This is a genomic window from Aliiroseovarius crassostreae (genome assembly GCF_049803815.1).
GTDB classification, from domain to species: Bacteria; Pseudomonadota; Alphaproteobacteria; order Rhodobacterales; family Rhodobacteraceae; genus Aliiroseovarius; species Aliiroseovarius crassostreae_A.
Window position 1 is genome coordinate 394,229 of record NZ_JBNAGI010000002.1, and the last position, 57,226, is coordinate 451,454.

Annotated in this window: 52 protein-coding genes (2 of these 52 cut by a window edge); 29 read left to right on the forward strand and 23 right to left on the reverse strand. The window is 59.1% G+C overall.

Annotated elements, in window-relative coordinates:
• Both ligA and recG read left to right on the forward strand, forming a co-directional pair.
• Positions 1-889, forward strand: partial view of an NAD-dependent DNA ligase LigA gene (gene ligA, locus ACP15V_RS07725; protein ID WP_424943091.1) — the 3' portion only. Its footprint begins 1,373 nt before the window's first position; only the last 889 of its 2,262 coding nucleotides appear in the window; the start codon falls outside the window, past its left edge; the stop codon is at positions 887-889.
• A gap of 1 nt (position 890) precedes the next feature.
• On the forward strand, positions 891-2,981 hold the full coding sequence (recG, locus tag ACP15V_RS07730; RefSeq protein WP_424943092.1) for an ATP-dependent DNA helicase RecG: 2,091 nt from the start codon (positions 891-893) through the stop codon (positions 2,979-2,981).
• A gap of 459 nt (positions 2,982-3,440) precedes the next feature.
• Here the strand turns inward: recG and ACP15V_RS07735 are convergent, their stop codons facing one another.
• The gene (locus ACP15V_RS07735) at positions 3,441-4,868 is read right to left on the reverse strand and encodes a methyl-accepting chemotaxis protein (protein ID WP_424943093.1); all 1,428 of its coding nucleotides are present in this window, start codon (positions 4,866-4,868) and stop codon (positions 3,441-3,443) included.
• Between the two features lie 52 nt (positions 4,869-4,920).
• Positions 4,921-5,361, reverse strand: coding sequence for an iron-sulfur cluster assembly scaffold protein (locus ACP15V_RS07740; protein ID WP_424943094.1), 441 nt, complete (start codon positions 5,359-5,361; stop codon positions 4,921-4,923).
• 101 nt (positions 5,362-5,462) lie between these two features.
• Here ACP15V_RS07740 and hisI point away from each other — a divergent pair, with 101 nt between their 5' ends.
• Complete coding sequence (hisI, locus tag ACP15V_RS07745) at positions 5,463-5,822, forward strand: phosphoribosyl-AMP cyclohydrolase (protein ID WP_424943095.1); 360 nt, start codon at positions 5,463-5,465, stop codon at positions 5,820-5,822.
• Between the two features lie 86 nt (positions 5,823-5,908).
• On the opposite strand, the gene gluQRS is transcribed toward hisI, so the two are convergent.
• The 3 genes from gluQRS to gyrA form a co-directional block, all read right to left on the reverse strand.
• Positions 5,909-6,787, reverse strand: a complete 879-nt coding sequence (gene gluQRS, locus ACP15V_RS07750) for a tRNA glutamyl-Q(34) synthetase GluQRS (protein ID WP_424943096.1) — start codon at positions 6,785-6,787, stop codon at positions 5,909-5,911.
• Between the two features lie 14 nt (positions 6,788-6,801).
• A complete protein-coding gene (gene trmFO, locus ACP15V_RS07755) occupies positions 6,802-8,145 on the reverse strand; it encodes a methylenetetrahydrofolate--tRNA-(uracil(54)-C(5))-methyltransferase (FADH(2)-oxidizing) TrmFO (protein ID WP_424943097.1) in 1,344 nt (447 codons plus the stop codon).
• Positions 8,146-8,244: 99 nt separating this feature from the next.
• Entirely contained in the window at positions 8,245-10,992 is a 2,748-nt protein-coding gene (gene gyrA, locus ACP15V_RS07760) for a DNA gyrase subunit A (RefSeq protein WP_424943098.1), read from the reverse strand.
• Between the two features lie 260 nt (positions 10,993-11,252).
• On the opposite strand from gyrA, the gene ctaA reads away from it, so the two are divergent.
• Positions 11,253-12,395, forward strand: a complete 1,143-nt coding sequence (gene ctaA, locus ACP15V_RS07765; protein WP_424943099.1) for a heme A synthase — start codon at positions 11,253-11,255, stop codon at positions 12,393-12,395.
• A gap of 1 nt (position 12,396) precedes the next feature.
• Positions 12,397-13,875, forward strand: coding sequence for a carboxypeptidase M32 (locus tag ACP15V_RS07770; protein ID WP_424943100.1), 1,479 nt, complete (start codon positions 12,397-12,399; stop codon positions 13,873-13,875).
• A gap of 157 nt (positions 13,876-14,032) precedes the next feature.
• Here ACP15V_RS07770 and ACP15V_RS07775 read toward each other — a convergent pair whose 3' ends face one another.
• Positions 14,033-14,254, reverse strand: coding sequence for a hypothetical protein (locus ACP15V_RS07775; protein WP_424943101.1), 222 nt, complete (start codon positions 14,252-14,254; stop codon positions 14,033-14,035).
• Between the two features lie 30 nt (positions 14,255-14,284).
• Positions 14,285-14,938 carry an alpha/beta hydrolase gene (locus ACP15V_RS07780; protein WP_424943102.1) on the reverse strand — a complete coding sequence of 218 codons (654 nt, stop codon included), beginning with the start codon at positions 14,936-14,938 and terminating at the stop codon, positions 14,285-14,287.
• Between the two features lie 175 nt (positions 14,939-15,113).
• Here ACP15V_RS07780 and ACP15V_RS07785 point away from each other — a divergent pair, with 175 nt between their 5' ends.
• The 10 genes from ACP15V_RS07785 to ACP15V_RS07830 all read left to right on the forward strand — a co-directional run bounded on the left by ACP15V_RS07785 (position 15,114) and on the right by ACP15V_RS07830 (position 23,270).
• Complete coding sequence (locus tag ACP15V_RS07785; RefSeq protein ID WP_424943103.1) at positions 15,114-15,575, forward strand: Rrf2 family transcriptional regulator; 462 nt, start codon at positions 15,114-15,116, stop codon at positions 15,573-15,575.
• A gap of 141 nt (positions 15,576-15,716) precedes the next feature.
• Positions 15,717-16,760: a cysteine desulfurase family protein gene (locus ACP15V_RS07790; RefSeq protein WP_424943104.1), complete on the forward strand. Its 1,044-nt coding sequence runs from the start codon at positions 15,717-15,719 to the stop codon at positions 16,758-16,760.
• 17 nt (positions 16,761-16,777) lie between these two features.
• On the forward strand, positions 16,778-18,289 hold the full coding sequence (gene sufB / locus ACP15V_RS07795) for a Fe-S cluster assembly protein SufB (RefSeq protein ID WP_424943105.1): 1,512 nt from the start codon (positions 16,778-16,780) through the stop codon (positions 18,287-18,289).
• 23 nt (positions 18,290-18,312) lie between these two features.
• A complete protein-coding gene (locus ACP15V_RS07800; RefSeq protein WP_424943106.1) occupies positions 18,313-18,507 on the forward strand; it encodes a hypothetical protein in 195 nt (64 codons plus the stop codon).
• A 37-nt stretch (positions 18,508-18,544) separates the two neighbouring features.
• The gene (locus ACP15V_RS07805) at positions 18,545-18,856 is read left to right on the forward strand and encodes a heavy metal-binding domain-containing protein (RefSeq protein ID WP_424943107.1); all 312 of its coding nucleotides are present in this window, start codon (positions 18,545-18,547) and stop codon (positions 18,854-18,856) included.
• Between the two features lie 10 nt (positions 18,857-18,866).
• Positions 18,867-19,625, forward strand: a complete 759-nt coding sequence (sufC, locus tag ACP15V_RS07810) for a Fe-S cluster assembly ATPase SufC (RefSeq protein WP_424943108.1) — start codon at positions 18,867-18,869, stop codon at positions 19,623-19,625.
• Positions 19,622-20,911, forward strand: a complete 1,290-nt coding sequence (locus ACP15V_RS07815) for a SufB/SufD family protein (protein ID WP_424943109.1) — start codon at positions 19,622-19,624, stop codon at positions 20,909-20,911. Before sufC ends, ACP15V_RS07815 begins: the two co-directional genes overlap by 4 nt.
• A gap of 49 nt (positions 20,912-20,960) precedes the next feature.
• Positions 20,961-21,446 carry a YIP1 family protein gene (locus ACP15V_RS07820; protein ID WP_424943110.1) on the forward strand — a complete coding sequence of 162 codons (486 nt, stop codon included), beginning with the start codon at positions 20,961-20,963 and terminating at the stop codon, positions 21,444-21,446.
• Positions 21,447-21,453: 7 nt separating this feature from the next.
• A complete protein-coding gene (locus ACP15V_RS07825) occupies positions 21,454-22,047 on the forward strand; it encodes a YIP1 family protein (protein ID WP_424943111.1) in 594 nt (197 codons plus the stop codon).
• Positions 22,048-22,049: 2 nt separating this feature from the next.
• Complete coding sequence (locus ACP15V_RS07830) at positions 22,050-23,270, forward strand: cysteine desulfurase (RefSeq protein ID WP_424943112.1); 1,221 nt, start codon at positions 22,050-22,052, stop codon at positions 23,268-23,270.
• Positions 23,271-23,338: 68 nt separating this feature from the next.
• Here ACP15V_RS07830 and ACP15V_RS07835 read toward each other — a convergent pair whose 3' ends face one another.
• The 8 genes from ACP15V_RS07835 to guaA form a co-directional block, all read right to left on the reverse strand.
• Positions 23,339-23,956, reverse strand: a complete 618-nt coding sequence (locus ACP15V_RS07835; RefSeq protein ID WP_424943113.1) for a TetR/AcrR family transcriptional regulator — start codon at positions 23,954-23,956, stop codon at positions 23,339-23,341.
• The gene (ppk2, locus tag ACP15V_RS07840) at positions 23,949-24,845 is read right to left on the reverse strand and encodes a polyphosphate kinase 2 (protein ID WP_424943114.1); all 897 of its coding nucleotides are present in this window, start codon (positions 24,843-24,845) and stop codon (positions 23,949-23,951) included. Before ppk2 ends, ACP15V_RS07835 begins: the two co-directional genes overlap by 8 nt.
• A 69-nt stretch (positions 24,846-24,914) precedes the next feature.
• The gene (metA, locus tag ACP15V_RS07845) at positions 24,915-25,853 is read right to left on the reverse strand and encodes a homoserine O-acetyltransferase MetA (RefSeq protein WP_424943115.1); all 939 of its coding nucleotides are present in this window, start codon (positions 25,851-25,853) and stop codon (positions 24,915-24,917) included.
• An 85-nt stretch (positions 25,854-25,938) separates the two neighbouring features.
• On the reverse strand, positions 25,939-26,799 hold the full coding sequence (locus ACP15V_RS07850) for an ATPase (RefSeq protein ID WP_424943116.1): 861 nt from the start codon (positions 26,797-26,799) through the stop codon (positions 25,939-25,941).
• Positions 26,800-26,954: 155 nt separating this feature from the next.
• Positions 26,955-28,094 (reverse strand): OmpP1/FadL family transporter, encoded by a 1,140-nt coding sequence (locus ACP15V_RS07855; protein ID WP_424943117.1) that lies wholly within the window; start codon positions 28,092-28,094, stop codon positions 26,955-26,957.
• 185 nt (positions 28,095-28,279) lie between these two features.
• Positions 28,280-29,137 (reverse strand): DMT family transporter, encoded by an 858-nt coding sequence (locus ACP15V_RS07860; RefSeq protein WP_424943118.1) that lies wholly within the window; start codon positions 29,135-29,137, stop codon positions 28,280-28,282.
• Between the two features lie 7 nt (positions 29,138-29,144).
• The gene (locus ACP15V_RS07865; RefSeq protein ID WP_424943119.1) at positions 29,145-29,438 is read right to left on the reverse strand and encodes a putative quinol monooxygenase; all 294 of its coding nucleotides are present in this window, start codon (positions 29,436-29,438) and stop codon (positions 29,145-29,147) included.
• A 101-nt stretch (positions 29,439-29,539) separates the two neighbouring features.
• Entirely contained in the window at positions 29,540-31,099 is a 1,560-nt protein-coding gene (gene guaA, locus ACP15V_RS07870; RefSeq protein WP_424943120.1) for a glutamine-hydrolyzing GMP synthase, read from the reverse strand.
• Between the two features lie 209 nt (positions 31,100-31,308).
• Here guaA and ACP15V_RS07875 point away from each other — a divergent pair, with 209 nt between their 5' ends.
• Positions 31,309-32,853: a trimethylamine methyltransferase family protein gene (locus ACP15V_RS07875; RefSeq protein ID WP_424943121.1), complete on the forward strand. Its 1,545-nt coding sequence runs from the start codon at positions 31,309-31,311 to the stop codon at positions 32,851-32,853.
• A gap of 97 nt (positions 32,854-32,950) precedes the next feature.
• On the opposite strand, the gene ACP15V_RS07880 is transcribed toward ACP15V_RS07875, so the two are convergent.
• Positions 32,951-33,244: a DUF6477 family protein gene (locus ACP15V_RS07880; protein ID WP_424943122.1), complete on the reverse strand. Its 294-nt coding sequence runs from the start codon at positions 33,242-33,244 to the stop codon at positions 32,951-32,953.
• A 251-nt stretch (positions 33,245-33,495) separates the two neighbouring features.
• Between ACP15V_RS07880 and ACP15V_RS07885 the strand changes: the two genes are divergently transcribed.
• The gene (locus tag ACP15V_RS07885) at positions 33,496-34,599 is read left to right on the forward strand and encodes a DUF6456 domain-containing protein (protein ID WP_424943123.1); all 1,104 of its coding nucleotides are present in this window, start codon (positions 33,496-33,498) and stop codon (positions 34,597-34,599) included.
• Positions 34,600-34,757: 158 nt separating this feature from the next.
• Here ACP15V_RS07885 and ACP15V_RS07890 read toward each other — a convergent pair whose 3' ends face one another.
• Positions 34,758-35,120: a hypothetical protein gene (locus tag ACP15V_RS07890; RefSeq protein WP_424943124.1), complete on the reverse strand. Its 363-nt coding sequence runs from the start codon at positions 35,118-35,120 to the stop codon at positions 34,758-34,760.
• 192 nt (positions 35,121-35,312) lie between these two features.
• Here ACP15V_RS07890 and ACP15V_RS07895 point away from each other — a divergent pair, with 192 nt between their 5' ends.
• From ACP15V_RS07895 to ACP15V_RS07950, 12 genes are all read left to right on the forward strand, one after another.
• Positions 35,313-36,383 (forward strand): ATP-binding protein, encoded by a 1,071-nt coding sequence (locus tag ACP15V_RS07895; RefSeq protein WP_424943125.1) that lies wholly within the window; start codon positions 35,313-35,315, stop codon positions 36,381-36,383.
• Positions 36,384-36,489: 106 nt separating this feature from the next.
• Complete coding sequence (locus tag ACP15V_RS07900) at positions 36,490-37,608, forward strand: GGDEF domain-containing protein (protein ID WP_424943126.1); 1,119 nt, start codon at positions 36,490-36,492, stop codon at positions 37,606-37,608.
• A 123-nt stretch (positions 37,609-37,731) separates the two neighbouring features.
• Entirely contained in the window at positions 37,732-38,784 is a 1,053-nt protein-coding gene (locus ACP15V_RS07905) for a substrate-binding domain-containing protein (RefSeq protein ID WP_424943127.1), read from the forward strand.
• Between the two features lie 96 nt (positions 38,785-38,880).
• On the forward strand, positions 38,881-40,347 hold the full coding sequence (pstC, locus tag ACP15V_RS07910) for a phosphate ABC transporter permease subunit PstC (RefSeq protein ID WP_424943128.1): 1,467 nt from the start codon (positions 38,881-38,883) through the stop codon (positions 40,345-40,347).
• Positions 40,344-41,702: a phosphate ABC transporter permease PstA gene (pstA, locus tag ACP15V_RS07915; RefSeq protein ID WP_424943129.1), complete on the forward strand. Its 1,359-nt coding sequence runs from the start codon at positions 40,344-40,346 to the stop codon at positions 41,700-41,702. Before pstC ends, pstA begins: the two co-directional genes overlap by 4 nt.
• 17 nt (positions 41,703-41,719) lie before the next feature.
• The gene (gene pstB, locus ACP15V_RS07920) at positions 41,720-42,517 is read left to right on the forward strand and encodes a phosphate ABC transporter ATP-binding protein PstB (protein WP_424943130.1); all 798 of its coding nucleotides are present in this window, start codon (positions 41,720-41,722) and stop codon (positions 42,515-42,517) included.
• A 17-nt stretch (positions 42,518-42,534) separates the two neighbouring features.
• Positions 42,535-43,257, forward strand: coding sequence for a phosphate signaling complex protein PhoU (gene phoU / locus ACP15V_RS07925; protein ID WP_424943131.1), 723 nt, complete (start codon positions 42,535-42,537; stop codon positions 43,255-43,257).
• Positions 43,254-43,943 (forward strand): phosphate regulon transcriptional regulator PhoB, encoded by a 690-nt coding sequence (gene phoB / locus ACP15V_RS07930; RefSeq protein ID WP_424943132.1) that lies wholly within the window; start codon positions 43,254-43,256, stop codon positions 43,941-43,943. The genes phoU and phoB overlap by 4 nt, the downstream gene beginning before the upstream one ends.
• A gap of 551 nt (positions 43,944-44,494) precedes the next feature.
• Positions 44,495-44,902, forward strand: coding sequence for a hypothetical protein (locus ACP15V_RS07935; RefSeq protein ID WP_424943133.1), 408 nt, complete (start codon positions 44,495-44,497; stop codon positions 44,900-44,902).
• Positions 44,899-45,510 carry a TetR/AcrR family transcriptional regulator gene (locus ACP15V_RS07940; protein WP_424943134.1) on the forward strand — a complete coding sequence of 204 codons (612 nt, stop codon included), beginning with the start codon at positions 44,899-44,901 and terminating at the stop codon, positions 45,508-45,510. Before ACP15V_RS07935 ends, ACP15V_RS07940 begins: the two co-directional genes overlap by 4 nt.
• Positions 45,507-46,889, forward strand: a complete 1,383-nt coding sequence (locus ACP15V_RS07945; protein ID WP_424943135.1) for an efflux RND transporter periplasmic adaptor subunit — start codon at positions 45,507-45,509, stop codon at positions 46,887-46,889. The genes ACP15V_RS07940 and ACP15V_RS07945 overlap by 4 nt, the downstream gene beginning before the upstream one ends.
• Positions 46,886-50,029 carry an efflux RND transporter permease subunit gene (locus tag ACP15V_RS07950; RefSeq protein ID WP_424943136.1) on the forward strand — a complete coding sequence of 1,048 codons (3,144 nt, stop codon included), beginning with the start codon at positions 46,886-46,888 and terminating at the stop codon, positions 50,027-50,029. The genes ACP15V_RS07945 and ACP15V_RS07950 overlap by 4 nt, the downstream gene beginning before the upstream one ends.
• A gap of 160 nt (positions 50,030-50,189) precedes the next feature.
• Here ACP15V_RS07950 and ACP15V_RS07955 read toward each other — a convergent pair whose 3' ends face one another.
• The 6 genes from ACP15V_RS07955 to ACP15V_RS07980 form a co-directional block, all read right to left on the reverse strand.
• Positions 50,190-51,116, reverse strand: a complete 927-nt coding sequence (locus tag ACP15V_RS07955; RefSeq protein ID WP_424943137.1) for a carbohydrate kinase family protein — start codon at positions 51,114-51,116, stop codon at positions 50,190-50,192.
• A gap of 123 nt (positions 51,117-51,239) precedes the next feature.
• Positions 51,240-52,469 (reverse strand): AGE family epimerase/isomerase, encoded by a 1,230-nt coding sequence (locus ACP15V_RS07960; RefSeq protein WP_424943138.1) that lies wholly within the window; start codon positions 52,467-52,469, stop codon positions 51,240-51,242.
• A 4-nt stretch (positions 52,470-52,473) separates the two neighbouring features.
• On the reverse strand, positions 52,474-54,861 hold the full coding sequence (locus tag ACP15V_RS07965) for a transketolase (RefSeq protein ID WP_424943139.1): 2,388 nt from the start codon (positions 54,859-54,861) through the stop codon (positions 52,474-52,476).
• Position 54,862: 1 nt separating this feature from the next.
• Positions 54,863-55,930: an ABC transporter ATP-binding protein gene (locus tag ACP15V_RS07970; protein ID WP_424943140.1), complete on the reverse strand. Its 1,068-nt coding sequence runs from the start codon at positions 55,928-55,930 to the stop codon at positions 54,863-54,865.
• Positions 55,931-55,941: 11 nt separating this feature from the next.
• Positions 55,942-56,784, reverse strand: coding sequence for a carbohydrate ABC transporter permease (locus ACP15V_RS07975; RefSeq protein ID WP_424943141.1), 843 nt, complete (start codon positions 56,782-56,784; stop codon positions 55,942-55,944).
• Between the two features lie 10 nt (positions 56,785-56,794).
• Positions 56,795-57,226: the end of a carbohydrate ABC transporter permease gene (locus ACP15V_RS07980; RefSeq protein ID WP_424943142.1), read on the reverse strand. The gene runs 501 nt beyond the window's last position; only the last 432 of its 933 coding nucleotides appear in the window; its start codon lies off the right edge, out of view — the gene reads right to left on this strand; its stop codon occupies positions 56,795-56,797.

Below are 57,226 nucleotides of genomic sequence, written 5' to 3' on the forward strand. Positions count from 1 at the left end.
GCAGGCCATTGAGAAACTGAAACATTTCGTTTCTCGCGGCGCGTTTGACATCGATGGTCTGGGCGCAAAACAGATCGAGATGTTTTACGCTGACCCGGATCTTCCCATCCAAAAACCTGCAGATATTTTCAAGTTGGAAGATCGGGACAGCTCAAACCTGACCAAGCTGAAGAACCGGGACGGGTGGGGCGACACCTCTGCCGCCAACCTATTTGCAGCGATCCGGGAAAAGAGGGAAATCGCCCTGTCCCGCCTGATCTTTGCGCTTGGTATCCGCCATGTGGGCGAAGTGGGCGCGCGCGATCTTGCGACCCATTATGGCGACTGGGATGACATGGCGCAGGCTGTGGATGCGGCGCGCCCGGCGGCGCTGGCGCATCGCGCCGCGGATCAGGCAGAAGAAGCAGAACGTCGAGCCGCAAAGGTTGATGGGCGCCGCGCGTCTGTGAAGGCCGTGCGTGATGCCGCGATCGCCAAATGTGACCCACCCATTGCCGCAAGCGCGGCCTGGGCTGATCTGATTGGCATCGATGGGATCGGCGCGACGTTGGGCCTGTCCCTTTCTGATGCATTTGCCAACCCGGAAGAACGCGCAGCTTTTGACGAATTACGCGCGTTTTTGACCATCATTCCACCCGAAGCCCCGGCGGCAGACAGCCCGGTGGCGGGCAAAACCGTGGTCTTCACGGGCTCTCTGGACAAAATGACCCGGTCCGAGGCCAAAGCGCGCGCTGAAAGCCTCGGCGCGAAAGTGGCCGGATCTGTTTCCAAAAAAACCGATATTCTGGTGGCGGGGCCGGGGGCCGGATCCAAAGCCAGAAAAGCAGCGGAACTGGGCATTGAAACCCTGGATGAAGACGGCTGGCTGGCCCTGATCGGAGATTTGTAACATGTCCGCGCGGCCTGAAATTCTGTTCCCCCTGTTTGCTGATCTTGAAAGCCTGGCCGGGATTGGACCCAAAACGGCCAAGGCCCTTGGGGCGTTAAGGATTGAAGCGCCGCGTGACCTTTTGTTTTCATTACCTTATTCAGGGGTGGATCGCCGATTTCGCGCGTCACTGGCAGAAGTGGAACCCGGACAGGTCGCGACGGTCGAAGTCGAAGTTGTGGACCATCGCCCCGGGCGCAGCCGCCAAGCGCCGTACAGGGTTGTTGTAAAAGATACGCTCACCGTTTTCACCCTGGTGTTTTTTCACGCCAACACAGAGTGGTTGGGGCGACAATTGCCCGTGGGCGAAAAACGTGTGGTGTCGGGCAAGGTTGAAGCCTTCGATGGGCAATTGCAGATGCCACATCCGGATTTCATCGTGCCCCCCGCCGAAAGCGGAAAAATTCCTGACTATGAACCGGTTTACCATCTGACATCCGGGGTGACGTCCAAGGCGATGGTCCGGGCGGTTGGGGATGTGTTGTCGCGTATTCCGGTGTTGAAGGAATGGATTGATCCCGGGCTAATGGACAAGGAGCATTGGCCGGATTGGAACCAGGCGCTGCGACTGGCCCATGCGCCACAGGGAGCCGATGATCTGGCCTATGCGGCGCCCGCGCGGCGACGGCTGGCGTATGATGAACTGTTTGCTCATCAACTGACGCTGGCCCTGGCGCGGTCGAATATGCGGCGCGGCAAGGGGCAGGTCAGTTTGTCGACCGGCGCATTTCAGAAAAAGGTGTTGGATGCGCTGCCCTATGCGCCGACCCAAGCGCAAACTCGCGCCATTGCCGAAATCAGCGATGATATGGCTTCGGGAAAACGCATGAACCGATTGCTGCAGGGCGATGTGGGTGCGGGCAAAACCCTGGTGGCCCTGATGTCCTTGCTGGTCGCCGTAGAGGCGGGTGGGCAGGGGGTGATGATGGCCCCCACGGAAATTTTGGCGCGCCAGCATTTGCAGGGCCTGCAGCCGATGGCAGAACAGGCCGGGGTGGTGGTGGAAATCCTAACCGGGCGCGACAAGGGGGCCGAGCGGCGACGGAAACTGGAGGCGCTGGTGCGTGGGGACATTCATATTTTGGTCGGAACCCATGCGGTTTTCCAAAATGATGTCGAATATCATGATCTTAGGCTGGCGATTGTGGATGAGCAGCATCGCTTTGGCGTCGCGCAAAGGATGCAGTTGGGCGAAAAAGGCGCCGCGGTTGACGTGCTGGTGATGACGGCCACACCGATCCCGCGCAGCCTGGCCCTGGCGCAATATGGCGATATGGATGTGTCGGTGCTTGATGAAAAGCCACCCGGGCGAAAGCCGATCAAAACGGTGATGGTGTCATCATCACGTCTGGAGGAGATTGTCGAAAGGTTGCGCGCCGTGATCCGGGATGGGGCGCAGGCCTATTGGGTCTGCCCGCTGGTGGATGAAAGCGAGGTCATGAACCTGGCGGCGGCCGAGCAGCGCTTCAAACATCTGCGCGCTGCACTTGGCGACGGGGTGGTGGGACTTGTACATGGTCAAATGCCAACAGCGGAAAAAGATGCGGCGATGGCGGCCTTTCAGCGGGGTGAAACCCAGGTCCTGGTTGCCACAACCGTGATTGAAGTGGGGGTGGACGTGCCCAATGCCACCATCATGGTGATCGAAGGGGCAGAGCATTTTGGCCTGGCGCAATTGCACCAGTTGCGTGGTCGGGTTGGGCGGGGCGAAGCGGCGTCAACCTGTGTGCTTTTGTATCAGGCTCCTTTGACGGCCGGCGGTGAAAACCGACTGACCACCATGCGCGATACCGAAGATGGCTTTGTCATTGCCGAGGCCGATCTGCAGATGCGCGGCGCGGGTGATATGATCGGCACGGCGCAATCAGGCCTTCCACATTTCCAGATCGCGGATTTGGAACATCAGGCGGGTTTGATGGCGGTGGCGCAAAAAGATGCGCGATTGCTGCTGTCGCAAGATCCAAAACTGGAAAGCGCACGGGGGCATGCGGCGCGTGTTCTCCTTTGGCTGATGCGGCAGGATCAGGCGATCCGTTTGATTTCAGTCGGTTAGCAAAAATGTTCTGAAAAGTTCACAAATGTTCTTTAAAAGTTCTTTACACGGCGCACGTGATATGAGAACAAAGTGGCAACTAAGGTTAACACCACGATAAGAGAGCAGGAGGAACACCCATGATGAAACAGGTGAAAGACGTACTGTCCCGGTCATCCGCCACCATCTGGCAGGACACGATTGGGGGCATGTCACTGTTGATTGTTCTTTTTGCGTCTCTGCACCTGCCTGGCCTGATGTGAGTTAACCCGAGTTTTGCGGACGGTCCGGTACCTGCATCCTGTCCCAAACTGATGCATTGACGGTTCACTGCCCGTCACCTGTCCCAACGCCAGGGCGTTTGCCTCATTCCCGCCCTGGAACCGGAACACCCGAGCCGCAACTTCCGCCGCCTCCCTGCCAGGAGCGCGGCGGTTTTTTTTGCCAGACCAAAAGGCCGTCAGATCAGCTGCGCTCAGATCAGGCCTTATAGCCCATGCGCAACCCACCCCAATGTTTGCCATTGATATAAATCGGTGCGGACAGGTCTTTCATTAACACAAATTCGCCCCCCCCCATATCCCGGCGATAGACCTGAAGCAGGAAGGGGGCCCGCGAGCGCCCGGCCTTCAATCCAACCCGATCATTAAAAATCACACGGTTGCGACAATTGGCGGTGTTCCACACCGGATCATCGCCCTGGGGCTGGGAAAACTTCTTGTTATGGGTGGGCAGATACCCGTGATCATCCACCGCAGCGCAGAACACAATGGCAGGATTGCTGCTTAATGCGGCTTCAAGCAACGGCGGCAGCACCCGATCTGTCAGCGCGGTAAAGGGCGCGATGACCTGTTGCGGATTGCTGCCCGGAATTGCGGTGTACCGCCGTTCAAACAGGGCAGATGTGCTAATTTCGCCTGCAGATATTGCCTGCTCCAACATCTCTCCCACCTGCGCGGCGTCTTTTTGGACACGGTCGATAAAGGGGAGATCCATTGATTCTCCGCCCAAAACCACAGTGCGCTGGACAATCTCTTCTGACGCATCCACCAGCATATTGGTTTTTTCGGTGACCTGATGCACACCGTCCGCCGTATTGCGGACCGAAGTTTCCATCTCTTGAAAAGTGGGCAAAAACGCTTCGACCGCGTCGCCCACCTTGCCAGCCTGGATCATGATCGTATTGGTCTGATCGCTGGACTGACGCGCCGCATTCGCAATCTGCCCCATGGCTGCATCGGTTTTCTGACTGTCGCTCAGCACCTTTTCCGCCGTCGCCTCGACCTGCTTGGTTTCGTCGTTCAGCTTGGTGATCCGTTCCGACAGGCCGGTGACATTGACCGAAATGAGCTCCGCGGACTTCGCCGTCTTCCCCGAAAGTTCATTGATCGCCTCGGCCACGACGGCAAAACCGCGCCCCGCGTCGCCTGCGCGGGCCGCCTCGATCTTGGCATTGATGGCCAGGATATTCACCTGCGCCGCAATCGATGCAATCTGTTCGTTGGCCGACAATACCGAAGACAGCGCCTCTGCCATTTCTGTCATCTGCCCGGACAGATGTTTGACCCAACCGGCAATATCCTTGGATTGCGCACCGCTTTGTCGGATCATATCGGTCGAGCTTTCCACCGTGTCCAGCGTGGTTTGGGCGCTTTCCATCAGCGTGGTCATGGCATCACGCACCTGGGTATTGGCCTGCAATACCCCCTGTGCCTGCGTCGACAATTGGGTGATCGCGCTTAGCTGACCGGAACTTTTCTGGTCCACATCCTGCAAAAAACCTGCGATATCAACGATATCATGGGCAAGTTTCGACCCTTTTTCGGCAAGATAAGATAGCTCGGCATCGGGTTTTCCCCGATGGGGCGGACCATCAGCCTGGATGTGGAAATCTTGGTTTTCAAGCACGTATTCTCTCCGCTGGACAGAACCGTGCTAACCTGTGAAATTTGAAATCCGGTTAATTTTCACAGCTCATTTCGATGGCCTGCAATGCGGCATCAAAGGCCAGCAGGATCGAAGCATGTCGATTTCGAAATTCCCGGGCAGGGATCAGCACTTCAAACCCGTCAAAGGGATCAGTTGGGACAGGGCCGTTATCGCGCAGCATGGCAGCCAATTGATCACGCCCGCGCTGCAATGTGGCCTGATCCAGCCCGATGATCTCCTTGCCCAACAGCGCGGCAGAGCTTTGCCCGAGGGCACAGGCTTTGACGTTCTGGGCAAATTCCGCAACCTTGCCGTCGCGCATCACCACCTGGGCCGTCACGGTGGACCCGCAAAGCGGCGAGCGCACCTTGGCCTCTCCTTCTGGGGTGTTCAGCTTGCCCAGATGCGGGATTTGCGCGGCCAGGGCCAGGATCTGTTTGGAGTAGAGTTTGATCAGGTCGCTGTCGCTCATCTTGTCCTGCCTTTTGACCGTGTTGCGCGGCATTGTGTGGTGGCGCATGTGGCCATTGCCCCCTACATAGAACCTGGGCCAGAAAATGGAAAGGATGCGCCATGCAATTCGACGCGAGCCAGATGAAATATGATGACAAGGGGTTGATCCCGGCCATTGCGCAGGATGCGGACAATGGCGAGGTTCTGATGATGGCCTGGATGAACCGGGAGGCGGTGGAAAAGACACTGGACACCGGTCGGGTCACCTATTGGTCGCGCTCGCGTCAGTCGTTCTGGATCAAGGGCGAAACATCCGGCCATGTGCAGGAGTTGGTGGATTTCCGGTTCGACTGTGACAAGGATTGCATTCTGGTCACCGTGCGCCAGGAGGGGGCGGCCTGTCACACCTATCGCCGGAGCTGTTTTTACACGGCGGTGCGCGAGGGGGAAGAAGTGGAATTGATGGCGCCGATGACGTAGGTGGCAAGGCTGGGGGCGCTGCCCCCAGACCCCCGGGATATTTATGACCAGAAAATGAGGGGATGGTGTCCGGGGGGGTGCCCCGTCTAGAGCCCGACCATGTCGCGGATATCGCCGGGGGTGGCCCCCTCGGCGCGGAAGGTGGCGATGGCGCGCGCATCATCCCGTTTGGCGAGGCGTTTGCCGGCCGCGTCGCGGATCAGGCGATGGTGGTGGTAGGTGGGTGTGGGCAGGCCGAGCAGGTTTTGCAGCAGGACGTGGATCTGCGTGGCGGGAAAGATGTCTTTTCCCCGGATCACATGGGTGATGCCTTGGGCGGCGTCATCGAGCACCACCGAGAGATGGTAGGACCCTAGGAAATCACGGCGCGACAGGACAATGTCGCCGACTGTTTGGATCATATCCGCCAGCCGGATCTCATGTGTGGCGGGATCGGGGCCGGTTTCGGTGAAACAAAGCAGGGCGTGGCCTGCTTGGGTGAGGGTTTCGACCGCGCGGGCCATATCGAGACGCAGGGCTTCCCCTTCGGGGCGGGTCTTGGGCCGGGGTTTGGTACGGCACGTGCCCGGGTAGATTAGCCCATCTGGGCCACGGGTGGGTTCATTGGCGGGATCCGCACCTTCCTGCGGGGCAGAAGCCGCGACCTGAATGTCTTTGCGGGTGCAGCTGCAGGGGTAGATCAGGCCGCGATCCCATAGATCCTGTAGGGCAGCGCGATAGGCGGGCAGGCGGTCGGACTGGCGCATTGGTTCCGCGTCCCACGTGATCCCAAGCCAAGTGAGGTCGTCATAGATCTGCTCTTCCCAATGGGCGCGCGACCTGGTGCTGTCGATGTCCTCAATCCGCAGCAGGAATTCCCCCCCGGCGGCGCGGGCCATATCATGGGAAAGAAGCGCGGAATAGGCGTGACCCAGGTGAAGCGGGCCGGTGGGGCTGGGTGCAAATCGTGTTTTGAAATCAGACATTTGCACCCGCTCCTTTATGCGAAGTTTTCCAGCCAACCGGACCAGTCGGCCTTGGCCCGATCGGTATAGGCTTTGTAGCGGTCCTTGCGGCCACGGCGCCCACCTTTCAGGCCGTCCACCGGACGAAACAGGCCAAAATTCACATTCATCGGTTGGAAGGTTTTCGCCTCAGCCCCGCCGGTGATGTGATGGATCAGCGCGCCCATCGCGGTGTCCTGCGGCACCGCGGGCAGGTCCATCCCAAGGAGTTCAGCGGCCGCCAAACGGCCCGCAAGCAGCCCCATCGCGGCGCTTTCCACATAGCCCTCAACCCCCGTCACTTGCCCCGCAAAGCGCAGATTTGGCCGTGATTTCAACCGCATCTGATCGTCAAGCAATGTGGGCGAGTTCATGAAGGTGTTGCGATGAATGCCCCCAAGACGCGCGAAACTGGCGTTCTTCAACCCGGGGATCATCTTAAAGACCTCAGTCTGGGCACCATATTTCATCTTGGTCTGGAAGCCGACGATATTATAAAGCGTTCCCAAGGCGTTATCGCGCCGCAGTTGCACCACTGCATAGGGTTTTTCATCGGGCTTATGGGCGTTTGTCAGGCCGATGGGTTTCATCGGCCCAAAGCGCAAGGTCTCGCGCCCGCGTTCGGCCATCACCTCAATCGGCAGACACCCGTCAAAATAGGTGGCGGTTTCGCCCTCATGGAACTCGGTCTTGTCGGCGGCCAGAAGCGCATCAATAAAGGCCTCATATTGGTCTTTGGTCATCGGGCAATTGAGGTAGGCTTTCTGCTCTTCCTCGGTTTCGCCCTTGTCGTAACGCGACTGCATCCAGGCCACGTCCATATCGATGCTGTCGGCATAGACAATCGGCGCAATCGCGTCGAAAAACGCCAGGCGATCCGTGCCGGTTTCCGCCGCAATCGCCTCGCCAAGGGCAGGGGATGTGAGCGGCCCAGTGGCGAAAATCCAATGGCCCTCGGTGGGCAATTCGGTGATCTCGCCATATTCCACCGACACATTGGGTAAGCTGCGCAATTGTGCGGTCACGTCGGCGGCAAACGGATCACGATCCACCGCCAGCGCGCCCCCGGCGGGCAGTTTGTGCCGGTCCGCCGTGGTCATGATCAACCCGTTGGCGGCGCGCATTTCCCAATGCAACAGCCCCACAGCGTTTTGCTCATCATCATCCGACCGAAACGAGTTGGAGCACACCATCTCGGCAAAATCGCCGGTGCGATGGGCAAAGGTTTCCACCTTCGGGCGCATCTCGTGGATCACCACGTCTACGCCCATGTTTGCGGCCTGCCAGGCGGCCTCGGACCCGGCCATGCCGCCGCCCACGATATGAAGTATCTGTGTCATGGGGGGGATATAGAGGTGCGGATGAAGGCGGGCAAGCGTTCAAACGAAAACACCCGCCGCGATTTGCAACGGGTGTTCTCTGGATCTCGGGGAAGGGGCTTAGCTGTCCGCGTTGCCCTCATCGGCGGGTGTATCCACTTCGACCTCTTCGTCTTCGCTTTCCACCACCCGGGCCACCGACACCACGCTTTCGCCTTTGGCGGTGTTGAACACTTTCACCCCGCCGGCAGAGCGCGAGCGGAAGGAAATGCCATTCACCGGGCAGCGGATCGACTGGCCTTTTGACGTTGCCAGCATGATCTGATCGGACAGTTCCACCGGGAAACAGGCGACGATATTGCCGCCCTTCATGGCGCCAACCCCCTGACCGCCACGGCCAGAGACACGGTAATCATGCGACGAGGTCAGGTTGCCCGCGCCGCCTTCGTTCAGCGTGACCAGCAGGTTGTTGGCGGCCAGCATTTCCTGATAGCGCTCTTCCGACAGGTCGCTGACGATCTCTTCGCCCGCCTCATTGTCGTCTGATCCCAATTCGCCACGGAAGCGTTTGATAAAGGCGTTCCGTTCATCGGGGGTGGCGTCGAAATGGCGGATCACCGACATCGACACGACCTCATCCCCGTCATTCACCAGCTTGATGCCACGCACCCCGGTGGACGACCGCGAGTTGAAGACGCGCACGTCAGTGACCGGGAAACGGATCGCGCGACCGGAAGACGTGACAAGCATAACATCATCATTTTCATCACAAATTCGCGCATTGATCAGGCGGGTGTTTTCGTCCTCGCCCTCGAACTTCATCGCGATTTTACCGTTGGATTTCACATTGGTGAAGTCCGACAGACGGTTGCGGCGCACCGATCCTTTCGAGGTCGCAAAGACCACCTGCAGATCGTCCCATTCCTCTTCCGCGCGGTCCACCGGCATGATCGCCGCAATCGACACACCGGTTGGGATCGGCAGGATATTGACCAGCGGTTTGCCCTTGGCGGTGCGGCCCCCCTGCGGCAGGCGCCAGGTTTTCAATTTATAAGCCATGCCATCTTCGGTGAAGAACAGAAGCTGGGTATGGGTGTTGGCAACGAAAAGATTGGTGATCACGTCTTCGTCTTTGGTCTGCATCCCCGACAGGCCCTTGCCGCCGCGCTTTTGCGCCCGGAAATCCGCCAGCGGGGTACGTTTTGCCCAACCCGACGCGGTGATGGTCACCACCATGTCTTCGCGTTCGATCAGGTCCTCATCGTCCATATCGCCGGACCAGTCGACAATCTCGGTGCGGCGCGGAACGGCAAATTGCTCGCGCACCTCCATCAGCTCACCCGAAATGATCGCCATGATCCGTTCGCGTGATCGCAGAATATCCAAGTAATCCCGGATCTTTGCGGCAAGTTCTTGAAGTTCGTCCGTGACCTCTTTCACACCCATCGCGGTCAGACGTTGCAGGCGCAGCTCCAGAATGGCGCGCGCTTGCGTTTCCGACAGGTTATAGGTGCCGTCCTCGTTCATCTTGTGGGTCGGATCGTCGATCAGCTGGATGTATTCCGCGATGTCATGGGCGGGCCAGCGGCGTTCCATCAATTTGGCGCGCGCATCGGCCGGGTCTTGTGACGACCGGATGGTGGCAACCACCTCATCCACGTTCGACACGGCCACGGCCAGACCACAAAGGACATGGCTGCGTTCGCGCGCTTTGCGCAGTTCAAACGCGGTGCGTCGGGTGACAACTTCTTCGCGGAAGGTGATGAAATGGCTCAGGAAATCGCGCAGGGTGAGCTGTTCGGGACGCCCGCCGTTCAGCGCCAGCATATTGCAGCCGAAACTCGTTTGCATCTGCGTGTAGCGGAACAGTTGGTTCAGCACCACCTCGGGCGTTGCGTCGCGTTTCAGCTCGACCACAACCCGCACACCAATCCGGTCACTTTCATCTTGAACGGACGAGATGCCTTCGAGTTTTTTGTCACGCACGCCCTCGGCAATCCGCTCAATCAGGGTGGCCTTGTTCACCTGATAGGGAATCTCATCCAAAACAATGGCATAGCGGTCTTTCCGGATCTCTTCGATACGGGATTTTGCCCGCACGATCACCGATCCGCGCCCTTCGGTATAGGCTTTGCGCGCGCCGGAACGACCCAGCATAATGCCGCCGGTGGGGAAATCCGGGCCGGGGATGTATTCCATCAGGTTTTCCGAGCTGAGATCCGGGTCTTCGATCAGCGCCAGCGTGCCGTCGATCACTTCGCCCAGGTTGTGCGGCGGAATGTTGGTGGCCATCCCCACGGCAATCCCGCCCGCGCCATTGACCAGCATGTTCGGAAAACGTGCTGGCAAAACAGTGGGTTCCAGGTCCTTGCCGTCATAGTTGTCCTGAAAATCAACCGTGTCTTTCTCGATATCCGCCAACAGCGCCGCCGACGGTTTGTCCATCCGCACCTCGGTGTAACGCATCGCCGCCGGGTTATCGCCATCCATCGAGCCAAAGTTGCCCTGACCATCAAGCAGGGGCAGCGACATGGAAAACGGCTGCGCCATCCGCACCAGCGCGTCATAGATCGCGCTGTCCCCATGCGGGTGGTATTTCCCCATCGTATCGCCCACCGGGCGGGCCGATTTGCGATAGGGCTTGTCATGGGTGTTATTTGTCTCATGCATCGCGTAAAGGATGCGCCGGTGCACCGGCTTCAACCCGTCGCGCAGATCCGGGATCGCGCGGCTGACAATGACCGACATCGCATAATCGAGATAGGAGGTTTTCATCTCCTCTTCGATCGAGATCTGCGGCCCGTCATATACGGGACGTTCAGGAGGGGTTTCGCCTGCGTTTTCAGGGGTTTCGGGAGTATCGCTCACGTTGTCCGCCGTTCTGGTGCGTTTCACACAATATCTTGATTGACCTTCTATATCATCGGGGGGGGATGTGGACAACCAAAAGGCGGTCATTCACGGGTGAAATGGACGGTTTTTCGCGCGTCCTTTCACCCATTGAAATCTCTCGTCGTCAGACCTGTCCCCGCAGGGCGCTTTCCCCCTTGGCAATCCGCCCTACATAAAGGAATATCGCGCAAATTTTGCGGCCCGTTCCATACGTCACAGCCAAGGAGAGACCCAGCATGTCCAAGCCCCGCAGCATTTTTGAAGAGGTCAGCGCGGAAGGTGAAAAACCGGTGGCGAAAACCGGCGGGATCGATCGTGGCGGGGCCGGGGGCGGCAATCGGCGCCCGGTGCGGATCTGGCTTGCGACCCTCTTTGTGCTGGTCGCCGCAATGGTGGTGGTGGGCGGGCTGACCCGGCTGACAGACAGCGGGTTGTCGATCACCGAATGGGCGCCGATCACCGGGGCCTTGCCGCCGCTGAACGACGCCGCCTGGATGGCCGAATTTGAGAAATACCAGCAGATCCCCGAGTTCAAACTGCAAAACAGCCATATGGACCTGGCCGCCTTCAAAGAGATTTACTGGTGGGAATGGGGGCATCGCCAGCTGGGCCGTTTCATTGGTCTGGTCTGGGCCGTTGGCTTTCTCGCGCTCTTGTTGACCAAATCCATCCCCACCGGCTGGACGCCCCGCCTGCTTGGCCTTGGCGCCCTTGGCGGGTTGCAGGGCTTTATCGGCTGGTGGATGGTTTCCTCGGGCCTCAGCGGCGACATGGTCGATGTGGCGTCCTATCGCCTCGCCACCCATCTGGGGCTGGCCTTTCTGATCCTGGGCCTGATCACCTGGTATATCCTGACGCTGGGGCGGGACGCCGCCGGGATCATGGCCGCCCGCCGCGCCCGCGAAACAAAGCTCTGGGGCCTGTCCACCGGACTTTTGCACCTCACCGCGCTGCAAATCCTGCTGGGCGCGCTGGTGGCCGGAATTGACGCGGGCCGCAGCTTTGTCGACTGGCCGTGGATGGCGGATCAGTTTTTCCCGCCCGAGGCCTTCAGCCTCGACCCGATCTGGCGCAACTTCTTTGAAAACGCGGGTCTTGTGCAGTTCCTGCACCGGATGGTGGGCTATCTTCTGGTGATCTTCGCGCTGGTGGTCTGGCGCGCCTCGCGCCGCTCGCCCAACGCAAACACCCGCATGGCGTTTTCGCTGGTCACGGTGATGGTGTTGGCGCAGGCCGTGCTGGGCATTGCCACCGTCTTGCAGGCCGCGCCGCTGCATGTGGCGATCACCCACCAGATCGGCGCGATCCTTGTCTTTGTCCTGACCCTGAACGCCCGGTTCCTGGCAGGCTACCCCACAGAACAATCCGTAAGAGGTTGATATGAAATCATATACCGAACTCATGAGCTTTCAACGCGATACACAGGCGTTGCGAGAGGTCGCCGGCCGTCAAGGCTGGGATCAAGAGGTGATGATGCCCGAAGGGGCTGGTGATCAGCGCGCCGAAGAAATGGCCGTGCTGGAGAAAATCCTGCACCAACGCGCCACCGATCCGCGCATTGGCGACTGGCTCGCCACGATCAATGAGGGCGATCTGGATGAGGTTCAGCGCGCCAATCTGCGCCATATTCGCCGGGATTTCACCCGCCGCTCGCGCGTGCCAGAGGCGTTGGCAACCGAGATCGCGCGCGTGACCTCAAAGGCACAACGCCATTGGGCCGACGCCCGCGCCGCCAATGATTTCAACGCCTTCCGTCCAGTTCTTGAAGAGGTGGTCAAACTGGAACGAGAGCGTGCCAGCGCGCTGGCTGATGGTGGCGATCTGTATGACGCGCTGCTTGAGGGCTATGAACCCGGCACCTCGGGCACCGAAATCCAGACCCTGTTTGACGCCATGCGCCCGCGTCTGGTGGCGCTGCGGGATGCCGCGCTTGGCGCGGACCGTCAACCCGAAGCCATCCTTGGCACATACCCTGCCAAAAAGCAGATGAGGTTGGCAAAGAAGCTCGCCAAAACCTTCGGATATGACTTCAATCATGGGCGCTTGGACAAGGCGGTTCACCCGTTTTCATCGGGGTCCGGGCAGGATGTGCGCATCACCACCCGCACCGCCGTAGAAGACCCGTTTAACTGTTTTTACTCGACCATTCATGAGGTTGGTCACGCCTGTTACGAGCTGGGCATTGACGATGCGCATCTCTTCACGCCGTTGGGGTCGGGCGTGTCGATGGGTGTACATGAAAGCCAGTCGCGGATCTATGAAAACCAATTGGGCCGCTCGCGCGCCTTCACCGGCTATCTGTTTGATCAGATGGAGAAGGTCTTCGGCAAAGCCCCAGCCAGTTCGCGCGATGCGTTTTATGGCACGGTGAACCGGATCAACAAGGGCTATATCCGCACCGAGGCCGACGAGGTGCAGTATAACCTGCACATCATGCTGCGCTTTGATCTGGAACGCCGGCTGATCGGCGGGCAGCTGGAGGTGAAGGATCTGGAAGAGGCCTGGAATGCGCGCTTTGCGGCGGATTTCGGGTACGACGTGGACAAGGCCGCCAACGGTGTGTTGCAGGATGTGCATTGGTCGGTGGGGCTGTTTGGTTATTTCCCGACCTATGCTCTGGGCAATATTTACGCGGGCTGTCTCTATGAGGCGCTCCGGTCGGATCTGCCGGAACTCGATGTCAAACTTGCCAAGGGTAAAGCCACCTATGCGACCGATTGGCTGGGGGCGAAGCTTCAGCAATTCGGCGGGCTGCGTGAGCCGGTTCAGACGATCGAACATGCGACCGGGACACCGGTGTCTGTCGAGCCGCTTTTGACCTATCTTGAAGCCAAGTTTGGCGAGATCTACGGGCTTTAAAAACTTTAAACTTTGGCCTGCAACGCTTTAAAGAGTTTAAAGTTTTGCGGATTTGGTCGTAAAAGGTTTAAAGTTTTGTCCTGAGGCGACACAGCAGCCCCCAAAGAAAAGGCGGGGATCCCCCGCCTTTTGCCTGTCGTTTTTTGCGCCTTCAGCGTTAGTCCAATCCGGCGTCCTGCTTGATCCGTTGCAAAAGCTCACGGCCACGTTTCTCCGAACGGCGCACCCGGATCGCGGTCATATAGGCCTCTTCCAGGGTCGACGAGTTGGTGCTCAGCTCGTTCTTGACCTTGGTGATCACGCTTTCATCCCCGGTGGCTTCATACACTTTCAACACATCCTGCGCGAGCGCATCCGCAACCTGTTCGAGAAAATTCATCAGCGGTCTCCTGATCGGGTTTTCAGGGGGTTAGCGGGTGTTTTCCGTCAGGCGACGGCGCACATATTCATCCACACAGGTGATCATCGTGTCCATATGCGGCTCTTCAAAAAAGTGGCCGGACCCTTCGATTTCCGTATGCGTGATGGTGATGCCTTTCTGCTCATGCAGCTTGTCCACCAGCGCATGGGTGTCCGCGGGCGGGGCCACGCGGTCATTGGTGCCGTTCAGGATCAGGCCCGAGCTGGGGCAGGGGGCTAAGAAGCTGAAATCATACATATTTGCGGGCGGAGAGACCGAGATAAATCCGGTGATCTCCGGGCGGCGCATCAAAAGCTGCATACCAATCCAGGCCCCGAAAGAGAAGCCCGCAACCCAGCAATGTTTGGCGTTCGGGTTCATGGACTGCAGGTAATCCAGGGCCGACGCCGCATCTGACAGTTCGCCCACGCCCTGATCATATTCGCCCTGCGACCGGCCCACACCACGGAAGTTGAACCGCAGCACATTAAAGCCCATTTTGTGGAACGCATAGTGCAGGTTATAGACCACCTTGTTGTTCATCGTCCCGCCAAATTGCGGGTGCGGATGCAACACGATGGCAATCGGGGCGTCTTTTTCTTTTTGCGGGTGATAGCGGCCTTCGAGCCGACCTTCGGGGCCGGGAAAAATCACTTCGGGCATTCGTTTTGCTCTCTCCTGTCCGCAGGCCCGGCACTCCTTGACGGGTGGGGGCGCGCGCCATAATACGGGTATGCGCTGGCCTTGGGCGCAAAGCCCTGAGCAAGCACGTCTTTAGTGACCTAGTGGCCCACGCGGGCAAGGTCAATGTTTTTGGCAACCACAGACGGGGGCAGAGATGAAACTCTCGACCAAAGGGCGATATGCAATGGTGGCGCTGGCCGATCTGGCGATGATGCCAGAGGGGGAGCTTTTGTCGCTGACCGATCTGTCAAAACGGCAGGATATTTCGCTGCCTTACCTTGAACAGCTATTCGTGAAGCTGCGCCGCGCGGAACTGGTGCAAAGCGTGCGCGGGCCGGGGGGCGGCTATCGCCTGGCCAAATCGCCCAGTGACATCCGGGTGGCGGAAATCCTGTCTGCGGTCGATGAAACCGTGTCAGCCATGCACAAGGGGGCCGGGGCGTCGGGCGCGTCTTCGGGGTCACGTGCACAATCGATGACCAACCGTCTTTGGGAAGGGCTCTCCGCGCATGTCTATGTTTTCCTTCATCAAACCCGCCTGTCGGACGTGGTGAAAAACGAGCTCACCCCATGTCCCGCCGTGCCAACCCTGTTCTCGGTTGTGGATGACGACTAATCAATCACGTCGTTTTGGCACGACCGGTTTCACCGTTTCGCTCTGCTCTTCTTTAATCGCGGCACGAAGTGATGGGCCGTGACATGGGCCGTGACGAACGACCCGGCGCCCCTTTGACGCAAAACCTGAAAGCCTGATCCAATGACCCGAACTTATCTGGACTGGAATGCCACCACGCCGCTGCGCCCTGAGGCGCGCGAGGCGATGCTGCGGGCGATGGACGTGGTGGGGAACCCGTCTTCCGTCCACGCAGAAGGCCGGGCCGCAAAGGGCCTGATGGAGCGCGCGCGCAAGGATCTGGCCGCCTGTCTGGGGGCAGAGGGGGCGGACATCATCTTTACCTCGTCGGCGACCGAGGCGGCCGCGCTCGCCCTTGCCGGGCAGGATGTGCACTGTGCGGGCGTTGAACATGACGCGGTGCGGTCCTGGTGCGATGAAGATTTGGCCGTGTCGCCGGACGGCACGGTGCACGTCCCTGACCCGGCAGGCGCCACGCTGCAACTCGCCAATTCGGAAACCGGTGTGATCCAACAGTTGCCCGAAGGGCTGCGCCTGACCGACGCCACGCAAGCCTTTGGTAAAATTCCCTTTGCGTTCAACTGGTGCGGGGCGGATATGGCGATTGTGTCCGCGCATAAGCTTGGTGGCCCCAAAGGGGTTGGTGCATTGATCGTCAAACGCGGCACGGATATTGCGGCACAAATCAAAGGCGGCGGGCAGGAAATGGGCCGCCGCTCGGGCACGGAAAACATCATCGGCATCGCCGGATTTGCCGCCGCTGCCCGCGCTGCACAGCGTGATTTGGAGGCTGGAGTTTGCGAACGGATCGCAGGTTTTAGAAAGATTCTAGAAAACGCCATTGCGGAATCAGCAAAAGACACTATTTTTGTCGGGAAAGACGCGAACAGGCTTCCCAACACCTCGTGCTTCATCACTCCGGGCTGGAAAGGTGAGACACAGGTGATGGTGATGGACCTGGCGGGCTTTGCCATATCGGCCGGGTCTGCCTGCTCCTCCGGGAAGGTCAAATCCAGCGCTGTGTTGAAGGCGATGGGGTACGAAGACGGGCTGGCGGCCTGCGCGGTGCGCGTGTCGCTTGGCCCTGAAACGAGTGAGAAAGAGGTTCTGGCATTTGCGGATGCCTGGAGCCGGGAATATGGAAAATTCCGCGCCCGCAAGGGATGACGGATCGAAAGGGTGACATGGCCGGTATTGATGAGCTGAACGTCAAGGAAGGCGTTGAAGAAGAAACCGTCGAGGCGGTGAAATCGCTTGCCGGAAAATACAAATACGGCTGGGAAACCGAGATCGAGATGGAATATGCCCCCAAGGGCCTAAACCCCGATATCGTGCGCCTGATTTCCGAGAAAAACGAAGAACCGGACTGGATGACCGAATGGCGCCTGTCCGCGTTTCAGCGTTGGGAAAAGATGGATGAACCCAGCTGGGCGCTGTTGAACTATCCCGAGATCGATTTTCAGGATCAGTATTATTATGCCCGTCCAAAGTCGATGGAAGAAAAGCCCAAATCGCTGGACGACGTGGATCCCAAGTTGTTGGAAACCTACAAGAAACTTGGCATTCCGCTGAAAGAGCAAGCCATTCTGGCAGGCGTCGAGATGCCTGAGGAAGAGCGTAAAGTGGCTGTGGACGCGGTGTTTGACAGCGTTTCCGTGGGCACCACCTTTCAGGCGGAACTGAAGAAAGCGGGCGTGATTTTCTGCTCGATTTCCGAGGCGATCCGCGAACACCCGGAGCTGGTGAAGAAATACCTGGGATCGGTGGTGCCGGTCACCGATAACTATTACGCGACGCTGAACAGCGCGGTCTTCTCGGATGGGTCGTTTGTTTATATTCCGCCTAACACCCGCTGCCCGATGGAACTCAGCACCTATTTCCGCATCAACGCGGAAAACACCGGCCAGTTTGAACGCACGCTGATCATTGCCGACAAGGGCTCTTACGTGAGCTACCTGGAAGGCTGCACCGCGCCGCAACGCGACACCGCGCAGTTGCACGCCGCTGTGGTCGAGATCATCGTCGAAGAAGATGCCGAGGTGAAATATTCCACCGTTCAGAACTGGTTTCCCGGCGATGAAGAGGGCAAAGGCGGCATCTATAACTTCGTGACCAAACGCGCCGATTGCCGTGGCGACCGATCAAAAGTGATGTGGACCCAGGTCGAAACCGGCTCTGCCGTCACCTGGAAATACCCGTCCTGCATTCTGCGCGGGGCCGAAAGCCAGGGCGAGTTCTACTCGATTGCGATCACCAACAACTATCAGCAGGCCGATACCGGCACCAAAATGGTGCATCTGGGCCGCGATACCAAGTCGCGCATCGTGTCCAAGGGGATCAGTGCGGGCAAGGCGCAGAACACCTATCGTGGTCTGGTCAGCATGCACCCAAAGGCGAAAAACTCGCGCAACTATACGCAATGCGACAGTTTGCTGATCGGTGATCAGTGCGGGGCACACACGGTGCCGTATATCGAGGTCAAGAACAACTCGTCGCGGGTCGAGCATGAGGCGACAACCTCGAAAGTGGATGAAGAACAGATGTTCTATTGCCGCCAGCGTGGCATGGACGAGGAAGAGGCCGTGGCCCTGATCGTCAACGGCTTTGCCAAAGAGGTGCTGCAAGCCCTGCCGATGGAATTTGCGATGGAAGCTCAACAGCTTGTGGCGATTTCTCTGGAAGGGTCGGTGGGGTAACCCACCGCGCGAAAGGCGGAAAGATGAGCAATCTTCGTGACGGTATTGAAAGCGCGATCCCCTTTGCCTTTCCGGCGATCGGGGGCTTGATTGCGGTTGTCGTCATCAACCTCAATCCCAATGCGCTGATGAACCCGATGATCTGGATCCCGCTTGGGATTTTCCTGGGCTGGGCCGCCGGGCGCGCGGCCGTGAAACTGATGAGCCGGTGGCATTGATGCCCAAACGACTTTCCTGCAATCCGGAGGACAAGAGATGATCGTGACCACAACCCCATCCGTCGAAGGACGCCCGATCAAGGCCTATCACGGCATTGTCGTGGGCGAGGCCATTCTGGGCGCAAATGTGTTTCGCGACGTGTTTGCCGCCATCACCGATATCGTTGGGGGCCGTTCGGGCGCCTATGAACAAGAGCTTGGCAAGGCGCGCGACGTGGCTTTGCAGGAACTCCAAGACCGCGCCCGCGAAAAAGGCGCAAATGCCGTCGTGGGCGTGGACCTCGACTATGAAGTGATCAACAACATGCTGATGGTGTCGGCCTCGGGCACGGCTGTCACTGTTTCGTAAGGACGTAAAGATGCTGAAAATCAAAGACTTGCAAGTTAAACTTGAAGAAGAAGACAAGCAGATCCTGAAAGGTGTGGATCTTGAAGTGCCCGCAGGCAGTGTTCATGCGATCATGGGGCCCAATGGCTCGGGCAAATCGACCCTGTCTTATGTGCTGTCCGGTCGCGATGGGTACGAGGTGACCGGGGGCGAAGCGACGCTGGATGGCGAAGACCTTCTGGAGTTGGAACCGGAAGAACGTGCCGCGGCGGGTCTGTTTCTGGCCTTCCAATACCCGGTGGAAATCCCCGGTGTGGGCAATATGACCTTCCTGCGCACCGCGGTGAACGCACAGCGCAAGGCGCGCGGGCAAGAGGAAATGTCGGCCGCCGACTTTCTGAAATTCATCCGCGCCAAGGCCAAAGATCTGAAGATCGATGCAGACATGCTGAAACGCCCGGTCAATGTCGGTTTTTCGGGCGGCGAGAAAAAGCGCAATGAAATCCTGCAGATGGCGATGCTGGAACCGAAGATGTGCATCCTCGATGAGACCGATTCCGGTCTTGACGTGGACGCGATGAAACTGGTGTCCGATGGCGTGAACGCGCTGCGTGACGCTGGCCGGTCCTTCCTTGTCATCACCCACTATCAACGCCTGCTCGACCATATCAAACCAGACGTGGTGCACATTATGGCGCGGGGCCGCATCGTGAAATCGGGCGGGCCGGAGCTGGCGCTGGAAGTTGAAAACAACGGCTATGCCGACATTCTGGCGGAGCTGGACGCATGAGCACGCAACCGGTGAACAAGGACGGGGTGCTGTCGGCGATGGTCCGGCCCGCCTCGGGCGCGTGGGCTGCGAAAGCGCGCGAAGAGGCAGCGGAACGTCTGGTGGCAATGGGCCTGCCGGCGCGACGGGACGAGTATTGGAAATGGACCCGCCCGGACGGGCTGATTGCTGCCACGGCGGCCCCGGCGTCTGTCTTTGATTACGGCAGCGAAGCGCCTGTGTTTGACGCGATCGACCGGTTGAAAATCGTCTTTGTGGACGGTGTGTTCAATGCGGATCAATCCGACGATCTGTCTGGCGAAGGGATTGAAATCGATCGCCTTTCGGATGCAGCCGCAAAGGACATTCACTGGGCCAGCCAGCTTTACGGTGTGTTGGAAGCCCGTGGCCAAACGCCCGTGCAACGCCCGTTGGCGGCGTTAAACTCGGCTATGGCCACCGATGGCGTGGTCATCCGTGTGACCGGTCGCGTCAGCCGTCCGGTCAGCGTGGTTTACCGCCATAAATCCGAGATTTCGGATGCGGTGCTGCACCACGTGATCAAGCTGGAAGAGGGGGCGAAGCTGACCCTTCTGGAAAACGGTACCGCCGCATCGCGCCTGTCACAGGTGACCGAGGTGGACGTGGCCGCGAAGGCAGAGTTCCACCATGTGCGCGCGCAAGGCCGCGATCACGAACGTCAGGTCTCGACCCATATCTTCGCCCGCTTGCAGGCTGAAAGCGTGTTCAAAAGCTTCACCATGTCTGTCAACGGCGCGCTGACCCGCAACGAGGCGATGATCGAACTCTTGGGCGACGACGCCGTCGCGCATATCGCAGGGGCCGCGCTTGGCGATGGCAAAGACGGCGCGTTCCACCACGACGACACCGTGTTCATCACCCATGACGCGGTGAATTGCGAAAGCCGCCAGGTCTTCAAGAAGGTGCTGAAAAACGGTGCTGCCGGGATTTTCCAGGGCAAGATCCTGGTGAAGCCGGACGCGCAGAAAACCGACGGCTACCAGAAATCGCAATCGCTTTTGCTCGATGAGGACAGCCAGTTCCTTGCCAAGCCCGAGCTTGAGATCTATGCCGACGACGTGGCCTGTTCGCACGGGTCAACCTCAGGTGCGATCGACGAAGAGGCGCTGTTTTATCTGCGCTCTCGCGGGGTGCCGGAAAAGATCGCCACCGACCTTCTGGTGCTGGCTTTTCTCGCCGACGCCATTGACGAGATCGAGGACGAAGCGATTTCCGAGGATATCGTGTCTCGGCTGGAAGCGTGGTTGGAACGGCATCGCAGGTGATCCGGCCGACGGGCTGGGGGACGAGGCAGAGGCCAGAAAGGGCAGACCAATGTCGGTCATGCAGGATGTGCTGAAAAGCTATCGCGCCCCGCGCGATGTGTTCAAACGGCGTTTGGGCACTGAGGTGCGTGAAGATCGGGCCATTGCGGTTTTGATGGCGGCCTGCGTCGTGGTCTTCATTTCGCAAATGCCGGTACAGGCGCGCATTGCCCATGAGACGGGGCAAGAGCTCAATATGCTGTTGGGGTCGGTGCTGCTGGCCTGGGTCTTCATCATGCCGCTGGTGCTTTATGCGCTTGGCTCGCTCAGCCATTTTATCGCGCGTCTGTTCAACGGACGGGGGACCGCCTTTGGCGCTCGGTTTGCGCTTTTCTGGTCGCTGCTTTGCGCCTCACCGCTATGGCTTTTGTGGGGGCTGGTGTCCGGTTTCATCGGCCCGGGCGTGCAGATGCAGATCACTGGCGCATTGGCCTTGTTTGCGCTGATCGCCTTCTGGTCGGTGAATTTCCGACAAGCCGAATGGCCGAAAGAGTGAAGGCGCGATGAGGTTCGACCCCGGATATTTGTTTGGCATGGTGCTGCAAACCGTGCCCGAACCGCGCAAAGTGGCGCGGGATCTGTTTGACCTGCCCGTGTCCCGCAGCACACGTTGGCTGGTGCTGTGGTTGATGTTGGTTTTGGCCACCGCCTTGGGGGTGGTCAGCCACATGATATACCCCGTCGACACCGAGTTGTTCGGGCCGATCCTGTCCAGCCCGATTGCTCTTGGGGTCTTCGAGGCCGGGTTCCTGCTGCTCGGCGTGTTCGGGATCTACACGATCGGTCGCTTGGCGGGGGGGACCGGCACGCTGGATGACGCGATCACCATTGCGATCTGGCTGGAATTCGTGCTGATCGGGTTTCAGGCGGCAACACTTCTGTTTTCGCTGTTTGCCCCCGCGCTGGCGGGGATCTTCATGGTGATGAGTTCGGTCCTGTTCTTCTGGATCCTCAGCCATTTCACCGCTGAAAGTCACGGCTTTCGCTCGGCGGGACTGGTCTTTGCCGGCATCGCCACCACCATCGTTCTGGCGATCTTCGCCCTCTCTTTCCTGCTTGTCCTCTTGGGTGTGGAACCCATCCAGATCGGAGTCTGACCATGTATGACGTCACCAAAATCCGCGCCGATTTCCCGATCCTTTCCCGCGAGGTGAACGGCAAACCGCTGACCTATCTGGACAATGGCGCCTCGGCCCAGAAACCGCAGGTGGTGATTGATGTGATCACGCGGGGTTACGCCGAAGAATACTCCAATGTTCACAGGGGCTTGCACTATCTGTCGAACCTGTCGACCGAACGCTATGAAGCAGTGCGGGCGATTGTGCAGCGGTTTCTGAACGCCCAGCACGAAGATGAGATTATCTTCAATTCCGGCACCACCGAAGGGATCAATATGATCTCTTACGCCTGGGCCGCGCCGCGGATGAACGCAGGCGATGAGATCATCCTGTCGACCATGGAGCATCACGCCAATATCGTGCCCTGGCATCTCTTGCGGGAACGTCAGGGGGTGGTGCTGAAATGGGTGGATCCAGAGCACGATGGCGCGCTGGATCCGCAGAAGGTGCTGGACGCAATCACCGACAAAACCCGGCTGATCGCGTTGACGCAATGTTCCAACGTGCTGGGCACCGTGGTGGACATAAAAGCGATCTGCCAAGGCGCGCGGGACAAGGGCGTTCCGGTTTTGGTCGATGGATCGCAAGGCGCGGTGCATATGCCCGTGGATGTGCAGGATATGGGCTGTGATTTTTATGCTATCACCGGCCACAAGCTTTATGGCCCGTCAGGGTCTGGCGCGATTTATGTGCGCCGGGAGCGGGCCGATGAAATGCAGCCCTTCATGGGCGGCGGCGATATGATTGACGAGGTGGCGAAAGATCACGTGACCTATGCCAACGCGCCGTTGAAGTTCGAAGCGGGCACGCCGGGTATTGTTCAGACCATCGGATTGGGGGCCGCGCTGGACTACCTTATGGATTTGGGGATGGAGAACATCGCGGCGCACGAAGCGGATCTGGCCGCCTACGCGCATCAGCGTCTTTCGGGCCTCAACTGGGTGAATGTGCAAGGCACGGCCCCGGGCAAGGCGGCAATCTTTTCGCTGACCATGGACGGCGCGGCCCATGCCCATGATATGTCGACGATCCTTGATAAGAAGGGCATTGCGATCCGGGCGGGTCATCATTGCGCCAAACCGTTGATGGAGCATCTGGGCGTCGCCGCCACGGCGCGCGCGTCGTTTGGGCTTTACAACACCCGCGACGAGGTCGACACGCTGATCGATGGGTTGGAACTGTGTCACAAGCTGTTGGCGTGATTTGAGAGGGCTGGGGGCGCTGCCCCCAGACCCCCAGGATATTTATGATTAGAAAATAAGGCCTGCGGTCAATCGTCTGCTTTGATCAACCCGAGGCCGCGCAGGTAGACGCCAATTCCGGTTTCCAGCAGGTCTTCGGGCGGGAAGGGGCTTTTCTGGCCCGGGCTGCCACGGCCGAATAGCTCAACAACCCCGTGGCTCATGGCCCAGATATGCGCGCTAACCATTTTCGCGGGCGGGCGTTTTTCTGGCGGGATATGTTCGGCAAGGGCCGAGGCTGCGGTTTCCAAAACGCCCATGGCGCGGCCAGCAACCATCGCCAGCTCTGGCGAATGATTCATAGATACGCCGCTTTCAAACATCGAAATATAGTGGCCGGGATATTTGCGGGCAAAGGCCAGATAGGCGCGACCGGTTGCTTCGAAACTGGCGAGGGCGGATGGTTCGCCCTTGGCATAGGCAAACTCCATCAAATCGGCAAAGATTTCATAGCCTTGGCGGGCGGCTTCGGCGATCAGGTCTTCGCGACCTTTGAAATGGCGATAGACGGCGGCGGGGGTCACGCCCGCCTGTTTGGCAGCCTCGGACAGGGTAAACCCGGTTGGCCCTTTCTCTTCGATCAGGGCAAGGGCCGCTTCAACCAGCGCCTGGCGCAGATTGCCGTGGTGATAGCCCCGTTTAGCCATGATCGTTGCCAGTCCAAAGGGCGGGGGTGCCGCAGATCTGCTCATCCGGGGCGCAAGCGATATTTTCGTCTTTACCTTTGTAATCAATACCTTGAAGGACCGCGCGAAGGGCCGCCAGACGGGCGCGGCGCTTGTCGTCTGACCGGATCACCGTCCAAGGGGTCACGTCGCGATGTGTCTTTTCAAAGGTCTCGGCAATGGCATCGGTATAGGCGTCCCAACGGTTCAGACCCTCTACATCAATCCAACTGAGCTTCCATTGCTTGAGCGGGTCTTTCTCGCGCGCCAGAAAGCGGCGCAGCTGTTCGGCGCGGCCCACATTCAGCCAGAGTTTGACAAAATGGATGCCTTCATCGGCGATCATGTCTTCAAATTCGGGCAGTTGACGGAAAAACGCGTCGCGCTGCGGGTCGGTGCAAAAGCCGAATACTTTTTCAACCACGCCACGATTATACCAGCTGCGATCAAACAATGTGATCTCACCTGCGGTTGGCAAGTGTTTGATATAGCGTTGGAAATACCATTGCCCCTGTTCGCGCTCAGTGGGTTTTGGCAGGGCCACCACCTTGGCGACGCGCGGGTTCAGGTTTTCACGAAAGCGTTTAATTGTGCCGCCTTTGCCCGCGGCATCCCGCCCTTCGAAGACAACCACCACACGCTTGCCGGTTTCATTGACATCTGCCTGAAGCTTCACCAGTTCAAGCTGCAGCGCATCCAATTCGGCCTCATAGACCTCTCGGTTCATGCGGTCGGTATAGGGATAGCTGCGATCGAGAATGTCCTTTTTGCCACCCTCTTCGATTGCGCGACGCACATCCGCTGGTGCAGCGTCGGTGAAGAACTTGGAAATAGCGCCGTCAAACGGCAGCGTGTCGGGCGATGGGGACATGCGGCAACCTCCTGATTTCACGGTATTATGGGGGCAAGGCGCCCCCATGTAAATGCGATTAACTCAGGCTCAGGCGCGGCGGTCTTTCACCGCCTGACCGATCTCGCTCATATCAAACGGCGTGGTCAGATACATTTCAGAGATCCAGTTCTGATACAGAAGATGCGCGTGGCTGCGCCAGCGGTTTTCCGGCATCCGGGTTGGGTCATCGTCAGGGTAGTAGTTCATCGGCACATTGATCGGTGCGCCTTTCGCGACATCACGATCATATTCGCCCTTCAAGGTCAGGTCATCATATTCGAAATGGTTGAAGATATAGAGGGCGCGATGGGCCTTGTCTTCAATCAGGCACGGGCCGGTATCATCAGACCCAAGCAGGGTTTTCAATCCCGTGGCCGCATCAACCTCGGCCTGTTTCATTTCAGTCCAGCGGCTGACCGGCACCACGCAACTGTCTGAAAATCCACGCAAGTACGGCGAGGCCGGGGCCAGGTTCTTCTGCGGGAAACAGCCAAACGCTTTGGCGTCCAGCATGTGTTTTTTGACGCCATGGAAATGGTAGATCATCGCCATCCCGCCCCAGCAGACGCCGAAGGTGGAATGCACATTGGTTTGGGTCCAGTCAAAGATCTGACTGATTTCATCCCAGTAGGTCACGTCTTCGAACGGCAGGTGTTCGATGGGGGCGCCGGTGATGATCAACCCGTCAAACTTCTGATCGCGCACCTCTTCCCACGGTTGGTAGAAGGTGCCGATATGGGCCTCTGACGTGTTTTTCGAGATGTGTTCAGACGGGCGCAGAAGCGTCAGTTCGATCTGCAGCGGATGTGATCCGATCAGGCGGGCAAACTGGGTTTCCGTCTCGATCTTTTTCGGCATCAGATTGAGCAGCGCAATGCGCATCGGCCGGATATCCTGTTTGGCGGCCTGGTCGTCCGACATGACCATCACGCCCTCATCCGTCAGCACGTCGAAGGCTGGAAGGGTGGCGGGGATCTTGATGGGCATGGGAATGCTCCTTTGTTCAGAGGTCGAAAAACTGGATCAGAGGGGTCGGTGAAGAAATGGGGTGCAAAGCCCCGCGATCAAGAGATCAGGCCGCGTCCAGCGCGGCACCGATCATTCGGTCGAAGTCATCCGGAGATTTGATCTGCGCCACATCCGAGGCGCAGAGTGTGATCCCATGCTGGGCCATGCGTTCATACAGCGGCTGGCGATGGGCCAGGGCCTGCGCGTAGGTCCAGCGGATGAAGTCATTTGGATCAACTTCATCTTCTAGCTTATTGTATTTTCGCAAGTATTCCTGCCAGACACGTGCAAGAAATTCTGGTTGATAGGCCATAGGTTTGGGCGCGCGGTCAAAACGGCGGACCAGTTCCTGGGTGTGGCGGTCATCCCCCCGCAGCCAGACCAGCAGGCATGTATCGTGCAATGCGGTCAGGATCGGATCGTCCAACCCCAGTTCAGGATCAATCCATTCACAGATCGATCCGCCGCTGTCGCAGATGAAATGCGGATAGCCATAAATCCGGTCGGCCCGGTCGATGAAGCGATCCGTGTCCAGCAGGGCTGAGATTTCGGAGTGCTTGAACTGTTCCTGGCGCCGGCAATATTCAGCATAGGGCAGGCCGCCTTTTGCCGCGTCCCCTGGTTTGCCCAGATAGGCGGCCATGGGGCTGAGATTATCAAAGGTAATCTTGGACGAAATGCGGATGCTGTCAGACAGGAGCAGGTCCCGCAGGAACGGAACCTTCATCGCCTCGGCCTTGAAATTATCCGCGATATATTCCCCCATGTATCGCGTCCCGATCCGGTAATCGATCGAGTAATGAAACCAGTCACCCTGATCACGTAGCATGTTGGAAAGATAGGTTTTGCCAAGCCCGGACATACCAAAGAACAAGACGCGCTTATGCGGTGCCTCTCGCCAGTCCTGTGCGGATTTGTAAAACATGCCGATGATCTTCCTTACCCTTTCACCTTTCGTAAGCGGCAACAGGGCGAGGGTCAAACGCTTCTGCACATTTGGCGGCAAAAACAAGAGCCTGCGGCAACAGAAAACCCCGCGCGAAAGGCGCGGGGTTCGGTCCCATAAGGGGTGTTTCGTCGTTAGAAGCTGATGCCGACCGAAAGGCCCGCAACAACCGCGCTGCCGTCAAATGTCGCAGAAAGCGGTGCAGAGGTGACCGTCTTATCTTCGAACATGATGTATCTCACACCGCCCGAGACTTTGATGGCGTCTTTGGTATAGGTGGCACCCAGCCCGATGGATTTGCTGGTGCCGGTCGGCGCGAGGAACGTGGTGCCGGTATCTGCACCATCCTCATAGCCAACCATGGCAGCAATCGACCAGTTTTCGTTCAGCTTGCGCCCGACACCCAGTTCGAGTGTGGTGCTGTCATCCACAAACTCGACCCAATCTGTGGTCACGGCCCCTTGGGTGGTGCTGAGCTTGGTTCCGTTCCATTTCACGTGACGGATCGACCCAAACAGCAGGGTATTCTGGGCGATACCGGTTTGGAAGTCCAGATTGAAGCTTTCCGGGATACGCACTTCGCCGATGGTCGGCAAAAGGTTATGCGTTCCCTCAAGATCATGGGTGATCGCGGAGTTGTAGGTCAGGGCCACACGCATGGCGATTTCCGGCTTCTCATAAGCCACCCCAACAACGCCACCGAAATCGAAATCGCTTTCCGCATCCAGAAGACCAGAGCCGGACAAGATCACACCGCTGACCTTCTGGGCGCGCAGACCGCCATGCACACTGAACCCGTTGCCAAATTCATAGCGCCCCAGCGCCGTGATGGCTTTGCTGTCCACCAGGGCACGACCATTCGGGTCAGCAGCGAAAGCCGCAACCAACGGGTGACCCGCCGGCAAGCCCGACCCGCCAAGGGCTGTGGGAGCCTGAAGACGAGCGGCGATGCCCAGCCCCAAGGACCCAAGCGGCCCATCGGTATAGCGGATATCAGCCCCATAAGGCTCGTCCGCGATCAGGGAGAAGCTGAGGTTTTCGTTGATCTGCTTTTTCAACGCAAAGGAGAAAGAGTTGAAGCTATCAGCCGACTGCGACGCAAACCCCGCGGCCTGAGCCGGAACGTCGGGCGAGGCGGTGATCAACCCGAACTTCAGATAGTTGCCTTCTTCGAACAGGATCGACATGTCCTGTCCAGACCGATCAATACCCCCGGCAAAACCCGCCGTGGCCGTAAGCGCAGCTGATGCTGCGGTAAGCGCAAAACCCTTCATGTTTCCTCCCTGAGAGCTGCTACCTGTTTGCCTTGGTCGGCGAAAACAGGCCCATCTTTGCTTTTTTCATTGCAGCGAGCCTAGGTTCGGCGCAAGGGGCCGGTCAATTGTTACCTCGGGTAAGTTGCAAGGCGGCACCGGTATTCTGTGTCTTTTCAACCAAAGGCCCAAAATCTTACCTTGGGTTATGTGGTTGATTTCTCTCGAAGGTTGATCACATTTCCTATGATGATCAGCGCTGCCCCAAGGACAAGTCCAAGCCCAATGGGTTCATCATAAAACACGGCGCCAATACCTGCGATCAACGGCAGACGGGTAAAATCGATTGGAATCACCTTGCTGGCAGGCGCAAGCCCCAGGGCGCGTGTCAGGCACAAATGCGCCAGCAAACCGGCACATCCGATCAGGATCAGCCAGGGCAAGGCCGATTGGGTGGGCAGGCGGATCTCGCCATCCCCGCCGGCCATGATCAATCCGAAAACAAGCTGCATTCCGGTCAACCAAAAAAGAATGGTCAGCGTATCAACCGTGCGGGTCAGGCGGCGGGTCAGGATCGCTGTCAGTGCAAATGCGATGGCCGCCAGCGCCGCGGCCACAACGCCGACAGACAGGGGGGCGCCTCCCGGCGAGGTGATCAACAAGATGCCAAGAAAGCCAATCAGGGCGGCCAGAAGCCCCCGGCGCGTCAGGGGCTCGCCCAACAGAACCGGAGCCAGCATGATCACCCAAAGCGGAGAGGTGAACTCCAGCGCAAAGACCTGCGCCATGGGAATCATTGTCAGTGCATAAAACCACAGGTTTTGCCCGGTGAAATGGGCGAGATTGCGCAGAAGATGCGTGGGAAGGTGCTGGCCCCCAATCCTTTTGATCCGCCCGGTGGCCGCCGCAAAACAAACCACAATCACAAAGCCCACCACCGACCGGTAGAGCATCAGTTCAAACGTGTCGTGATCCAGGCTGACCCAGCGCCCCGCAATGGCCATCGAGGAAAACGATAAGATCGCCCCACTCATCCAAAGCGCAGCACGGGACAGATCGCTCATGCCCAGATCATCCTGTGATTTCTGAGATTTGATAGTGGCGCGCGATGCCCGATGTGATCTTGGCCCAGGGCGAAGATTTCATTCGGGATTGATGTGCATCGAAATCCTTGCGGCTGGCAAATCGTTCCGCCACGTTGAACCGCCCTGGAATGTCCGGGTCAGGCGTAACGTCAAAGGACAGACAACCGGGTTCTTCCCGCGTCAACGCAATATGGGCGGGCAGGGCGGCGGACACCTCGGCCACCCTGTCTTGGGGCACGTCGATATACCCGGTTAAAACAATCTGGATTTGTTCAGTCATGTCATAGGGCTAGCAAGGGCGCGTGGAAAAAGCGAGGTGCAAATGAAAACGCCGCCCCTTCAGACGGCGTTTCTTGAAATCTGTCACGAGGCCTTGATGCCTCACTCCCACTCAATCGTTCCCGGAGGTTTCGAGGTAATATCATAGGTGCAGCGGTTGATGCCCTTCACCTCGTTGATGATCCGGGTGGCGGTTTCACCAAGGAATTCGTGGGTGAACGGGTAATAATCGGCGGTCATCCCGTCGACCGAGGTCACCGCGCGCAACGCACAGGCGTAATCATAGGTGCGCCCGTCGCCCATGACCCCCACGGTGCGCACGGGAAGGATCGCTACAAAGGCCTGCCAGATCTCGTCATACAGGCCGTGTTTGCGAATTTGGTCGATATAGACCGCGTCCGCTTCGCGCAGAATGTCGAGCTTTTCGCGGGTGATCTCGCCTGGGCAACGAATGGCCAGGCCCGGCCCCGGGAAGGGGTGACGGCCAATAAAGCTTTGCGGCAGGCCAAGTTCACGCCCCAGGGCGCGCACTTCGTCCTTGAACAGCTCGCGCAGCGGTTCCACCAGTTTCAGACCCATTTTTTCCGGCAGACCACCCACATTGTGGTGCGATTTGATTGTGACCGAAGGCCCGCCCGAGAAGCTGACCGATTCAATCACATCAGGGTAAAGTGTGCCTTGGGCCAGGAATTCCGCGCCTTCAATCGTGTCGGCGTGTTTCTGGAACACGTCGATGAACAGTTTCCCAATGATCTTGCGTTTGGTTTCCGGGTCAGACTGGCCTTCCAATTCGCCCAGGAACAAGTCCTGTTCGTCCGCGTGGATCAGCGCCATATTGTAATTGTCGCGGAACATGGTGACGACCTCTTCGGCCTCTCCTTTGCGCAGCAAACCGTGGTCGACAAAGACACAGGTCAACTGATCGCCGATGGCTTCGTGGATCAGCACCGCCGCGACCGAGCTGTCAACGCCGCCGGACAGGCCGCAGATCACCTTCTTGTCGCCAACCTGTTCGCGGATCTTGCGGATCATTTCGTCGCGATAGGCGCCCATCGTCCAGTCGCCCTTGAACCCGGCAAGCTTCACGAACTGCTCATAAAGTTTCGCGCCATTGGGGGTGTGGTGCACTTCGGGGTGGAATTGCACCGCATAGAAATGGCGTTCAGTGTCGGCCGTGATCGCAAACGGGGCCGAGGGCGACGTTCCGTAAACATCAAATCCCGGCGCGATTTCAGAGACATGGTCTCCGTGGCTCATCCAAACCTGTTCGTTCCCGTTCAGGAACCATCCGTCCAGAAGATCAAGCCGTTTGCGCTCCGTCACATAGGCGCGGCCAAATTCGGCGGTGCCATGGCCGCTTTCCACTTTGCCGCCAAGCTGATGCATCATCACCTGCTGGCCATAGCAGATCCCCAGGATCGGAACGCCATAGTCGAAGATCTCTTGCGGGGCACGGGGCGATCCTTCGCGGGTCACACTGTCCGGGCCACCGGAAAAGATCACGGCTTTCGGCGCCATCTCGCGCACAAAATCCATCGTGACATTCTGATAGGGGTGAATTTCGCAATAGACATTCAGCTCGCGCAGGCGGCGCGCAATAAGCTGCGTGACCTGGCTGCCGAAGTCGATGATAAGAAGGCGGTCGTGGCTCTGATCTGTCATGGCATGGCCTTAGGGCAGGGGATCGATTTTCGCAAGAGGGCAGCGAAGATCGGAGCAAATTTCCTTGGCAATATTCACAGAAAAATCATGTTTGCATTCCGACAGCATGTCGTTTTTGCCCCATACGCGCCGTTTCCCTCGGGATTTGGTCCCCGTGGCGGTGTAAACCCGATGAAAACAGGATGTACCGACATATCGGAGGAATTGACATGACCGAGGCTCGCGCACGCAGACGGGGTCGTGGGGGCGGGGGTGCTGCCCGCCGCGCGGAACGCAACGCGGTGTCGTTTGAAACGGCCAAATATATCGAACGCAACATTCCGAATCTTGAGATTCTGCATGACGAAGCGATCGAAATCATCGAATACAACGCGGAAACCGTGTTGGAAGAGGTGGGGGTCAACTTTGTTGAAAACCCCGCCGCCCTGGCCCGTTGGAAAGAGGCCGGTGCCGATGTGAATGGCGAGCGTGTCCGCATTCCCCGTGGTCTGGCGCGCGAGCTGTGCAAAACGGCCCCCAGCCAATTTACCCAACATGCCCGCAACCCGGAGCGCAATGTTGTCATTGGCGGCAACAACCTGGTGCTGGCCCCGGTTTACGGCCCGCCGTTTGTGCGCGACATTGACGGTGGCCGCCGGTACGCCACCATGGATGACTTTAAGAAGTTCGTGAAACTCGGCTATATGTCGAAATGGCTGCACCATTCCGGTGGCACAGTCTGTGAACCGACCGATGTGGCCGTGAACAAACGCCACCTCGACATGCTGATGGCGCATATGGAACTGTCGGACAAACCCTTCATGGGCTCGGTCACCGCGCCGGAACGCGCGCAGGACACGGTTGATATGTGCGGGATCCTGTTTGGCAAAGAGTTCGTGCAGGAAAACACCGTCACCACCTCGCTGATCAACATCAACTCGCCAATGCAATTTGATGATGTGATGATGGGCGCATTGGAAGTGTTTGCCGAGAACAATCAGGCGGCCATCATTTCGCCCTTTATCGTCGGCGGGGCGATGGCACCCGTGTCCGTGACCGGCACGCTGACCCAGGTTCTGGCCGAAGTGATGGCCGGTGTGGCCTATTCGCAGCTGGTCCGCAAAGGCGCACCGGTGATTGCGGGTACATTTGTGTCCTCGATCGACATGAACTCGGGCGCGCCCACTTTTGGCACGCCGGAAGCATCGAAAGTGACCTTTGGCTGTGGTCAGCTGTTCCGCCGTCTGGGCCTGCCGTATCGGTCGGCCGGGTCGTTCAACGGGTCGAAACTGCCCGATGCGCAGGCCGCTTATGAAACCGCGAACTCACTCAATGCGGGGCTTCTGTCGGGTGTGAACTTCATGCTGCACTCCTGTGGCTGGCTGGAAGGCGGGCTGGTGTCGAGCTTTGAGAAGTTCGTGATGGATGCTGACCAACTGGGCACGCTGCACGGCCTCGCCTCGGGTGTGACCTATGACGAGAACGCGCAGGCCATGGATGCGATTCGCGAAGTGGGGCCGGGCGGTCACTATCTGGGCTGCGCCCATACCCAGGCCAACTTCAAATCCGCCTTCTGGCGCTCGGATGTCCTGGACTACAAACCGTTTGAAACATGGGAAGAGGAAGGTGGCAAGGACACCTATCAGATTGCCGCGGAAAAAGTGCAGAAGATGCTGTCCGAATACCAGAAACCCGAGATGGATGCCGGCATCCACGAGGCGTTGACGGAGTTCGTGGAAACGAAAAAAGCATCCATGCCGGATGCTTTCTCCTGAGGTGTTTTCCTAAGGTTCACATCTGTTCCAGAGTCGTTCTCTCTGGTTAACAGCTTGGTAAGGGGGCTTAACGGCCCCCTTTTTCACTTTTCGAACATCAGACCGATTTCAGACCCCGAGGCAGAAGCCGCGCTTCGGCCATCAATGCAATCAGGATTTCCACATGGCGGGACACGGAATAGCCCGCATCCCCCGTCTTGCGGATTTCCTCCAGGCGCGCCTCTTCCGCCATCAGCCCATCAACAGCCCGAACCGGCGACGGTGTTGACGTGGAATTCATCAGCTTTTTCAAGTCTCTATCGCGATTATAATCAACAATACCAAAACGTGCTGCGCGGATCAAAAGGCGCGGGCGACGGAGGGATTTCAGAAGATCAAGAGCGTCAGTCATGGGGTCATCCTTTCATCGTGTTGCCCCAATCATCACACAACCTGAAGAGGTGTTGCGTCGCTCCGTATGAGCGAACGGCGGTTTTAACAATTGTTTCACTTTTGGCAACAAAACTAAATGACAAGCTGAACAATTAATCTTTCGGTAACCAATCGCGTGCTAGCTGGTAAGGGAGTTTTTACAACCGCCAGTAGAGCGTCAACCGAGGAAGATCGCGATGGGACGGTGATCTGCCTCAAAGGGGGACATGTATGGAGTTTTCGGGCTCACAGAACATCGAAATTGGCGCGGGGGATCTGCTCCCCTGGCTGCCGAACGCGGTAAAGCTGTATCTGGAGCATACCGAGCGCGGGGAAACCATCCGGGCGCTCGCCCGTCAAAAAGGGGTTCATGCCTCGACGGTGCTGCGCCAGGTGCAAAAGACGGAAACGCGGCGGGACGATCCGCTGGTCGACAATCTGCTGACGCAGGTTGCCAATGGCTGGTGTGATGTCGAGGGGGTGCATGCCAGCTGGAATGAGGATGACACCCCCATGAAAGACCTTGAAAACAGCAATGACGTGATCGGCAAACACGCCATTCGCGTGTTGCGCAGTCTGATGAAAGAAGGGGCGATCCTCGCCATCACCAAAGGGGTCGATACCGCGGTGGTGCTGGATCTGCGCGACGGGGAAAACCCGGTACAACTGTGTAAATCCCCGCGCGAAGTGGCCGAGGTTCTGGCCCTGCGCGACTGGATTGCCGGCAGTTCATCGGGGGCTGTGTCACGCTATCGCATCACACCGTCCGGGCGCACCGCGCTGAATAAACTGATGGCGCAGGCCGAAGGGCAGGCGGTGGGGTTTGCCGACAGCCAACGCAGTTTTCTGGGCGCCAAGCCAACCCGGGGCGGGGGAAAGGCCCGGACGGGCAATCGTCGATCCGTCGGGGCAGACAGCCCCATCCGCGTTCTGGCGCGCGCCCGGAACGCAGGCCAGCCTTACCTGGGTCATGAGCTTGTTTTGGCGGCGGATCGTCTGCAACGTGATTTTGCGCTGTCGCAATTTGACGGCTCGGTCAATGCCGGGTGGACCGGTGTCATGTCCGGTTTGCGCAAATCACCAAAAGGGTCTGGATCACGGGTGGATCGTATCATTGATTCCCGACGCCGTTTCCTGGAGGCGATGGAGGCCCTGGGCCCGGAACTTGGCGAAATGGCGTTGGGGGTTTGCTGTCATGAAAAGGGCATGGAGCGGATGGAAGCCGACCTCAATATGCCCGCACGATCCGGCAAGTTCATGCTGCGGGTGGCGTTGAAATACCTGCAACGTCATTACGATGCGATCGGTGGCGAAGATCACAACCTGATTTACTGATGGAACAAACAGGGCCCAAATCGCGGCCACAATAAGGCCAAAGCAGAGATAAGACACGGGATCCAAAACAGCCGCCGATGAACCGGCGGGAAGCAGATGTCAAACGCGACTGTTGACGCTTCGTCTTGCGCGATAATGCAGGATAATTCGTCGCCGCTTCAGGTCACGCATTGTGGTTCCTGGTGGCCGGTGGTGAGGATTTCAACATCCACCTGCGGCGCTTGTGCTGCGATTTCGGCACGGATCATCTTGGGGTTGGTCACGTTGGGGGCAAGGACGCGGTATTTCCCCTGAAAGCCAAGCTCCTGCAACCGGGTCGCAAGATCAAGGCAGTCAAAGCTGTGGCACATCAGCGGTGAAACCACGAGAACCGGTGAAAGATCGTTCAGCCGTTCGGCGGTCACCTCTGCGAAGGACGCATAGTAGATCTTGTTGCTCTCTGGAAATTTCAGGGCATCTTCCTGCCTGGTCACCTGGTCCCCAACGGCCAGGATGACTGCAGCCGTCGGGTTGTCGCTCATATCCATTCGGTTTCTATCCCCAAACTCTGCGTGACGCGTCGCGCTGTGTCACCTGCTGTGCCAGCGTTGCCTGATGACGCCGGGCTGTCAATTATAGATGGTGCATTTCTGAAATTAACTCAACAGTTGCGGGCAATTCGCGATGATTGTTGGGTAAAATCGCTTTACAGCTCGCCATTTCCGCCGCAGAACATGCAGGCCTTTTGCCGCAAACAGGAGACCGTGATCATGATCCCGGATGGTGTTTATGACCCGATTCCCATTCCCATCATGCTGATCTCCGCGTCAGGGCAGATCTGCCACCTGAACGCATTGGCGCGGAACTTGTTTGGAGAGCGGTCCTTGTCGCGGCTATATCCCGCGGTGTTGCGACAGCCGGTCCTGATTACCCGTATCGAACACGCGCTGGACGGGGAAACGGCGTCTCCGGTCAGGTATATTGCCTCGGAAGCGGGCAGGGATGTGGTGTATGAGGCCCATGTTTTGCCAGCGCCCGACCCCGATGGTGGCGTGATCATCAGTTTCGTGGATGTCTCCCATAAGGAAGAAGCGGGGCAGATGCGATCGGATTTCGTCGCCAATGTCAGCCATGAGTTGCGCACGCCACTCACAGCTTTGTCTGGATTTGTCGAAACCCTGCGTGGCCCGGCGCGCGAAGACGCCGATGCGCGGGAACGGTTTCTGGGGATCATGGATCGTGAAGCGTCGCGGATGAACCGTCTGGTTGCTGATCTGCTATCGCTCAGCCGCGTTGAGGACATGGAACGTGTGCGTCCAACCGACCCCGTATCGCTGGCCGAACTGATACAGAGTGTGATCAGCAGCCTGTCCCCGCAGATTGAAAAGCGAAATTGCAAAATGCGGTTGGTCCATGACACGGATGACCGCTATGACGTGCCAGGGGACAGGGACCAGCTGATGCAGGTCTTTTCCAATCTCGTGGAAAACGCGCTGAAATATGGCAAGGCGGGGGGCGATATAACACTCACCTTTGCACGGTTCGACAACCGGCCGGGATTGCGAGGTCCTGCCATCTGCATCACCGTCGAAGATGAAGGGGAGGGGATCGCCGCCCATCATATTGGACGCCTGACAGAACGATTTTACCGGGTCGACAGTCACCGCTCGCGCGAATTGGGCGGCACAGGTCTGGGGCTTGCGATCGTGAAACACATCGTCAATCGACATCGGGGGCGTCTGCGAATTGAGAGCGACAGCGGTCAGGGCAGCAGGTTTACCGTCTGTCTTCCCGCACAGCCCTGACGGTATACCGGGGAAGGTGGAGAAAACAGTGGACACACCGCACCAATAAGTTGTTATATCGCGCAAAATTGCAAATAACCACCAAACCGACAGCGATAACTGACAAATGACAATGCAGGACACCGCGCCGTATTGGCGCCGTTTGGGACATGCCTCAGACATGTCTGGCGGCGCTCTGCCACCCATTTACGCAGATGACCCCATATTGATCTGGGGCAAAACGCTTAGTGTGGTGGGGCTTGTCATCTTTGCGGGCACCCTTTGGGCCGCAGAACAGACCATCGCCGCGATTAGCCTGATGCCGCTTTTGGGGCTTTTGCTGCTGGATCTGGCCTTAAAGCAGGTTCGGAAACCATCTCGATTTTTGCGGGTCATGATCCTGTTGTCGCTGGGCGGCGCCCATCTGGTGTTGGCCTGGTTCTGGACCCCCGCCATTCTGTTGATGGGGTTTCCAATACTGGTGGCGTTCTTTCTTGTGACCCGCCCATCGCAGGCCAACCTCTATGCTGTCATTCTTGTGGTGAGTGGGGCAGGTTTGCCCATACTGGGTAAAGCCCCTGACTTTTTGCCGTATTTTTTCGCAGCCCTCATAGGGCTTTGGCTGTGCCTGATCGCGATGGCCCGGACCATTGAGAAAATGCGTCAGTCCAATTGGCAACAAAGCATCACCGACCCGCTGACAGGGGCCTTTAACCGGCGGTTCCTGGATCAATATGTTCAGGACAACACCCCCTCTGGTCGCGCCGCGATGATGTTGTTGGACATGGACAATTTCAAATCCCTCAATGATCAGCACGGTCATGCCGCCGGGGACCGCGCCCTGGCCCGTCTGGCGCGGTTGATCCGGATCAATTGGGCCAGCGAAGTGGTCTGCTTTCGCCTGGGCGGGGATGAGTTCGTGTTGATGATGCAGCTGACAATGCGATCGCGCGAGGGAATGACAAAGCACGAAGAGGACCGGCATCTTGCGCGGCTTGGGCATAGCGTTGTGAAATCCCTCAACAGTGATGGCAGCTTTTCCGTGTCTGGCGGTATGACCCGTTTTTGCTGGCCGTGTGATTTCGAACAGGTTTACCGCCGGGCCGATGCGGCCTTGTATCGTGCCAAGGACCTGGGCGGGCGGCAGCTTTCGCTCGATGATTCCCTTAACGGTTTGTCACAACCTGTGCCCCCGGCCGCCTTTTCACAAAATACACCCCCGGATTTGGTGCAAACAAACAATTGAAATCACTAAATAATAAAGACTGTCACACTCCTGTTACACAAGCGTCACAAAAGCTTTGATCAAGCGCATTAGGACAGCGCCAAGTCACCTGATCAGGTGGCATGATGTAAACAGGAGAAGACAATGTCTTTCGTCAAACTGACCGCTTCCGCCCTGGCCTTGACGGCCGCAACCGCAACCGTAGCCACCGCCCGTGATCAGGTGCAGGTTGCCGGCTCGTCCACCGTGCTGCCCTATGCCTCGATTGTGGCCGAAGCCTTTGGTGAAAACTTCGATTTCCCGACCCCGGTTGTTGAATCGGGCGGCTCGTCGGCTGGCCTGAAACGGTTTTGCGAAGGCGTCGGCGAAAACACCATCGACATCGCCAACGCCTCGCGCAAGATCAAAGACAAAGAGATCGCCAAATGTGCTGAAGCCGGTGTGAAAGACATCATCGAAGTGCGCATTGGCTATGATGGCATCGTGTTCGCCTCGCAACTGACCGGCCCGGATTTCGGCGCGTTTGAACCGGCTGACATCTACAACGCCCTGGGCGCGCAGGTGATGGTAGACGGCAAGCTGGTCGACAACAGCTACAACCAGTGGAACGAGTTCAACGCCAACCTGCCCGCCGTGGACATCGCCGCCTTCATCCCGGGCACCAAGCACGGCACCCGCGAAGTGTTCGAAGTGAAGGTGATGGAAGCTGGCTGTAAAGCCACCGGCGCCTATGATGCGTTCCTGGCCGCCGCAGAAGGCGACGACGAGAAAGCCAAGAAAAAAGCCGCGGCCAAGATGTGCTACAAAGTGCGCACCGACGGCAAATCGGTCGACATTGACGGCGACTATACCGAAACCCTCGCCTCGATCGACGCCAACAAAGACGGCATCGGCGTCTTCGGCCTGGCGTTCTACGAAAACAACACCGACACGCTGCAAGTGGCGACCATGTCGGGCATTGCACCGTCGACCGAAACCATCGCGTCGGGCGAATACCCCGTGTCGCGCCCGCTGTATTTCTACATCAAGAAAGCCCATATCGGCGTGATCCCCGGCCTGAAAGAATATGCCGAGTTCTTCGTGGCGGATGAGATTGCCGGCCCCGATGGCCCGCTGTCGGAATATGGTCTGGTGGCTGATCCGGAACTGGCAGCGACCCAAGAGGCCGTGGCCAACGAAACCGCGATGACCAACTGATCACCGCGCAGATGACCAGGCGGCGCGGCAGGGGTCGCGCCGCCACACCCCTTCCCGGATCGGGGCAAGATCCGCTGCATTAGCAAGAGACACCCAATGTCCGCTTCTTTCCTTCTGCTCACGATCCTGGCGCTGGCCGTCCTTGGGTTTGTCCTGGGACGGGGCCGGGCGCTTTCTTCGGTCCAAGGCGACCGTCGGCGCCTGCACTCGCTGCCCAATTATTACGGCTTCAACGTCTCCATGCTCGCGTTTGTTCCTGCGGTGCTGGTTTTGGCGCTCTGGGTGGTCATTCAACCCTTGATGATCAACGGGTCGGTGTCTGGCATGATCCCGACCACATCCTACGAAGACGCAGGCGCCTTGAACCTGATCATGAGCGACGTGAAACGCGTGGCGGACGGGCTGGATGCGGCGGTTCAACAGGGCGTGGTGCAACAAAGCGCGCTGGAAACACTTTCGACCGCAACCACCGATATTCGCGCCCTTCTGGGCAATGTCGGCGTGGCGCTGGGATCTGAGGTCAGCGAAGAGGTGCTGTCGGCCGCCCGCGCCTATCGCGCCAAGACCATGACCGGCAATTGGATCATGACCGGCGTTGTGTTGCTCATCGCCGTCGCTGGATTTCTGGCGGCGATCTTCAAAACCCACGGCGAGCTGCGCGCCCGCAACCTGGTGGAACGGGGCGTCCTGATGGTGCTGATCGGGGCGGCGATGATCGCGATCCTGACCACGCTGGGCATTGTGCTGTCGCTGATTTTCAACACGGTCAGCTTCTTTGGCATGTTCCCGATGGGGGATTTCCTGTTTGGCCTGACCTGGTCGCCGGAAGGGCGCGGCGGGTCCGAACATCTGGGCATTCTGCCGCTTCTGTGGGGCACCCTCTATATCTCGATTGTGGCGCTGGCCGTGGCCGTGCCAATCGGGCTTTTCGCGGCAGTCTATCTGTCGGAATATGCTGGTGCCAAGACGCGGGCGATGGCAAAACCGCTGCTCGAAGTGCTCGCCGGGATCCCGACCATCGTTTACGGTCTGTTTGCCCTGACCGTGGTCGGCCCAATGCTGGTCGAGGTGTTCGGCGCGGACGGGCTGAACTGGATGCAGGGCGCACGGTCCGTCATGACCGCCGGGCTGGTGATGGGCATCATGCTCATTCCCTTCGTGTCCTCGCTGTCCGATGACATCATCAACGCTGTGCCGCAAGCGATGCGCGACGGATCTTACGGGCTGGGCGCCACGCAATCTGAAACCGTGAAACAGGTGATCCTGCCCGCAGCCCTTCCGGGGATCGTCGGGGCCATCCTGCTGGCCGCATCCCGTGCGATTGGCGAAACCATGATCGTGGTGATGGGGGCAGGGGCCGCCGCCCGCCTATCGCTCAATCCGTTCGAGGCAATGACCACCGTGACCGCCAAGATCGTCTCTCAGTTGACCGGGGACGCAGATTTCGCCTCGCCCGAGGCGCTGGTGGCCTTCGCCCTTGGCATGACGCTTTTCATCCTCACCCTCGGCCTGAACGTACTGGCGCTTTACATCGTGCGCAAATATCGGGAGCAATACGAATGACCGACCTGACTGCAAACGGGCTGCCCGAAGCGCAGCCCGCCGCGTCGTCACTGCTTTCGCAAGACACGCGCACGAAACAACGCAACGCTGCCGAGAAACGCTTTCGCGCCTACGGGATCACGGCCATTGCCATTGGTCTGGTGTTCCTGGTGCTGTTGATCAGCTCGATCATCGTCAAAGGGGTCGGGGCGTTTCAACAGACTACCTTGACCTTGCAGGTGGAGCTTCTGGAAGCCAAGCTGGACAAATCCGGCGCGCGCGATATCGAGAAGATCAAGAAGGTGACCACCTTTGGCTATAACCCTCTGATCGACGACGCGATCAAACGCGCGCTGGACGACGCGGGGATCGAAAACCCGTTCACCAAGGGCAAGGACCTGCGCAAGATGTTGTCCTCTGGGGCCGCGTCGCAGATCCGCGAGTTTGTGATCGCCAACCCCAACCGCATTGGCGACACGGTCGAATTTGACCTCTTGGCCTCGTCGCGCGTTGACGGTTACCTGAAAGATCGCGTCAGCCGTGAAAGCCTGGCACGCGACAAGAACCTGACCCCGATGCATCTGGATATGGTCGATGCGCTGCGCGAGGCGGGCGTTGTGCGCAAAGGCTTCAACCTCAGCTTCATCACCGGGGCAGATGCGTCGGAAAGCCGCCCGGAACAGGCCGGGATTGGTGTGTCGATGCTAGGCAGCTTCTACATGATGCTGGTGGTTCTGGCCGCCGCCCTGCCCATCGGCGTGGCCGCGTCGATTTACCTGGAAGAATTTGCCCGGCAAAACTGGTTCACCGATCTGATCGAGGTGAACATCTCGAACCTGGCCGCGGTGCCGTCGATTGTCTTTGGTATCCTTGGCTTGGCCGTGTTCATCCAGTTTGCGCATTTTCCGCAATCGGCGCCCTTGGTGGGGGGGCTTGTGCTGACATTGATGACGCTGCCGACCATCATCATCTCGACCCGCGCGTCGCTGAAGGCGGTGCCGCCGTCGATCCGCGAGGCCGCATTGGGCATTGGCGCGTCGAAAATGCAGACCGTGTTCCACCATGTTCTGCCACTGGCGATGCCGGGCATTCTGACCGGCACCATCATCGGGCTGGCGCAGGCGTTGGGGGAAACCGCCCCGCTGCTTCTGATCGGCATGGTGGGCTATATCGCCTCGAACCACCCGGAGGGGATCATTGACGGCTTCCTCAGCCCCAATTCGGCCATGCCCGCGCAAATCTATGAATGGGCCAAACGAGCGGACCCCGCCTATTACGAACGCGCCTGGGGCGGGATCATCATCTTGCTTCTCTTCCTGATGACCATGAATATCATCGCAATCCTCCTGCGCCGCCGCTTTGAGCGCCGCTGGTAAACAAGGGGGTCATACACATGAACGACATGACAAAAATCGAAAGCACCGTGGACATGCAAACAACCAAGATCTCTGCCAAGAATGTGCAGGTCCATTATGGCGACACCCATGCGATCAAAGACGTGAATGTCGAGATCCAGGACAAGACCGTGACCGCCTTTATCGGCCCCTCGGGCTGCGGGAAATCGACCTTCCTGCGCTGCCTGAACCGGATGAATGATACAATTGATATCTGCCGCGTGCAGGGCGACATTCTGCTTGATGGGGAAGACATCTATGACAAGCGGGTCGACCCGGTTCAGCTGCGCGCGAAAGTGGGCATGGTGTTTCAAAAACCCAACCCGTTCCCCAAGTCGATCTATGACAATATCGCCTATGGTCCGCGCATCCATGGGTTGGCGCGCAACAAGGCGGAACTCGATGATATCGTAGAGAAATCCCTGCGTCGCGGCGCAATTTGGGACGAGGTGAAAGATCGTTTGAACGCCCCGGGAACGGGCCTGTCTGGCGGCCAGCAGCAACGCCTGTGCATTGCCCGCGCCGTGGCGACCGAGCCTGAGGTTTTGCTGATGGACGAGCCCTGTTCGGCGCTCGACCCCATTGCCACGGCACAGGTGGAAGAGCTGATCGACGAGCTGCGCGAAAAATTCGCTGTTGTGATCGTGACCCACTCGATGCAGCAGGCCGCACGCGTCAGCCAAAAGACCGCGTTTTTCCACATGGGCAACCTGGTGGAATATGACGATACAACCAAGATTTTCACCAACCCCGAAGACAGCCGGACCGAGGCTTATATCACCGGTCGGATTGGTTAAGAGCAGGGACCATAAAAATGAACGACCAACATATTGCATCCGCATTTGACCGCGATCTGGAAGAGATTCAGGCCCATGTGATGAAGATGGGCGGGCTGGTAGAACAAAACATTCGCCAGGGCGCAAAATCGTTGAAACAGCGCGACGAAGAACTTGCCGAGCAGGTGCGCCGCGCTGATCGCAAGATCGACGCGCTGGACACGCAGATCCAGGAAGAATGCGCGCAGCTTCTGGCGCTGCGCCAACCGATTGCCTCGGACTTGCGCACCGTACTGACCGTGATGCGCATTGCCGCCAACCTGGAACGGGTGGGCGACTATGCCAAAAACATGGCAAAACGCACCACTGTACTTGTGCATATGCAGCCGATTGACGGCGCATCAGGCGCCATCAAGCGCATGGCCAAGGAGGTGCAGATGATGCTCTCGGACGTGCTTGATGCCTATATCCGCCGTGACGTGGATCTGGCCCAGGACGTGCGCCATCGCGATATCGAAGTGGACCAGATGTATAATGCGCTGTTTCGCGAATTCCTGACCTTCATGATGGAAGACCCGCGCAATATTTCCTCGTGTATGCACCTGCATTTCATCGCAAAAAATATCGAACGGATGGGCGACCACGTGACGTCAATCGCGGATCAGGTGATCTATCTGGTCACAGGTGTGATGCCCGAAGAGGCCCGACCGAAAGGCAACTCGGTCAATTATGAACTGCCGACCGAAGGTGAGCCCGAATGACGGCGGCCAAGCCCTGTGTTCTGCTGGTCGAGGATGAGCCGGCGCAGCGGGAAATCCTGCGCTATAACCTCACCTCGGAAGGCTATGAGGTGATGATGGCCGAAAACGGCGATGACGCGTTGATCATGGTCGACGAGGTGATGCCGGATCTGATCCTGCTCGACTGGATGTTGCCCGGCGTATCGGGGATCGAGATCTGCCGGCAAGTGAAAACCCGCAAGGAAACCCGTGCCATTCCGGTGATCATGCTGTCGGCCCGGTCGGAAGAGCTGGATCGTGTCCGGGGGTTGGAAACCGGGGCGGATGATTACGTGGTGAAACCCTATTCCGTGTCCGAACTGATGGCGCGCATTCGCACCCAGTTGCGGCGCACCCGGCCTGCGGCCATTGGCCAGCGGCTGGAATTTCAGGGCATTGTGCTTGACGGTGAAAGCCATCGGGTCACGCGCGACGGCGAGGCGATCAAACTGGGCCCAACCGAGTTTCGTCTTCTGTCCACGTTGATGGAAAACCCTGGGCGGGTCTGGAGCCGGGAACAACTTCTTGATCGGGTTTGGGGGCGTGACGTCTATGTCGACACCCGCACGGTGGATGTTCATGTCGGGCGCTTGCGCAAAGCGCTGTGCAAATTTGGCGGCGACGACCCGCTGCGCACGGTCCGCGGGACAGGATATGCATTGGGATAAGATCTTTCTGCAGCGATTCATTCGGTGCAGAAAACGCAAATAGACCTCCTTGCGGCATTAAGGTCGCAATCAATTTAGGGTCGCAGTCAATAACGACCGCCCGTCTTCCTTGCCACAGACATTTGCCAAGTTGATCAGCCCATTTGCTGCTCTCAAAGCGCTCTACCTTTCATGCCCAGTTGATCGATCATCTTCTGAGGTTACAGGCACAACTTATTGCAATTAAGGTTATTTATTGCCTCCAAGACCTCGGATGTCACGTATGACAAGCTGAACTCAGGGCAATTGAACCCTCAATTATCACGCCGTACCCGTCGACGACCTGAGGGGCGGTGTCTGTGCCTTGGCTGGGACCCCGCGAAGACCGTCGTGATCTCCGAAACCAATCTGCTCTCTGGTTAACACTCGCCGGTTATGCGCCGCGCCGATTTGCGTGGGCGAGACGGATTGCGGGTGATCCTCTGAAAGACATTGAACGACCAGTTGGGATACGTTAGTTATTGATCTATAACTTAACGGATTGACCCCTACGGAAGGGTTTCAAGGCGCCAATGAAGACGACAGAAAGCTCTCAAAATCGACCCCCGCGGCCACGTCTGAAAGGATTGGCCCTGTTGGCGATTGTCTTCGGCGCGATGACGGTCTTTTCGAGCGGGGCCGTGCTGTTTGGACCCGATATCGTGCAAGAGCGGGCAGGGCGGTTTGTGCCCTTTGTGGTCTGGTTCAACTTTCTTGCCGGATTGGCCTATCTCGCGGCAGGTTTGGGAATTTGGCGCGCGCGCCCCTGGGCGTTGGGTCTGTCGGTTGCCATCGCCGGGGCGACGGCACTGGTGTTGGTGGGGTTTGGCGTATGGGTGGCGCTTGGCGGCGCGTATGAACTGCGAACCCTCGGCGCGTTGATCCTTCGGACCGGGGTGTGGGTGGCGATCGCCCTGACGTTATCGGGCACGCGCAGATGACGACGAGAACCCGAAAACCCGCCTCGGTCAGAAAAACGGAAATCACCCGCACCGCGATGGATCTGGCCTTTGAAGTCGGCCCGGATCGGGTGACCACCGCCCTGATCGCCGACCGTCTGGGCCTGACACAGCCCGCGATTTACAAGCATTTCCCCAGCAAAGACGATATCTGGGACGCCGTCACCGACGCGCTGTGCCAGCGGATTGACGCCAACATCCGTGCCGCCGCCGACCACCCCCGGCCCCTCGACCAACTGAGGGCGCTGGTGATGGGACAGCTTCGCCTGCTGCATGACCATCCCGCCTTGCCCGAGATCATGGTGATGCGCGATCCCACTGCCGACACCACGGCGGTCCGGACGCGGGTGACCCTGTGCATGGGGGGGCTGCGTGCGGCCATTCACCGGGCGATGCGCGAGGGGCAGAGCGTGGGAGAGATCCGATCGGACCTTGACACGGAAGATAGCACCAACCTGCTGATCAGCGTGGTCCAGGGTCTGGCCCTGCGGCTTTTGCGGTTTCGCGAAACAGAAAACTTCCTGAGCACCGGCGCCCGTTTGCTGGACCTGCAACTCAGGCTCCTGACAACACAGGGAGAGATCACATGAAACCCGTCCTGAAACCCAGCCTGAAGATGCTTCTGGTGACCCTGCCCATTGTTGCGATTGGGGTGGCCGCGCTGGTCTTTGTCGTGGCGAACCGCGCCCCGCCTGAGCGCATCCCGCTTGTCGAACGGGCAACCCCGGTGCGGGTGATCCCGGCCCGGACATTGGCCGTCGCGCCGCATGTGGTCGGATACGGTCTGGTGCGTCCCGCGCGCACCTACGAGGCGATCACCCAGGTCGGGGGCACGGTTGAATACGTCAATCCGGGGTTGCAGAAGGGGGCCATTTTGCCCGCCGGCGCGGTGCTTTTGCGCGTGTCACCCGCTGATTTCAACCTGGCCATCGCGCAGGCCGATGCCAATATCCGCGCCGCCGAAGCGCGGTTGTCAGAGATTGCCGTGTCCGAGGCAAACCAGATCGACGCGCTTGACATTGAACGCGACCTTCTGGCCCTGCGGGACGCCGATCTGAAGCGGGCCGAGACGCTGTTGCGCAACGGCACGATTTCGCAAACCGCCGTGGACGCCGCGCGCACCGCGCATCTGGCGCAACGCCAGAAGGTGCAGTCACTGGAAAGCGCGCTGGCGCTTGTGCCCACGCAACGGGCCGTTCAGACCGAGCAAATTGCGGTCTACCGCGCCAGCTTGGAAACCGCCAAACTGAATTTGGCCCGCACCGAGTTGACCTTGCCGTTCGCGGCGCGCGTCGCCGCGGTCTCGGTCGAAACGGGGCAGTTTCTGCGATCAGGTCAGACCGCCGCCGTGTTGGATGGGATCGCGGCCGGAGAGGTCGAGGCGCAGGTGCCCATTGCCGCGCTCCGGACGCTGCTGAAATCCACGTTGGGGGATCAGCAGGCGGTGGCGCTTGACCCGGCCACCCTGACCGAGGTTCTGCGCCGTCTGGATCTGACGGCCGAGGTGCAGCTTCGGCTGGAAGGTGACGTGATCCGCTGGCCTGCCCGGGTTGACCGGATCAGCGACACCATTGATCCAAAATCCGGAACCCTGGGGGTGATCGTGCGGGTCGACACCGCCTATTCCGGGGTCGAACCCGGGAAACGTCCGCCGTTGACCAAAGGCATGTTTGTCGAGGTGTCTTTGGTGGGCAAGCCGGAAAGCGGCATTTGGGTGCCCCGAAGCGCGGTGCGCGATGGGCGGATATTGCTGGCCGATGCCGAGGATCGGTTGCGCACGGTCGAGACCGGGACCCGGCTGGTGCAGGACGGCATTGCCCTGATCACCGGCGACGTTGCCCCGGGCGCGCGCATTCTGGTCAGCCAGCCGGGCAGCGTGGTGGAGGGCATGTTGCTGGACGTGACCGAAGATGGCGCGCTGGCAGACAGGTTGGGGGACGGGCAGGTGGTTGAGGGGCGCGCACAATGATCCGGTTTTTCGCAGGCCACCCGACCATCGCCAATCTTCTGATGATCGCGTTTTTGGTCGCCGGTCTCTTTGTGGCGCCAACCCTGTTGCGCGAAACCTTTCCGCGCGCCGCCCAGAACGAGGTCGAGATCTCCGTGCCCTATCCCGGTGCCCGCCCCGAGGATGTGGAAACCGCCATTTGCGAACGGATCGAAAACGCGCTGGATGCGGTGACGGGCATTGACCGCCAGTCCTGCGAAGCGCGCGAAAGCCTGGCCCGGTCGGTGGTGCGGATGCGCGAAGGCGAGGATTATCAGGCGTTTGTGGCCGATGTGAAATCCGAAATCGACGGCATCACCGACCTGCCGGCGCGCGCCGAAACCGCCCGGGTCCGCGCCCTGGGGCAAACAGATTTCGTGGCCTCAATCGCCGTGACCGGGCCAGAACGGCGCACCGATCTGAAGGACCTCGCCGAAGACATACGCACCCGTATGTTGGCGTGGGGCGGCATTCCCAAGGTCGATATCCGGGGGTTTTCCACGCGCGAGTTGCATGTCGGCCTGAAACCCGAAGCGCTTTTGCAATTCGGTGTGTCGGTCGCGGATGTGGCGCGTCTGGTGCAATCGGGCAGTGTGGATCTGCCCGGGGGCGACATTGCCACCGCGACCGAAACCCTGCTGATCCGCGTGGCCGAGGAACGCCGCACGGTCGATGATCTGGCCGCCCTGGTCGTGCGGTCGTCCCCCTCGGGCGGGCAGGTGCGCCTGGGCGATATCGCGACCATCACCGAACAATTCGCCAGCGACGATGAGGTCATCACCTTTGACGGTCGGCCCGCTGCCGTCCTTGATATCAGCAAGACGCGCGCCGAAGATGCGTTGACGATTGTCGACACGTTGAAGGCCTTTATCGAGGCCGAGCGGGCACAGGGCCCGCCCGGTGTGGTGATGGAGATCACCACCGATGCGGCCTCGGTCGTGCGCGACCGGCTGTCGCTGGTGGTGGTCAACGGATTGCAGGGGCTGGCGCTGGTGTTCCTGGTGCTTTGGCTGTTTTTCGGGTTTCGGTTTTCGTTCTGGGTGGCCATGGGTCTGCCGGTGTCGTTTATGGGCGGTGTGGCGCTGATGTGGCTGGCCGGGTATTCGTTGAACCTGATGACGACGCTTGGCCTGTTGATCGTGATCGGCCTGTTGATGGACGACGCCATCGTGATTGCCGAAAACATTGCGCGCCAACGCGAAAAGGGTCTGACCGCGATGGAGGCCGCGGTCGAGGGTGCCACCCAAGTGCTGCCCAATGTGCTGGCCTCCTTCACGACAACCGCGTTGATTTTCGGATCCCTCGCCTTTCTGCAAGGGGATATCGGCGCGGTCCTGCGGGTCGTTCCGGTGGTCATGCTGTTTGTGCTGGCCGTGTCTCTGGTCGAAGCGTTCCTGATCCTGCCCCATCACCTGATCCACAGTCTGGACCGGCCCCCGACCCAGACCGGCGTGACCGCGCGCGTGGAAAACGCCGTGGTCTGGATCCGCGAACGGGGGGTTGGCCCCTTGGTCGATCTGGCCATTCGCTGGCGCTATGTCACGGCGGGGCTCAGCTTTGCCGCGCTTTTGGTGGCGGCCAGCATGTTGGCGGGGGGATACCTGAAATTCACGGCCTTCCCGGAATTGGATGGGGACACCATCGTCGCGCGGGTCCTGCTGCCCCAGGGCACGCCGCGCGCGCGGACCGAAGCGGTTGTGGCGCGGTTGGAAGAGGGGCTTGATCAGGTCAATACGCAATTGTCGCCCGAGCAGCCGGGAAGCGCCGAGTTGATCCGACATGTGTCGGTTTATTATGGCGAAAACCGCGATGCGTTTGAAACCGGCGCCCATGTGGCCACGGTCAGCGTCGATCTTCTGCCCTCGGCCGAGCGCGCGCACCGGCCCGACGCCATTATGGCGCTTTGGCGCGACAGGGTCGGTCCCGTGCCGGATGTGATCAGCCTGAAATATGCGGAATCAACCATCGGCCCGGCCGGGGTCGCCATCGACATGCGGCTGAAGGGTGACGACCTGACCGCGCTTAAATCCGCCGCGACCGAGCTTCAGGACTGGATCTGGCAATATGCCGGGGTCACGTCCGTTCTGGATGATCTGCGCCCCGGCAAGCGCGAGCTACGCGTGACGTTGAACGATGCCGCGGGTCCCATGGGGATCACCGCGGCAATGATCGCCGATCAGCTTCGGGCGGCCTATTTCGGCACCAAGGTCAGTGAAATGCAGGTCCGCGGCAGCCTGTTGGAGGTCACCGCCCAGTTCACGGCCGGTGATCAGGGGACCTACCGATCCTTCGATGATTTCCACATCGCGCGCCCGGATGGATCCACCGTACCGCTGGGCGTGGTGGCGGATGTCGAGATCGGGCAGGGGTACAACCGGATCAACCGGGAAAACGGCATCCGCACCGTCACTGTTCAGGGCACCATCGACACCCGGATCGCCAATGCAAATGCAATCGTCGGCGATATTCTGGACCAGTTCGTGCCCGATCTGCTGGCCCGGTATCCCGGCGTTGCGCTGGATGTCGAGGGGCAAAATGCCGAAGCGGGCAAGACCCAGCAATCCATGTTGAAAGGGTTTCTGATGGGACTGATCGGGGTGTTTCTGGTGCTCAGCTTCCTGTTTCGCTCCTACGTCGAACCGGTTGTGGTGATGCTGGTGATCCCGCTGTCGCTGACCGGGGCCATCTTTGGTCACATGGCGATGGGGCTGGATTTTTCGATGCCCAGTATGCTGGGGTTCGTGGCCCTTGCGGGCGTGGTGGTGAACAATTCGATCCTGCTGGTGGATTTCGTCAAACGCGAACATGGGGATGCGATGACCGTGGCGGTGGCCGCCGCGCGGGCCGCGCGCGCACGGTTCCGGGCGATTTTTCTGACCAGCATGACGACGGCAGCGGGCCTGTTGCCGATCCTGACGGAAACCAGCCTGCAGGCGCAAATCCTGATCCCGCTGGTCGCAAGCCTGGTTTTTGGCCTGCTCACCGCCAGCCTGATCGTGCTGTTCGCGCTGCCCGCCATCTATGCCATTCTGGACGATCTGGGCCTGAGTACCCTGGCCCGCGAACGCAAGGCCCTGGGCCACGCAGGGCAGGGCGCACCGATGGTACAGGGGGGGCATTAGGGCGAGCTGTATGATCGCACCGTCAAGGTTTAATGTGCGTTTCTTTTTTCGTCCCACCCGTCATAAGGCGGCCATTGACCGACGCCGCGCGATATGGGGCGTCGTCTTTGACGCAGGGGGCTTAGGTCCACCGCGCATGTCTGACCCGTGATCCCCCCCCTCACAGCTCGTCGGCCCAAGGCGGGTTGGCCCCGGCGCGTGAGACGGTGATCGCGGCCACTGCGGCGCCGAAAGACAGGGCCTCAAAGGCCGCATCGGGGGGGAGGGTGGCAATGCGCTCTTTGCTCAGGTGACCGTCCCGGGACAATCTCGCAAGGACACCGGCATTAAACGTATCCCCCGCGCCTACGGTGTCGACAACCGAAACAGGTCGCGCGGGGGCCTCGACCTTTGCGCCGCCCGCAAGGTAACCGGTTGCGCCTTCGCCGCCACGGGTGACGATGACACATGACGGCCCCCGGGCCAAAAGCGCCCGTGCTTTTTCATCCAGAGATGCGGTGCCGGGGGTGATCCAATTCAGATCCTCGTCCGAGACCTTTAGCACATCGGTCAGAGCGATCAGTCTGTCCAGCCGCGCGCGGTAACGGGGTTCGTCCGCAATGAACCCTGCACGTATGTTCGGGTCAACAATGATGGTGCGGGTGCCTGCTTGCGCTTTGGCGATTTCCAGATAGGTGTCTGCTGCCGGTTCACAGGCCAGGCTGATGCCGCCAAAATAAAGTGTCGAAATCGCGTCTGACAGGGGCGGAATGTGGTCGGGTGTCAACATGCGTCCAGCCGAGTTTTCGTCATAGAACGTATAGTTTGCCTGACCGTTGACGAGATTGACAAAGGCCAGCGTCGTCGGTCGGTCGCTGGTGAGAATGTGGCGGGTGTCCACCTGGCTGGCGTTTAACGCGTCGACCAGTTGACGGCCAAAAAGATCGCTCGACAGCCCTGTCAAAAGACCCACGCGCGCCCCCAGCCGCCCCAAGGCGATGGCGGTGTTAAAAACCGCCCCGCCGCAATGGGGCACAAAGCCCTGATCGCCCGAACGGGTCGGTTCCGGGATCATGTCGATCAACGCTTCACCACAGCACAGGATCATCTGTGTTTCCTCCGAGTTGTTGATTGGCACCAGCACAGGGTGGGCCGTTTTGCGCCAGCCATGGGCCGCGTCAGATGGCTGACCATACGGGATCGCATGGAACCTCCTGCCGGGGCCGGTCTTTCAAAGCGGCATCATCCTCGACAGTCGCCCTGACAATGGGAACAAACAGGCCTGTAGGGAATGGTAGATATCGGGTTTGCCATCAAAAATCGAGGTCACGATCTGCCCGGTGTCATCCACCGCTGGAACCCAGCCGCCATGGGTGTGATCCACATGGGTGTCATTTGCGTAGGTCCAAAGCTTTCTGTACCAGATTTCATCCGCGGGCCTTCTGTCCAGGGCGATCAGGGCCGCGACCGCCCCGATGGCTTCGGTGACCGGCCACCAAAACCGGGACGCATTGTCAACCTGGCCATTGAAATCAAGTGTGTAGGCAAAGCCGCCCCCGGGCAACCAGGCATCCTTTAACGCCCGTTCAATCAGGCGACGCGCTGTTTCAGGGGCGTCAGAGTCTGGTCGCCCTGACAGATCCCAGTGCTGCAATTGAAGCCGGCCCAGTTCAAAGGAATGGCCTGGCGTGGTCCCTGCGGGTCTGAACATCGGGTCGCCAGCGTAGCCGCGATCAACCTGCCAGTCAGACGTGTAATGCTCTGGCAGGCGCCAATTTTCATCCGGAGCGATTTTGCCGATGAAAAACGCCAGAATGCGACCGGCGCGTTTAAGATAGATCTCATCGCCGGTTGCCTCATAGGCGGTCAGCAGGGCCTCGACACCGTGCATATTGGCATTCATGCCGCGATAGGTGGAAAATGGGGTCCAGTCCCGGTTCCATTCATCGCAGAACAATCCCGCGTCGTCGTCCCAGAAATGCCGGTCCAGAACCGCGCGAACATCCGCCATCAGGCGATCTGCTTCCGGGTGGCCCGCCAATTTCGCACTGGCCGAGGCAAGCAGGACAAAGACATGCCCGTAGGCCAGCTTGCGGTCATCCTTGATCTGATCGCCGTCCAGCGCCCAGAGATAACCACCATGCGCACGATCCCGGTGGTGGCTGTTCAGATAGGCCATCCCGTGATCAATGATCCGCTCCGCGCCCTGAAACCCAGAGAGATGCCCCAACGCGAAAGAGTGAACCAGACGGGTTGTGGTGTGCAACTCCTGCAACTGGCCGGGCAGGGGCGTTCCATCGTGATCCAGGATGTGGAAGCCGGGGCCCTGCCGACAACTTGTGCTGAAAAACTCCAGTTGCCGCAGGGCCTGATCCATCAACCAGTTGCGATGCTGAGGGGTATCAAGCCAGAACCCCGGTTCGGATGGTGTGCCCGGAGGCATCAGGTGGTTGTTGGTCATCATCTTATCCCGCGAGCGGTGTTATATAGCGTGCTCCGCGCCCCGGCATCAAGGCCCGCGCGGCGTGTAGAATGGCGTTCGCATCAAGGCCATGCAGGTGATAGGTGTCTTCCACACTTGCCGCCTGTCCAAAATGTTCCACACCAAGGGATTTGGTGCGGTGCCCCTGCACCCCGCCAAGCCAGCCAAGGCCCGCAGGATGCCCATCAGCCACCGTAACCAACCCCGCGTCGCGCGATAGATTGGCAAACAGATGCTCGATATGGGACAGCGCCGTGTGATCGCCACGTTGCCGGGCGCGTTCGGCGGCCTGCCATCCCGCGTTCAACCGATCGGCGGATGTGACGGCCAGAACGGCGACGTCACGCACATCTTCGGAGAGCAGACCCGCGGCCCGAATGACCTCGGGCGCGACGACGCCGGTATAGGCCAGCACAACCGAGCTTGTCGCGGTTGGCGGGCGCAACCAATACCCGCCCGCAATCACATCCTGCGCAAGCGCATCGGTCATCTCGCGCCCGATCTGTTCGTGTGGAACCGTCGACAGGCGCAGATACACAGATCCGCCCTTTTCGTCGCGCAACCAATTTTGCTCGGCCTCAGCGGTCCCACCATCGCGCTGCATATAGTCAAAGCCCCAGCGCATGATCACGTTCAGCTCGTCCGCAAAAGCAGGTTCAAACGTGGCAAGCCCGTCTTGCGCCATGCCGATCAGCGGGGTTGAAATGGATTGGTGCGCGCCGCCCTCGTGGCTGAGCGATACGCCCGACGGGGTGGCCGCCAGCATGAACCGTGCATCCTGATAACAAGCATAGTTCAGCGCATCGAGCCCGCGGCAGATGAAGGGATCATAGACCGTCCCAACCGGAAACAGCCTTTCACCAAACAAGGAATGTGACAGGCCAAGCGCGCCCAGAAACGTGAACAAGTTGTTTTCTGCGATGCCAAGTTCGATATGCCGACCTTCGGTGTGTCTGCGCCATTTCTGCGTCGAGGGGATGTCCTGTTCGCGAAACACATCGCTTTGCTCAGATTTGGCAAACAGACCGGTCTTGTTGATCCACGGACCCAGGTTGGTCGACACCGAAACATCAGGAGAGGTGGTGACAATCCGCTGGGCAAGCGCTGGCGCGTCGCTGGCGATGGCCGACAATATCTGCCCAAACGCTTCCTGCGTGGACGCGACGTCCTTTATCCTTGGCCGGGCCTGCGCGTCCACCCGGATCGGGGGGGCGGTGTGGCGGCGGCGGCCTTTGGCGTTAAACGGCACGCTGTCCAGAAAGGCCTGAATGTCCTCTTGAGGAATATCCATACCGGCAAAGCGATCCCATTCGTGGCCCGCCGCGATCCCCAGATCATCGCGCAATCCTTCAATCTGCGCGGTGGTCATGATCCCGGCGTGATTGTCCTTGTGACCGGCGAGCGGCAGCCCATGGCCTTTCACCGTGTAGCAGATGAAACAGACCGGGCGGTCGTGATCTATCGCCTTCATGGTTTCGGAGATCAGGGCTGCGTCATGCCCGGCCAGATTGCCCATCAGCCGCGCCAACGCATCATCATCGTGATCCGCGACCAGTGCCAGCGCCTCGTTGTTGCCGGCAAAATCCTGCTCCAGCTGCGCGCGCCATGCGGCCCCGCCTTTGAAGGTCAACGCAGAATAGAGCGCGTTTTCGCAATGATCGATCCAGCTGCGCAAGGCATTCCCCCCCGGACGCTGAAACGCGGCCTGCATGAGCGATCCATATTTCAGCTCGATCACCTCCCACCCGCAGGCGACAAAGATATCGCGAAACCGCGCATTCAAGCCTTCGGTCACAACGCCATCAAGGGATTGCCGGTTATAGTCAATGACCCACCAGCAGTTGCGCAAATCATGTTTGGCGCCCTCCAAAAGCGCCTCATAGATATTGCCTTCGTCCAGCTCGGCATCGCCGACCAGCGCGATCATCCGACCCTTGGGCGCATCGAGCCAACCGTGACCCGCCAGATAGTCCTGCGTCAGGCTGGCAAACGCCGTCATCGCAACCCCCATCCCAACCGATCCGGTCGAGAAATCGACGTCATCCAAATCTTTGGTGCGCGAAGGATAGGGTTGTGCGCCGCCAAGCCCCCGGAAATCCTGCAATTGCTGCAGGCTCTGATTGCCCAGAAGATACTGGATCGCGTGGAAAACCGGGCTTGCGTGCGGTTTCACGGCAACGCGGTCCTCGGGCCGCAGCACGTCGAAGTAAAGCGCGTTCAGGATTGCGTTCATCGAGGCCGATGAGGCCTGATGACCGCCCACTTTGATCCGGCCTTTGGCGCGAATGTTATTGGCATTGTGGATCATCCACGACGACAGCCACAGCGTCTTTTTCTCAAGCGTGGCGCGAATTTCCAAATCCCCCGTCATCTCAGACGGCCGGTCGCAATGCGGTGCCATCTTTGGCAAACAGATGGGCATGTTCCGTTTGAATGCGCAGACCAAGCCGTTCGCCGGACGTCACCGGGATATTGCCGTGTTTGCGCACCATCATCGGGCCGATCCCCTCGACATTGACATAGATGTTTGTGTCAGAGCCCAGATGCTCAACCACATCGGCCACGGCGGACAGATCACCGGTGCCATTGTCCACCACATCAATATGTTCCGGCCGGACCCCCAGCTCGTTCGCCTGGGCGATCAGCGGCTGGTCCGGCAGCCTGATTTCAGTGCCATTCCCGGTGGTGACACCAGCATTGCTGCCGGTGACGGGCACGATATTCATGGTGGGCGAGCCGATGAATTGGGCCACAAACTTGTTGGCGGGCCGCTCATAAAGCTCCAATGGGCTGCCGACCTGTTGGATGTCGCCACCATTCAGAACCACAATCCGGTCCGCCAGTGTCAGGGCTTCGACCTGATCATGGGTCACATAGATCATGGTCGCGCCAAGTTGCTGGTGCAGCCGGGCAATTTCCAGGCGCATTTCCACCCGCAGGGCGGCATCAAGGTTTGAGAGGGGTTCGTCAAACAGAAAGGCGCGCGGGTCACGGATGATGGCCCGCCCCATGGCGACCCGTTGACGCTGGCCACCCGACAGGGCCTTGGGCAGGCGATCCATCAGATTGGTCAGACCCAAAGTCTCTGCCGCACGGGCCACTTTTGCTGAACGCTCTGCTGAGGGTTCTTTGCGGATTTCCATCGAAAACCCCATGTTCCGCGCGACATCCATATGCGGATAAAGCGCATAGGATTGGAACACCATCGCGATGTCCCGGTCGCGCGGGCGCACATCGTTCATGCGCGCGCCATCAATCAGGAAATCACCGCTGGATATCGGTTCAAGCCCTGCAACCATGCGCAGCAGGGTAGATTTTCCGCATCCCGATGGACCGACCAGAACGATGAATTCACCATCCTGGATATCAAGGTTGATGTTGCGCAGGACCTCTACGGATCCATAGCGTTTTGCAACGTCACGAAGTTCGATACGTGCCATGTACTGGCCTCCTATCCTTTGACCGCGCCGGAGGTGAGCCCCTGCACGAGATAGCGTTGAATGAAGATGAAGAAGAGGCAGCTTGGGATCAGCGCCAAGACGCCGGCGGCCATCATTTGCCCCCAATCGACCGAAAACTTGGACACGAAGGTCAGCAAGCCAACCGGGAAGGTCATCGCGTCGTTTTTCGAGATGAGCATCAGCGCAAACAGCAACTCTGACCAGGCCGCGGTAAAGACAAACCCCAGCGTCGCCCCAAGGCCGGGCAGGGTCAGCGGGAACACCACTTTGCGCAGCGCCTGAAACCGCGAACAGCCATCCATCATCGCCGCCTCTTCCAGATCTTTGGGGATGCCGTCAAAGAAGGACTGCATCAGGAAGGTTGCAAAGGGGATGTTGAACGCGGTGTAGACGACAATCAGGCTGGTCAGCGAATTCAACAAGCCCAGCTCGGCCACGATCTTGTAGATCGGCGCGATGATCATCAAAAGCGGAAACATCTGGGTGACCAGCATCAGGGCAATGATGATCCGCTTGCCCGCGAACACAAAGCGCGAGAACGCATAACCCGCGGCCGCCGCAAACAGGGTGGTAAAGAACGCAGCCCCCAGCGACACAATCAGCGAGTTGCGAAAATAGGCCATAAAGTCAGTCTGAAAAATGACCTTTGTGAAGTTCGCAAATGTGACCTCGCTTGGAAACAGGCGGGTGCCTTCCGAATAGATCAGATTGTCCGGGGTCAGCCCGATCTTGAGCAACCAGTAAAGCGGGAACAGCGCGAAGGTCAGGTAAAACGCAAGGGCTGCGTATTTGGCCACGACCACGGCGGGGTTGGGTTTCTTGACGGCTGACATGACCAGCTCCTTAAATTTTGACCAGCTTCTTGCGAAGCCAAAGCAGGATGACAGCGTAGATCAGAAGGATCCCCAGCAGCGCCACGGCGATGGTCGACGCATAGCCGAAATCCAGTTTCCGGAAGGCGGTGGTGAAGATGTAGGTCGACAGGATCTGCGTCGAATTTGCAGGCCCGCCGCCGGTCATCACAAAGATCAGATCCGCGAAATTGGCGATCCAGATGGTGCGCAGCATCACGGTGATTGCGATCATCGGTGCAAGGAAGGGCAGGGTGATCTTGGTGAAGGTCTGCCACGGGGTCGCGCCGTCCACTTCCGCGGCCTCATAAAGTTCGCCCGGGATGGATTGCAGGGCAGCCAAAAGCGTGATGGCAAAGAACGGCACACCGAACCAGATATTCGCCGTGATCGGACCCCACATTGCCAATTCGGGATCGCCCAG

What these genes read in the sequence shown, in the direction of transcription:
- ACP15V_RS07830 (WP_424943112.1), top strand. Translation starts at nt 22,050, where the DNA reads ATGTATGACGTCACCAAAATCCGCGCCGATTTCCCGATCCTTTCCCGC.
- ACP15V_RS07865 (WP_424943119.1), bottom strand. Translation starts at nt 29,438, where the DNA reads ATGACTGAACAAATCCAGATTGTTTTAACCGGGTATATCGACGTGCCC.
- ACP15V_RS07940 (WP_424943134.1), top strand. Translation starts at nt 44,899, where the DNA reads ATGACGACGAGAACCCGAAAACCCGCCTCGGTCAGAAAAACGGAAATC.
- guaA (WP_424943120.1), bottom strand. Translation starts at nt 31,099, where the DNA reads ATGACAGATCAGAGCCACGACCGCCTTCTTATCATCGACTTCGGCAGC.
- gluQRS (WP_424943096.1), bottom strand. Translation starts at nt 6,787, where the DNA reads ATGTCTGATTTCAAAACACGATTTGCACCCAGCCCCACCGGCCCGCTT.
- ACP15V_RS07935 (WP_424943133.1), top strand. Translation starts at nt 44,495, where the DNA reads ATGAAGACGACAGAAAGCTCTCAAAATCGACCCCCGCGGCCACGTCTG.
- ACP15V_RS07965 (WP_424943139.1), bottom strand. Translation starts at nt 54,861, where the DNA reads ATGACGGGGGATTTGGAAATTCGCGCCACGCTTGAGAAAAAGACGCTG.
- ACP15V_RS07770 (WP_424943100.1), top strand. Translation starts at nt 12,397, where the DNA reads ATGAAATCATATACCGAACTCATGAGCTTTCAACGCGATACACAGGCG.
- ACP15V_RS07835 (WP_424943113.1), bottom strand. Translation starts at nt 23,956, where the DNA reads ATGGCTAAACGGGGCTATCACCACGGCAATCTGCGCCAGGCGCTGGTT.
- hisI (WP_424943095.1), top strand. Translation starts at nt 5,463, where the DNA reads ATGCAATTCGACGCGAGCCAGATGAAATATGATGACAAGGGGTTGATC.
- pstB (WP_424943130.1), top strand. Translation starts at nt 41,720, where the DNA reads ATGAACGACATGACAAAAATCGAAAGCACCGTGGACATGCAAACAACC.
- ACP15V_RS07950 (WP_424943136.1), top strand. Translation starts at nt 46,886, where the DNA reads ATGATCCGGTTTTTCGCAGGCCACCCGACCATCGCCAATCTTCTGATG.
- ACP15V_RS07900 (WP_424943126.1), top strand. Translation starts at nt 36,490, where the DNA reads ATGACAATGCAGGACACCGCGCCGTATTGGCGCCGTTTGGGACATGCC.
- pstA (WP_424943129.1), top strand. Translation starts at nt 40,344, where the DNA reads ATGACCGACCTGACTGCAAACGGGCTGCCCGAAGCGCAGCCCGCCGCG.
- ACP15V_RS07905 (WP_424943127.1), top strand. Translation starts at nt 37,732, where the DNA reads ATGTCTTTCGTCAAACTGACCGCTTCCGCCCTGGCCTTGACGGCCGCA.
- ACP15V_RS07785 (WP_424943103.1), top strand. Translation starts at nt 15,114, where the DNA reads ATGAAACTCTCGACCAAAGGGCGATATGCAATGGTGGCGCTGGCCGAT.
- ACP15V_RS07855 (WP_424943117.1), bottom strand. Translation starts at nt 28,094, where the DNA reads ATGAAGGGTTTTGCGCTTACCGCAGCATCAGCTGCGCTTACGGCCACG.
- ACP15V_RS07955 (WP_424943137.1), bottom strand. Translation starts at nt 51,116, where the DNA reads ATGATCCTGTGCTGTGGTGAAGCGTTGATCGACATGATCCCGGAACCG.
- sufB (WP_424943105.1), top strand. Translation starts at nt 16,778, where the DNA reads ATGGCCGGTATTGATGAGCTGAACGTCAAGGAAGGCGTTGAAGAAGAA.
- ACP15V_RS07885 (WP_424943123.1), top strand. Translation starts at nt 33,496, where the DNA reads ATGGAGTTTTCGGGCTCACAGAACATCGAAATTGGCGCGGGGGATCTG.
- ACP15V_RS07970 (WP_424943140.1), bottom strand. Translation starts at nt 55,930, where the DNA reads ATGGCACGTATCGAACTTCGTGACGTTGCAAAACGCTATGGATCCGTA.
- ACP15V_RS07790 (WP_424943104.1), top strand. Translation starts at nt 15,717, where the DNA reads ATGACCCGAACTTATCTGGACTGGAATGCCACCACGCCGCTGCGCCCT.
- ACP15V_RS07740 (WP_424943094.1), bottom strand. Translation starts at nt 5,361, where the DNA reads ATGAGCGACAGCGACCTGATCAAACTCTACTCCAAACAGATCCTGGCC.
- ACP15V_RS07960 (WP_424943138.1), bottom strand. Translation starts at nt 52,469, where the DNA reads ATGACCAACAACCACCTGATGCCTCCGGGCACACCATCCGAACCGGGG.
- recG (WP_424943092.1), top strand. Translation starts at nt 891, where the DNA reads ATGTCCGCGCGGCCTGAAATTCTGTTCCCCCTGTTTGCTGATCTTGAA.
- ACP15V_RS07880 (WP_424943122.1), bottom strand. Translation starts at nt 33,244, where the DNA reads ATGACTGACGCTCTTGATCTTCTGAAATCCCTCCGTCGCCCGCGCCTT.
- ACP15V_RS07895 (WP_424943125.1), top strand. Translation starts at nt 35,313, where the DNA reads ATGCAGGCCTTTTGCCGCAAACAGGAGACCGTGATCATGATCCCGGAT.
- ACP15V_RS07780 (WP_424943102.1), bottom strand. Translation starts at nt 14,938, where the DNA reads ATGCCCGAAGTGATTTTTCCCGGCCCCGAAGGTCGGCTCGAAGGCCGC.
- ACP15V_RS07815 (WP_424943109.1), top strand. Translation starts at nt 19,622, where the DNA reads ATGAGCACGCAACCGGTGAACAAGGACGGGGTGCTGTCGGCGATGGTC.
- ACP15V_RS07775 (WP_424943101.1), bottom strand. Translation starts at nt 14,254, where the DNA reads ATGAATTTTCTCGAACAGGTTGCGGATGCGCTCGCGCAGGATGTGTTG.
- ACP15V_RS07820 (WP_424943110.1), top strand. Translation starts at nt 20,961, where the DNA reads ATGTCGGTCATGCAGGATGTGCTGAAAAGCTATCGCGCCCCGCGCGAT.
- ACP15V_RS07800 (WP_424943106.1), top strand. Translation starts at nt 18,313, where the DNA reads ATGAGCAATCTTCGTGACGGTATTGAAAGCGCGATCCCCTTTGCCTTT.
- pstC (WP_424943128.1), top strand. Translation starts at nt 38,881, where the DNA reads ATGTCCGCTTCTTTCCTTCTGCTCACGATCCTGGCGCTGGCCGTCCTT.
- ACP15V_RS07805 (WP_424943107.1), top strand. Translation starts at nt 18,545, where the DNA reads ATGATCGTGACCACAACCCCATCCGTCGAAGGACGCCCGATCAAGGCC.
- phoB (WP_424943132.1), top strand. Translation starts at nt 43,254, where the DNA reads ATGACGGCGGCCAAGCCCTGTGTTCTGCTGGTCGAGGATGAGCCGGCG.
- sufC (WP_424943108.1), top strand. Translation starts at nt 18,867, where the DNA reads ATGCTGAAAATCAAAGACTTGCAAGTTAAACTTGAAGAAGAAGACAAG.
- metA (WP_424943115.1), bottom strand. Translation starts at nt 25,853, where the DNA reads ATGCCCATCAAGATCCCCGCCACCCTTCCAGCCTTCGACGTGCTGACG.
- ACP15V_RS07875 (WP_424943121.1), top strand. Translation starts at nt 31,309, where the DNA reads ATGACCGAGGCTCGCGCACGCAGACGGGGTCGTGGGGGCGGGGGTGCT.
- ACP15V_RS07825 (WP_424943111.1), top strand. Translation starts at nt 21,454, where the DNA reads ATGAGGTTCGACCCCGGATATTTGTTTGGCATGGTGCTGCAAACCGTG.
- ctaA (WP_424943099.1), top strand. Translation starts at nt 11,253, where the DNA reads ATGTCCAAGCCCCGCAGCATTTTTGAAGAGGTCAGCGCGGAAGGTGAA.
- ACP15V_RS07850 (WP_424943116.1), bottom strand. Translation starts at nt 26,799, where the DNA reads ATGTTTTACAAATCCGCACAGGACTGGCGAGAGGCACCGCATAAGCGC.
- ACP15V_RS07975 (WP_424943141.1), bottom strand. Translation starts at nt 56,784, where the DNA reads ATGTCAGCCGTCAAGAAACCCAACCCCGCCGTGGTCGTGGCCAAATAC.
- ACP15V_RS07860 (WP_424943118.1), bottom strand. Translation starts at nt 29,137, where the DNA reads ATGAGCGATCTGTCCCGTGCTGCGCTTTGGATGAGTGGGGCGATCTTA.
- ACP15V_RS07945 (WP_424943135.1), top strand. Translation starts at nt 45,507, where the DNA reads ATGAAACCCGTCCTGAAACCCAGCCTGAAGATGCTTCTGGTGACCCTG.
- phoU (WP_424943131.1), top strand. Translation starts at nt 42,535, where the DNA reads ATGAACGACCAACATATTGCATCCGCATTTGACCGCGATCTGGAAGAG.
- ACP15V_RS07890 (WP_424943124.1), bottom strand. Translation starts at nt 35,120, where the DNA reads ATGAGCGACAACCCGACGGCTGCAGTCATCCTGGCCGTTGGGGACCAG.
- ppk2 (WP_424943114.1), bottom strand. Translation starts at nt 24,845, where the DNA reads ATGTCCCCATCGCCCGACACGCTGCCGTTTGACGGCGCTATTTCCAAG.
- trmFO (WP_424943097.1), bottom strand. Translation starts at nt 8,145, where the DNA reads ATGACACAGATACTTCATATCGTGGGCGGCGGCATGGCCGGGTCCGAG.